This window comes from Bacteroidales bacterium (genome assembly GCA_017521245.1).
Classification (GTDB): Bacteria; Bacteroidota; Bacteroidia; order Bacteroidales; family G3-4614; genus Caccoplasma_A.
This window is the reverse complement of the sequence record JAFXDI010000048.1, coordinates 1-57,671: the sequence shown is the minus strand read 5'-3', so window position 1 is coordinate 57,671 and position 57,671 is coordinate 1. Positions and strand designations below refer to the sequence as shown.

The following is a 57,671-nucleotide window of genomic DNA, read 5'->3' as shown; positions in this document are numbered from 1 at the left end:
GGAAAATATAATGGATGCACTCTATCAGGAGTTTATGAAAGCCGCTCACAGAGCAGGAAATGAACACTTAATGTTATGCAGTAGCGGTAATATGTCGTGGCGTATAGGCGACAAAGTTATGATTTCTGGAACAGGTTCATGGTTACCTACAATTCAAAAAGAGAAAATTGCAGTATTGAATCTTGCTGACGGAACATCACTAAACGGAATAAAACCATCAATGGAGAATGGTTTCCATTTAGGAGTATTACGTAATCGCCCTGATGCAAATGTGGTATTGCACTTTCAATCAGAGTATGCAACAACAGTGGCATGTATGAAAAACAAACCAACAAACTTCAATGTAACAGCTGAAGTTCCATGTCATGTAGGAAAAGAGATTCCTGTAATACCTTATTACCGCCCGGGCTCTCCTGAGTTGGCACAAGCAGTAGTGGAGGCATTGAAAGATCATGACTCATGTCTGTTAACAAACCATGGACAAGTAGTATGCGGTAAAGACTTCAATGCAGCATTTGAGAAAGCAATGTTCTTTGAAATGGCTTGTCGTATAATCGTTCAATCAGGAATGAACTATACCGTATTAACAGAGCAAGAGATAAAAGATCTTGATAAATACGTTTTAGGGAAAATTACAGATTAAAAATCAAATAATAGTAGGGGAGAGGGGAAACCTTCTCTCCATCTTGTATAAAACATTATGTATTACGTAGCAGCCGACTTTGGAGCAGGAAGCGGAAGAGTAATAGTAGGGTGTCTCAATAATGGAGAGTTGACACTTGATGAGATACACCGTTTTCCTAACCGACAAATAAACTTAGGCGGAAGGGTATATTGGGATTTTCTTTCGCTTTATGAAGAGATAAAAACAGGTCTGAAAAAAGCATTTGCAAAATATGGCTCTGAGATAAAGAGCATCGGTATAGATACATGGGGTGTCGATTACGGACTTCTTTATAAGAACGGGCGTCTTATATCAAATCCAGTATGTTATCGTGACTCACGTACACAAGGAATACTTGAAAAGGCATTCCAAAAACTACCAAAAGAGAAATTCTTCTCATTGGCAGGAAATCAGTTTATGGAGATAAATACTGTATTCCAGCTGTATAGTGCAGTATTAGAGGGTGATGAAGCACTAAAAAATGCAGATAAGTTACTCTTTATGCCCGACTTGTTTGCCTATTTCCTAACAGGTAAAGCGGTAAATGAATATACTATATCCTCAACCTCACAAATGCTTAACTCTCTTACACGCAAGTGGGATGATACAATCTTTGAAACACTATCATTACCCCAAACATTAATGCAAGAGATTGTATATCCAGGTACACCAATAGGTAGTTTAACACCTGCAATGCAAGAGGAGTTAGGAGGAAATGCAACAGTTGTAGCAGTAGGCTCACATGATACAGCATCGGCACTTGCTGCCATTACTGCCGAAGATGATGAATGGGCATTCATCAGTTCAGGAACATGGTCGCTAATGGGAATGGTGACACCTACACCATTGCAAACTACTGAGGTGTTAGCATCTGACTTTACAAACGAAGGTGCAGTGTCTGGCGATATACGTATACTTAAAAATATTACAGGTTTGTGGTTGTTACAATCACTCGTAAAAGAGTGGACAGCACAAGGTCTTGATTGTGATTATTCTCGTATGGTTGTTGATGGAGAAAACTCTCAATGCACAAGCGTAATACCTGTTACCGATAGTCGCTTTACCGCACCTCGCAGTATGAAAGAGGCGATAGATAACTATTGTAAAGAGACAAATCAAGCAGTACCACAAACACAAGGTGACTATATGCGATTGGTATGTCAATCGTTGGCAACTGAGTACGCAAAGGTAAAAGAGGAGTTAGAACTATCTGTGGGACGCAAAATAAAAACTATATATATTGTTGGAGGTGGCTCTCAAAACGGATTGCTAAATAAACTAACAGCCCAAAAAACAGGGTGCAAGGTAGTAGCAGGACCGGTTGAGGCAACCGCAATTGGTAATATTAAAGTTCAAGCCGAGTCGGCAGGAGAGTTGTCAAAAGATAACCCCCTTATATTAAAAGGCAAAGGTATGGAACTAAAAACCTTTATGCCCTAATTTACAATAAAATAAAATCTAATATAATGACAACAGAAAAAATAAAAGTAGTAGAGAAATCGGTATTAGTACCATTTATTATGTTGGTGTCGTGCTTTGTATTATGGGGATTACTCAATAATATGACCGACAACCTTGTACCTGCTTTCGGTAAAATATTTATGATGTCAGCTGTTGATTCATCGTTTGTTCAGATAGCGTTCTATGGAGCATACGCAGTTTTAGCAATACCGGCAGCAATAATTATCAAAAAATTCTCATACCGAGTAGGAGTATTAGTAGGGTTAGGACTCTATATGGTAGGAGCGTTAGGTTATATCCCTTCAGCCATAATACAAAGTTATGATATGTTCCTTGTCTCAATCTTTGTATTGGCTTGTGGACTATCTGTATTAGAGACAACTTGTAATCCTTTCGTAATATCACTTGGAGCAAAAGAGACCTCAATACAACGCTTAAACTTTGCACAAGCATTCAATCCACTTGGTTCATTAACAGGAATATTCTTGGCAAAATATCTTATTCTTGCTAATCTTAATCCTGCAACATACGAAGATAGACTCCAAATGGATTCAACACAATTAGATGCAATACAAAACAATGAGTTATTGTGGGTGTGTGTGCCATACGTAAGTCTTGTAATTATAGCATTGATTATTTGGATATTCTTCTATAATTTCCGCCGTTCAGAGAATAAAGTTGATGAGGGAGATTTGAATATATCTACATCGTTTAAGAAGCTATTAACTAAGCCTCGTTACTATTGGGGAGTTGTAACTCAATTCTTCTATGTAGGACTACAAATAACAGTGTGGACATGGACAGTTAAATATGCAATGACAGTATTCGGTGAGGGTATGAACGAAGCCACAGCAGCACAATACTACCTATACGCAATCATATTGTTTATTGTTTGCCGTTGGGTATGTACAGCTCTAATGCGTAAATTTAACCCTTCTGTAATGTTATCAATATTTGCAGTTGCAGGTATTGTGGCATGTTTAGGAACAATATATCTCCCCGCTAATATCTCAATATGGACATTGATAGCAATATCAGGATGTATGTCATTAATGTTCCCAACTATATACGGAATAGCACTATATGGTATGGGTGATGAGGTAAAACTTGGAGCAGCAGGACTAATTATGGCTATATTAGGTGGTGCAGTAATAACACCCATTATGGGAATGTTTATTGATAACGGATGGCTAAACGGATTGCTCTCTTCAGCATATAGTTTTGAGGAAGCTGCAGTTCGTTCATCATTCTATATCGCAGTAATATGCTTTGCCGTAGTATTAGCATACGGATTGTATATAAGACTATCAAAGAAAGACTAAGGAGTAATATATTAATTACTTAATCGTATATAAGATATAACCCAATTGAGGCATCAATTGGGTTATATCTTTTTGGGAATCTTGATGCCAAATACAGTAGATAGCATATTTAGTAGAGTGGCTTCAAACTCATTTGCGGCCTGAATATCAGGAACCATTACTCTTAAACCTCGTTTATGGCATTTAATCTCAACTCTCTCGGGCATATCAATAGGCTCTCCATCAATATGCATAATACCTGCCTTAGGTCGTGTAATGGTGAGTTCTGGTGTGGAAAATGATTTTACAGCAGGGTTTATATTAAGTGTTTTGGTAAATAGTTGAACAGCGGTAGGGAGTACCTCAAACAAGTTTATATGATTTATGATAGTAACATCTATCAATCCATCTCTTAACGAAGCGTATGGAGCAATAAAAGCATTGTTGCCATATTGCGAAACATTACCACATGCAATAATAAAAGCCTGTTCTTTACCGTATGAGGTTGGCGTTTCAATAATATACTCCTCATTTGTATATTTAAAATACTCCTCCAAACTATTTATGAAATATGTCAATCCACCTCTGGTCTTCGATTTTGAAAACTTATCACTTATTTGAGCATCAAAACCAAAACCGCAAGTAACAAAAAAAGGAATATCGTTTGCTGTGCAAAAATCCGCCTTTACCATGTGTGAGTTTTTTAATGCTCTTAAAGCGGCAGTAATCCCCATAGGAATACCCAAATGTCTAGCCATGCCATTACCAGAACCTGTGGGAATAATTGCTAATGCACTCCTCGAATGTACAAGAGCCTTGGCAATCTCATTACATGTGCCATCGCCACCAACGGCTAAAACAATATTGTACCCTTTATCAACAGCATCTTTTGCTAATAAAGTAGCATGTCCGGCGTATTCAGTATATGCAATATCAATAGTAACCTCATCATCAGATAGTATCTTCATAATCTTTTCACTGAGATTAACTTTTTTTGAAGTACCCGATATAGGGTTTATTATAGCAAATATCTTTTTCGCTGACATAATACAAAATATGGTTAGGCAAAAGTAAGTAAACAAAACCTTTAATACAAACAAATAAAAAATATTTAATGTTTAATAAGAGAAATTTGATATAAACTTATTAAAAATTATTATGTTTGCATTATAAATAAAATAACAAAAAGATGAAACGAATTTATACCCCCACATCAACAATAATACGTTGTATTGTTGCAATTCTAATTGGTGTCATAATGGTAATATGGCCCGATAAAGTAAATTCTCTAATAATAACTGCGATAGGAGTAATTATTATGTTGCCTACAATAATTGCAATATTAGCCTATATATTTGCAAAAACTGAAGAGGCAAAGAAAAAATCAAAAACAACAATTTTTGTAAGTTTAGGCTCGGCAGTGTTGGGATTGATAATGGTTCTCTATCCGGCACGATTTGTATCTTTGTTCACACTGTTTGTAGGAATAGTTCTGTTATTGGCAGGAGTTATACAAATAGTAGGAGTGCTTAAATATAGCATACAAACAAAAAGTTATTGGATGCTAATAACCCCATTAGCAGTTCTTGCAACAGGAGTTATAACAGTAGTATATTTTAATAACATTACAAATATGTTATTGATTTTAATAGGAGTAATATTATTACTATACGGAGTATCTGAGTTATTAAACTATCTAAAACTCAAAAAGAGTATCAAGACTATATAAAAGATATCGATATATAAACAAATAACTGCAAGTTACATATAGCAACTTGCAGTTATTTTTTATGTATGCCACCCTATGTTATTGTAGGGGAGTATGAGTTTGTGTAGTCTGTGGTTGATAGTTAAGTACAAGAGGGTGATTAACTTTCTTCTCTGTAAGAGCAATATCTAACACTTCCGATATGTTGTTTACATAGTGGAATGTCAAACCTTTAAGATATTCAGGTTGAATTTCGTTAATATCTTTTCTGTTTTGCTCACAAAGAATAATCTCTTTAATACCTGCACGTTTGGCAGCAAGTATCTTTTCCTTGATACCACCCACAGGTAATACTCTTCCGCGAAGAGTAATCTCGCCTGTCATTGCAAGGTTTGCTTTTACTTTGCGTTGTGTAAACGATGAAGCAATAGAGGTTATCATTGTAATACCTGCCGATGGTCCATCTTTTGGTATTGCACCTTCGGGAACGTGAATATGTAAGTTCCACTTCTCAAAAACATCCTCATCAATACCCAACTCTTCGGCATGAGATCTAACATATTGTAGGGCAATAACAGCAGACTCTTTCATTACGTCACCAAGATTTCCTGTAAGAGTAAGTTTTTCGCCTTTACCTTTGCATAGGCTCGATTCGATAAATAGAATCTCTCCACCAACAGCAGTCCATGCCAAACCAGTTACAACACCAGCATACTCGTTGCCTTCGTATATCTCTTTTGAGTACTCTTTCTCTCCAAGTAAATCTTTAAGATCAGCAACAGATATGTTTTTGTTATACTCCTCCTCAGCACCTTTCTTGCGAGCAATGCGACGCATAATTTTTGCAATCTTCTTATCTAACTCTCTAACTCCCGACTCGCGAGTATATCCCTCTATGATAGCCTCCATTGTCTTTTTGGGAATAGACACATCGCCTCTTTTAAGTCCATGCTCTGTCAATTGTTTTGGAACAAGATGACGGCGACCAATCTCAACCTTCTCTTCCATAATGTAGCCCGATACGTCAATCAACTCCATACGGTCGAGTAGTGGACGGTCAATAGTTCCAAGATTATTAGCAGTTGCGATAAACAATACTTTTGAAAGGTCATAATCTACATCAAGGTAGTTGTCGTGGAAAGCATTGTTTTGTTCTGGATCTAATGCCTCTAAAAGTGCAGCTGCCGGATCTCCTTTGTAGTCATTACCAATCTTATCTATCTCATCCAACACAAATACGGGGTTTGAACTCTTAGCCTTTTGCAGACCTTGAATAATTCTACCGGGCATAGCACCGATATATGTACGGCGGTGTCCTCTAATCTCGGCCTCATCGTGCAAACCACCAAACGATACTCTAACATATTTGCGATTAAGAGCGGCAGCAATAGATTTACCCAACGAAGTCTTACCAACTCCGGGAGGACCATATAGACAGATAATAGGCGATTTCATATCTCCACGCAATTTAAGCACTGCAAGATGCTCAATAATACGGTCTTTAACCTTCTCTAAACCAAAGTGGTCTTTATCCAATTGTTTCTTTGCATTTTCAAGGTTAAAGTTGTCGTTGGTATATTCACCCCAAGGTAAATCAAGGAAGTTCTCAATATAATTGTATTGCACAGAGTAGTCGGGTGATTGAGGATGAAAGCGTTGAAGTTTTTTCAACTCTTTATCAAAAACCTGACGCACCTCTTTACTCCATTTTTTATTGTCTGCTCTTTCCAATAACTCATCTATATCGTTATCCGAAGTATCTCCCAACTCCTCTTGAATAGTCTTTATCTGTTGTTGCAGGAAGTGTTCGCGTTGTTGTTGCGAAATGTATTGATGAGTTTTATTGTGAATATCCTTCTTAATCTCCATCAACTGAAGCTCTTTGCCGAGTTCAGAGTATAGAAGTAAACCTCTCTCTTTGATTGAACTCTCTGCTAATAATGACTCTTTACGCGCAGCACTAAATGGAATATTAGTACACAAGAAGTTAATAAGTAAGCCATTGCTTCCGTCAATATTACGTAATGAACTCAAAAGTTCACGAGAAGGTTCTCCTAAATATTTTAAATACTCGCCTGTAGTATCTTTTATAGCATCAACAAGCACTTTAAACTCTTTGTCGCGTTTGCTTACCGATATATCGTCCAAAAGGGCAATTTCTCCTTTTAGATATGGTTTGGTATGAGTTAGATTTAATAGAGAGAATCTTTGCTTACCTTGTAAAATAACAGAGGTATTTCCGTCAGGAAGTTGAAAAACCTTAATAATCTCCGCTATAACACCAATAGTGTATATGTCATTAATTCCGGGTTCTTCAATATTAGGATTCTTTTGACAAGTTACACCTATGTATCTTTTGTTTTTAAAAGCCTCATCAATAAGTGTAAGAGATGATTTTCTGCCAACAAGTATAGGCATTGTTACACCAGGGAATAAAACCATATCTCTTAAAGGAAGAATAGGTAAGTCCTCGGTTGGAACGTTAGAACAATTTATATCAGGGTTGCCATCAACGTCCACTACAATTGGAACAAACGACATTTCATCGTTATTATTTGAAAAATTACTCATAATCTACTGTTTCTAATAGTGTCAAATTGTCATATTTGTCATTTTAATCTCTAAAAAAATAGAGAGTCAGCGACTTTATTATATAATGCAATAGTTGTGCCAAAGTTTTTTTCTGTCACTCTTTTTTAGTTAATAGTTTATTTTAATCTCGCTTCTATCATCAAAAATAAAAAATAGATTACATTTGTATAAATATTGTCAAATCTATGTTTAAGTTTAAATATTTTACAATACACGATCAAAATTCTGCCATGAAAGTGGGTACCGATGGGGTATTACTTGGTGCATGGTTAACCTTGCCACCTAAAGAGTCTGCCATATTAGACATTGGTTGCGGATCGGGAATATTGTCTTTAATAATGGCTCAACGTAGCGGAGGAGGTTTGTATATTGATGCAATTGACATAGATGAAGGAGCAATAAAAGATTCAAAAAAAAATTTTGAATTATCCGGGTGGAATAGTACTCTCAATCCTATATTAGGAAATTTTGTCAGTTATTCAGGTAATTGTGGCAGAATATATGACACAATAGTTTCAAATCCCCCATTTTTTACTGAAGATACCCTCTCTCCTGATTTTAAACGAGCATCGGCACGAAATACATCATCATTAAATTTTGAAACACTATTTCAAGGAGTAGCAAAAATAAGTAACCCAAATACAATATTTGCAATGATATCCCCTGCTGATAATTATTCATTTGTTGCGCAAACAGCACTCCTAAACGGATTTTATCTTCGCCGATTAACATGGGTGGTAACTATCGAAGGAACAGAACCAAAGCGAGTATTAACGGAGTGGGAGCGAGTACAAACACAGTTTTCAATAGATACGCTGATTATATCAAATAGAGATGGTTCTTATTCTGCTGACTATAAAGAACTAACAAAAGATTTTTATCTATAAAAGTAAAGGGATGCATTAATGCACCCCTTTACTATAATTATCTCTTATCAAAACCTATTTTTGGTGAAGTTTTTCTTCAACAATTGCATCAATAACTGCAACGGTTGTAAGGTTTACTATATCGCGAGGAGAACTCTCTATATCAGTAAAGTGTATAGGTTTGTTCAATCCCATTTGAATAGGACCAACCGAGTCATTAACACCAAACTCCAATAGAATTTTACATGCTGTGTTAGCAGCACTTAAATTAGGGAATATTAGAGTATTTACATCTTTTCCATTTAATTTGGTGAATGGGAAAGTTTCATCTCTAAGTTTTTTATCCATCGCAAAGTTAAGTTGCATCTCTCCGTCAACAACAAGTTCGGGATATTCGTTGTGCAATCTCTTAACTGCTTTATGTATTTGAGCAGGGCTGCCATCCTTATCTGCACCAAAGTTAGAGTAAGAGATCATTGCCATAACTGGGTCTTTTGCAAAGAAGTTAAGTGTGTGTGCCGAAAGTCTTGCAATATCAACAAGAGCCTCGTCGTCTGGATTTCTATTAACTAATGTGTCTGCAAGGTAGAATGTACCTCTTTTTGTTGAAACAAGATGCATTGCTCCAAAATGTTTGTACTCAGGGCGTATTCCAATAACATCTTTTGCAATGTTTATAGCTTCTGTATAGTTCGTATAAGTACCAGTAATGAACGCGTCTGCATCACCACACTCAACCATCATCATACCAAAGTATGAGCGGTCAAACATTTTCTCGTATGCTTCAGCAAAAGTAACACCCTCTCGTTGACGTTTTTGAGAAAGAATGCCAGCGTACTTGCAACGTCTGTCGGCCTCTCTGTCGTGGCGAAGGTTAACAATCTCAATATCACTAAGATCAAGATTGTTTTGTGCAGCAGTTTTTGCAATCATCTCTTCGTTACCCAATAGAATAGGAGTACATATTCCCTCTTTGTATGCAGTAACAGCAGCAGTAAGCATATTAACGTGGTTAGCTTCTGCAAATACAACGCGTTTAGGATTTGCTTTTGCGGTCTCTGTTAATCGGCGTATAAGTTTATTATCGTATCCCATTCTTGCTCTCAAACTATCTTTGTAAGCCTCCCAATCGGTAATTGGTTTAGCCGCAACACCGCTATCCATGGCAGCTTTCGCAACAGCGGGAGCAACACAAGTAAGAAGACGTGGGTCAAGAGCTTTAGGAATAATATATTCAGGACCAAAACTTATTTTATTAATGTTGTAAGCAGCATTAACTACATCAGGAACTCTTTCTTTAGCAAGAGCTGCAATAGCATAAACTGCAGCAAGTTTCATCTCTTCGTTGATAGCCGAAGCGTGAACATCCAATGCACCTCTGAATATATAAGGGAATCCCAATACGTTATTAATTTGGTTAGGATAGTCCGAGCGTCCTGTTGCAAAAATCAAGTCAGGGCGAGATTCTTTCGCTTTGTCATAAGCAATCTCAGGATTTGGATTTGCCAAAGCAAAAACAATAGGTTTATTGTTCATTGAACGAATCATATCTTGAGTAAGAACATCTGCTCTTGAAAGACCTAAGAATACATCGGCACCAACCATTGCCTCCTCCAAAGTGTTTATGTCGCGAGTTGTCATAAACTCTTGCTTTTGAGGAGTAAGGTTTTGACGCTTATTGTTGATAACACCTTTACTATCAACCATTACAATGTTCTCGCGTCTGATACCCAAACTCATATACAATCTTGTACAAGAGGTTGCCGAAGCACCGGCACCATTTACAACTAAGCGAACATCCTCAATTTTTTTACCTTGAAGTTCCAAAGCATTAATCAAACCGGCACCTGAGATAATTGCAGTACCATGTTGGTCATCGTGCATAACAGGAATGTTTAACTCTGCTTTAAGTCTGTCTTCAATAATAAAACATTCAGGAGCCTTAATATCCTCTAAGTTTATACCTCCAAAAGTTGGGGCAATTGCTTTAACTGCTTGAATGAATTTTTCAGGATCTTTTTCGTCTACCTCAATATCGAACACATCAACATCAGCAAAGATTTTGAATAATAAACCTTTACCCTCCATAACAGGTTTTCCTGCAAGAGCACCTATATCTCCCAATCCTAAAACAGCGGTGCCATTAGAGATTACAGCAACAAGATTTCCTTTAGCGGTATATTCGTATGCGTCTTGTGGATTCTTTTCAATTTCTAAGCAAGGCTCTGCAACGCCCGGAGAGTATGCAAGAGACAAATCGGTTTGAGTACTATAAGGTTTTGTTGGAATAACTTCAATCTTTCCGGGCTTGCCACTGCGGTGATATTCAAGAGCAGCCTCTTTTGTAATTTTTGACATAATCTAATTAATTTTACTTTATTAGTTATATTTTGTTACTTGTAATAATATCGTTACTTATATATATTAATTAAAATAGCGATATTTAAATTTTAAATTTTGAAGTTGCAAAAGTAATAAAATATTTATTTTAAGGATAAATTTTGAAGTTAATTTTAACAAAATAATCAAATTTTGTTCTTTAAAGTATGATATTTAAACAATTACCCCACTAAAATAATAGCGAGGTAATAATTGTATATATAAATAATGTATATAATTTCTTAGAATTAGAATATGTATCTGACGATTTACAATTTGTCACATTCTTCTAACCATATATTAGGAGACATATCGCTTGGCATATTTAATCCTCCACGTGGAGAAAGAGAAATAATACCTACTGCTGGACCATCATTCAAACAAGATCGTTTAAATTGTTGAGTAAAGAATCTTCTGATAAATATCCTTAACCAATGCTTTATATAGTCGCTTTCATATTTACCTTCAAATGCAGTTTTTGCAAGAGAGAATATTTGTTTAACAGAAAACTTATAACGAAGTAAATAATATATAAAGAAATCATGCAGTTCATAAGGTCCAACAATATCTTCCGTTTTCTGTTTAATATTTCCATTTTCATCGGCAGGAGTAAGTTCCGGAGATATAGGAGTATTAACCACATCCATTAAAATATCTCTTATGGCACCCTTGTTATTTTGAGCAACCCAAGCAACCATATATTTAGCAAGAGTTTTAGGAATTGAGCAGTTTACGTTATACATTGATATATGGTCTCCATTATATGTGGCCCATCCTAATGCAAGTTCCGACATATCACCAGTACCCATATGTAAAGCTCCAGTTTTATTGGCATAGTCCATTAAAATTTGAGTACGTTCACGAGCCTGAGAGTTTTCGTAAGTAACATTGTGAATATTAATATCGTGTTCAATATCCTTAAAGTGTTGCAGACAAGCATCCTTAATAGAGATCTCTTTAAATGTTGCCCCCAACTCTTTAATCATATTCACCGCATTATTATATGTTCGGTTTGTCGTACCAAATCCGGGCATTGTTATAGCGGTAATATTTGCTCTGTCAATGCCCATTTTGTCAAAAGCATTAACAACTACAAGGAGAGCAAGGGTAGAATCTAATCCACCAGAAATTCCTATAACGGCTTTATTGCAATAAGTGTGTTCAAATCTTTTAATTAAAGCATGAGTTTGAATGTTGAATATCTCTTCGCACCTTTTTGATAGAGCATCTTTATCATCCGGAATAAAAGGGTTTTGTCTTATTTTACCACCTGATATATTCTTATAATTATCCACGGATGAGAACTCAATATTATTTTTAGTTTCAATATTTGATGATTTAGTAGAATTTTCGTTATTGTTCCTCTCTCGTTTTAATTGATTTAAATCAATATCACAAATAATGAATGAGTTCTTATAACTAAATCTTTCTCCCTCTGCCAATATCTTACCATTTTCAACAATAAGAGTTGCTCCAGCGTATGCATAGTCGGTCGAAGATTCACCCATTCCTGCCGATGCAAATATTATAACATTGTTTTTTTTCTTTGATATTGATTTTAGCGTATTTTGAATACTGTTATAATATCCTATGATCTCAGGAAAAACAAACGTAACAACAACTATCTCATTTGTGTAGTTAGCAGAATATTCAGCTAAATCCTTACCAATAGCAATAGATATATTATTGTTATTGGAATTTGGGATATTTATGTTGCTAAGCTCTCTAAAAATCTCTGTTGGATTATCAGTGTATGAGAACCATCTGCTTTCGTTATGAGATAAGAACTTTTTAGAAGTAACATTGATAATTTGTCCCTTCTTAAAAGCCACTGCACAATTATAAATTTTTCCATTAGCAGCAATAGGCAAGCCAACAATATTAGTTGAGTTTAAATTTTTTGTCTCTTCAATAATTCTTGTGAGGGCATTTTTTGCAGATATAAGTAAAGAAACATTCCAAAACATATCTCCGCAAGAGGCAGATGTTATACAAAGTTCGGGGAAAACAATAATTTCAGCACCCTTTTTTGTAGCATCATTTATAATCTCAATAATTTTTTCAGCATTATAATTTGTGTCTGCAACCTTTAAAAGAGGGGTTGCGGCAGCAACTTTGTTAAATACACACTCCATATAACAATATTAATATATACAACAATAGTGCATAAAAAGGCATAATTGTACAAAAATATATTAATGATGTATAAATATTAATTATGTACACGATAATGCTTTAAATGCTTACACAAAGATATTAATTATACTTATTATATGATAATTGTATCGCAAAAAATTTTTACATTTAATTTTATTAATGTATTTTTGTACCTTAAACATATATGGATTTTATCGTAATTTCCAGAAATTTAAGTATGCTTTTTGTATAAAAAGGAGATGATAAATAGTGGAGTTTGTAATTTAAATTAAAGAAAATGAGAAAGTTATTAGTTTTTGTTGTAATATTTGCTTTTGCATATTTATTCACAAATGAGGCTGCATTTGCCGTAGGAACGGCAAAGAAAATAAACCGCAAAAAAGCAAAAACAGAGGAGGTTGTCAAAGAGTCTGAGTATAAAAAAATGACAGGAAGAGACTCTTTAGATATGTCGGGAGTTGTAAATGTTATTGCAAAAGGCGATACTTTCTATATAGAAATACCAAAAAAACTATTTAGTCGTCAATTCTTGGTGGTTAATAGAATGCAACAAGTACAGCAAGAGTTAAATGTTGCAGGAATAAATAAAGGAATTGTATATCAAAATCAGATAATAAGTTTTGATAGCGAGGATAATCTTAAAAATGTTACAATCCGACAAACTCGAAAATCACCCGAATTTTCAGAAAATGATGCAATCAGTCAATCGGTAAAAGATAACTACATTGATCCTATATTGGCACGAATAAAAGTAGAGACAGTCTCTCCTGATAGTCAATCGGTAGTAATAAAAATAAATGACTTGTTCAACGGAACAGACAACTGCATCAATGACGTTTACGGAAAAATCAATTTAGGAACACCAGTTGCAGCAAAATTATCTCGAATAATAAGTGTAAAATCGTTTGAAAATAGTCTTACAACAACTTCAGAATTAACAACAAAAGTATCTGAAGGGAATACAAAAGTTAATATAACAACAGTAGTAAGTTCAACATTAACCCTATTACCTGAAGTCCCAATGATGGCACGAGAAGAGATAAATAGGGTAGGATATTTCTCAACAGGAGCATTAAAATATAGCGATGAGCAACAATCAGTAGAGCGTAAAAGATATATAACTCGCTGGAGATTAGAGCCATCAGATAAAGAGGCTTATGCAAGAGGTGAGTTGGTAGAGCCTGTTAAACCAATAGTATTCTATATTGACCCATCTATGCCCACAAAACTACAACCTTATATAAAAGAAGGTATATTGGAGTGGAATGAAGCATTTGAGAAAGCAGGATTTAAAAATGCAATAAGAGTAAAAGATTATACTGATAGCATTGCTGCTGAGGGTGATGATATGAAATATTCGGTGTTCACTCATGCTGCATCAACTAAGGCAAATGCAATGGGTCCCTCAACAATCGATCCTCGTTCAGGAGAGATATTGGAGGCAGATATAATATGGTGGCATAATGTACAATCACTATTAAAGGAGTGGATAATGGTTCAAACATCTGCTGTAAATCCTGCTGCACAAGCATTTGTATTACCCGATGAAATTATGGGTGATGCAGCACGTTTTGTAGCATGTCACGAAGTAGGACACTCTTTGGGATTACGCCACAATATGAGAGCATCAGCAGCCTATTCTGTTGATTCGTTACGATCAAGAACTTTCACCGATAGAATAGGAGGAACATCATCATCAATAATGGATTATGCTCGTTTTAACTACATAGCACAACCAGAGGATGACATAAAGATATTATCTCCACATATTGGAGCCTACGATTTAATGGCAATAGAGTGGGGTTATCGTTGGTATCCCACAGAAGAAGAGGCAAAAGTAAAATTAGAAGAGTTTCTTAAAGAACATAATTCTCCATTATATCGTTACAGTGAGGCTCAAGCTGCACGTACAGCAATTGATCCTCGAGCAATGAGCGAAGATTTAGGAGATAATGCCATGGAAGCTGCACGATTAGCAATCAAGAATCTAAAACAGATAATGCCTAATATAGTAGAGTGGACTAAAAACGGATCGTCTGCTCAAACTTACGATGATGCTGCACGATTCTATTCAGGAATAATATTCCAATGGAGTCTGTATCAATACCACGTGTTGGCTAATATTGGAGGAATGTATTTAGAGAATACAATAGTAGGAGACGGGCAACCAACCTATACCTACGTTGAAAAAGAACTTCAAAAAGATGCTTTACAATTCTTAATTGACGAAGTCTTTACATATCCGGCATGGTTATACGATGCCGATGTATTAAACTATACATATATATTACGCGATACCCCATTGGGAACAATGGAACAACACCCACACGTATCATATCGTAATCAATACAATTATATGTTCTGGGATTTGCTAAATAATGAGCGTATATATCGTATGTTGGAGAATGAATACAAAAATGGCAAAAAAGCGTTCTCTGCGTATGAAATGTTTGATATGTTACACAAACACATATTTGCAAAAACAATAAAAGGACAAAATCCTGATATTATGGAGCGTGCAATACAAAAAAGTTTTGTGGATGCACTTATTACTGCGGCGTCAGAAAGTCAAGGAATAAAAATAAATAAATCAAGTAAAGAATTATATTCAAGTCATCCTATAATAGATAATAATTGTCACTCAATGATATGTAGCCAAGCATCAATGGAGGAGATAGGATTATCATCATCACCCCGATTAATACTTACAAGTACAGCACAATTAGATCGCGAAAGTGATGCATTAAGTATCAAGCGAGGAGAATTAATGGATATATTGAAACTAATAAAAAGTAAATCAAATACAGCAGACAAAGCAGTAAAATTGCATTATCAAGATATGATAATGCGTATCCAAGCAGCACTTGGATTAGAAAAATAGCAGATTTATAACTATATATTATATATGAATAGGATTTTATGCACATTAATGTTGTTTATATTATCAACATTAGCGATGGTGGCACAAACAAGAACTATTACAGGACGGGTTCTTGATGGCGATTTTAATAACGAACCTTTAATAGGTGCGGCTATAAGGATGGAGTTTTCTGATAAAAATCATCCAGCGGCAGGAACGGTATCTGATATAGATGGAAACTTCTCAATATCTGTGTCTGATAAAGTAAAAGGATTCTATGTAACTTTTGTTGGTTATGCAACCCAATATGTAAAGGTTGGTGATAAGAGTAACTATAATGTTATTTTAAGAGCCGATTCAAAAGTAATGGATGAGGTTGTAGTAACAGGTTATCAAAATATTGAACGCCGAAAGTTAACTGCATCAGTAACTACAGTAGGAATCTCAGAGGAGAAAGTTGGAACAATAAAAAACATTGACCAAGCACTTGCAGGACAAGTAGCAGGACTTTCAACAATGTCTTCATCAGGAGCACCAGGAGCACCAGTAAAAATTAGAATACGTGGTACTGCGTCAATGAATGGAACACAAGATCCATTGTGGGTGTTAGACGGAATACCATTGGAGGGAACAGATGTGCCAGCAATGGAAGAGTTAAAAGATATTGATAATATCTATCAAACATCAATTGCAGGTATTAACCCCGCAGATATTGAAAATATCACAGTATTGAAAGATGCTGCTGCAACAGCCATATACGGAGCAAGAGCAGCAAATGGAGTAATTGTGATTACTACCAAAAAAGGAAAAGTAGGAAAACCTCAAATTAACCTATCTGCCAAATTAACAGTAAATCCACGATTAAGTCTTGATCGTTTGAATCTTTTAAATTCAGATCAAAAAGTTGGATTAGAGTTAGATTTGTTGAGAACAGACTACTCATATCGAGAAAATAAAGGAGGTGTAGCAGAAATCCTTAATGCCTTAGGAGAAACTGCTGCATATCAACAAGGAGGATGGGATGTATTATCACCTGAGGCTAAAAAACAAATAAATGATTTACGCGGAATTAATACCGATTGGAACGATGCACTTTTCCGTACAGTATTAAACCAAGAGTATTATTTAAGTCTTTCAGGTGGAACAGAAAAAGTAAACTACTACACATCGGTTGGTTGGTACGATGAGCAAGGTAATGTACGAGGAGTTGAAAACAATCGTTTCAATATGACATTGAAAACCGATTATCGAATAAACAAATACTTAAAATTGGGAGCATCAGTATATGCCAACCAACGTAAAACAGACACATATTTAACAGATTACAACAGTTTTACCAATCCTATATACTATTCTCGTATAGCAAATCCATACCAATTAATATACGATAATGATGGAAACTATGTTTACGATAAAAACGTAGAAGGTAGAGCAGAAACAGATTTGGACTTTAATATAATGGAGGAGCGAGCAAATACCTCAAACCAACGTATCGACCGTTCTTTGATGGCTATATTTGACGGACAACTTCGTCTTCATGAATATTTTAAAATATCAACACAATTCGGACTCCAATACGATGGTTACAAACTTGAGCGCTATGCTGCTGAAAATAGTTATGCAATGCGATATGAGAAGTACGACAAACGATACAATGGAGTAACATTCTTACCTGAAGGAGGAATGCACAAAGTAAACCAAGGACACACAACGCAGTGGACATGGAAAACTTTGGCAGAATATAAACAAACATATCGTAAGTATCACGATTTTGAGGTAATGTTAGGAGCAGAGTTGCGTAAAGTAGATGCAGAGACTTTCTATACACTTGCATACGGATACGATCCAAGAACCCTAACAATTCAGCCGGTTATCTTCCCAACACAAGATTTGGCAGAATCAAATCCATTATCATCAGAAACATTTACAGAGAATGCATACGCATCATTCTTTGCAACAACATCATATACATTTAAAGACCGATTTACACTTGGCGGAAGTATCCGTTTTGATGGTTCAGACGTATTTGGAGTAGCAAAAGAGTATCGATTCTTGCCACTATACTCAGTCAGTGGATTGTGGCGTATGAAAGAGGAGTATTGGTTAAAAGGAGTAAAACAGATTAACGACTTAAGTCTCCGATTGTCTTACGGACTACAAGGAAATATTGATAAAAACACATCTCCTTATTTAGTAGGAAAATTTGATAAGATACAAATTTTACCCGACTACATAGAGGATGTTATTGAGAGTGAAACAGCACCTAACCCCGATTTGCGTTGGGAAAAGACACAAAACATTAATGCTGGATTTGATATAGCAGTATTAGACCGAGCAATAGCTCTTACAGTAGATTATTACTACCGTAAAAGTACCGACCTTATCGGCATGAGAATGTTACCATTGGAAACAGGATTCTCTTCAACAACCATTAACTGGGCAAGTATGAAGAATCAAGGATTTGAGGTCGGATTAGCAACACGTAACGTATATACACCAAACTTCAGTTGGACAACCAATATCAACATTGGTTACAACGTAAACACTGTATTACAGGAGACAGTTGCCGAGAACTCAACATATCCATCACGCGAAGGATACCCGGTAGGAGCAATCTTTGCATACGAAACAGCGGGGTTGGATGAACAAGGATATCCACTATACAAAACAAAAGACGGACGCGCAGTATCTGCCCAAGAGTTCTTTAAATTAGATAAAAACGGAGCGAGTCAATTAACTGCAGCAGAGCAAAGAGAACTTTACACATATATGGGATCTGCTGATCCCCTTATCTCAGGAGGATTTATAAACAACTTTGAGTATAAAAACTGGACCTTGAATGTAAACTTTACTTTCAACTTTGGAGGAAAAGTGAGAGTTCAACCATCATATAGCCCACTATATTTTGATAGAGGTTTAAATACAAATGAAGACATATTGAATCGTTGGACACCAACAAATACCGATACATATTTACCAACACTTATGGTTGCCGATGGAGTACATAACTCAGAGATTAACTTCTATGAAAACTACGGTTCATTCTCTATGTTAGACACTTGGGTTAAGAAGTGCAACTATATGCGTTGTCAAAGTATCCGTTTAGGATACAGATTTGAAGGTGACTGGTTAACAAAATTGGGAGTACGTTCAGCATCAGTATCATTAGAGGGACGTAACCTATTTGTAATAGCAGGAGATTACACCAACTATTTAGATCCCGAAACAATGGGTAACCCATACGCAACACCACTACCAAAGAGTGTTATATTCAGTTTAAATGTAAATTTCTAAACCATACGAAAGGGAATAAAATATGAAACTACAATATATAGCAATAGCATTAGTAGCGTTAATTTTAACAAGTTGTAATGATTTCCTTGATATACGTCCAACAGGAAAAGTAATAGCACAAACAGGCGAAGAGTATAGAGCGTTATTGACATACGTCTATGACCATATACCAGAGGACAGAGGATTAACAACTCTTCGTAGTGATGAAATGGCAGCAGATGCTTCTACATTGACAGGATACGATTATGATTCATATTTCGATATATGGAACTGGACCGATTACAATCGTAACCCAACCTCTCTATATTTCGGATGGCGTAGATATTATCACACATGTTACATAGCAAACTATGTGATAGAACACCAATCAGAAATAACAGATGCAACCGATGCAGAGATTAAACAATTGGTAGGAGAGAGTTATATGTTACGAGCATATATGCACTTCCTATTGGTAAACCTATATGCGCCAGCATACACAAATTGTGAACCCGAAACAACACGCGGAATACCCTTACAATTAAAAGCAGATGTAAATGCAATTTTACGTTGTAGCAGTGTTGCCAAAGTTTATAAACAAATTTTGGAAGACATTGAAACTGCCGAAGATTATATGAATGTTGAGAAATGGGAAAAAGGATATAGTTACCGTTTCAGTAAAAATACAGTAAGTGCATTAAGAGCAAGGGTAGCACTCTATATGGGTAACTGGCAATTGGCATTTGATGAAGCAGAAAATGTACTTGATTTATATCCCGATCTTCAAGACTTGTCGTCATCAACAACAGTAAAACCAATAAGTTATGAATCTGTTGAATCAATTATGGCATTGGAGCAAGTAATTACAACAAATATTTCGGCATTAGGATATGTAAACCCCGAATTGTTATCAATGTATCGAACAGGAGACCAACGCAAGAGTACCTATTTCAAAGCAAAAACAATAAAACAATGGGTGTTGCGTAAAGAGAAAGGTAATTACGATAAAGAGCGTTGCACATTCCGTGTAGGAGAGTTCTATTTGATAGCAGCAGAGGCGGCAAATGAGTTAGGTGAAACTGCCGATGCTTTAAAATATATCAAAGCCCTTATGCAAAAACGCTATAAACCAAATAACTATACAACATATTCAGCAGCACTTGACGGATTAGATCAAGACGCTTTAAGAGTTGAGATAGCCGCAGAGCGTCAAAGAGAGATGGCATATCAAGGACATCGTTGGTTTGATTTGCGTAGAACAACTCAACCTGAAATAATAAAGGTATATACACTTGCAGATAAAACACAAGAGACATATACATTAGAACAATCGGATGAGCGTTATACATTACGTTTCCCACAAGAAGCCGTAGAGGCTAATCCTGAGTTGGAAATTTGGAATAATTAAACAATATAATATTAATAATTTTATTAACTTAATTTTTTAAGGCTTATGAAGAAACTATTACTTATTGTTGCTGTTGCACTATTGTCAGTAACAGCAATTAATGCCCAAGTATTGGGTACAAAAGAGTGGAATAAAACACTCACTACAGTTGCTGCAGCCGAAGATGCAACAAACGGTGTAATGGCAATTGATGACAACGGAAACCTATTTGTATCAGGTGCATTAACAACAACTGCGACATTTGGCTCAACATCATTAGAACCAATAGGATTAGCACAATACATTGTTAAATACAATGCAACAGGAGCAGAGCAATGGGCAACTGCAATTCAAGGACCAGCAACAATTACTGCGATGGATACTGATGCTGAAGGAAACTTGTATGTTGCAGGTAAATTTGCTGATGAAATTCTAGTTTGTGATGTAACTGAAAATCAAATATCTTTGGTGTCATCAAACTCAGATTCTCAAACAGCAGCGTTTATTGCAAAATATAGTGCAACAGGAACTTTGATTGCGGCACAAGCATGTGAGGCTACTGTTGATGCAACAGTAAACGATTCATATATGTATTTCGGTTATCCAGCTGAAATATCAATCAATAATATTCAAGTTGAAGGAGATGCTCTTTATGTATCATTTACATACAACGGAGATGTAACTTTGGGAGGTTTTTCTCTTGATGCAAAATATCTATTTAATAGTATGGGATTTGGTGACTACTTAGATACAACAAGTGGAGCAGTCATTGCCTTGAATAATACAACACTTGCACCTTCAGCTTTGATTGTAAATGCATCAGTTAAAGAAGACAATGCATCAGTTTCTAGAGGAATAAATGATATAAACTTTACAGTTGAAGACGGAAATGCTTATGTATCTGTTGTTGGTTTTGGCGATTTAACAATTCAAACAGCAAACTCTTCACAAGATGTAACTTTTGCAATGGATGGAATGGGAACTAATGAATATGGAATGATTATTGCAAAAGTTGGAGCAATAGAGGCTGTTAAGGTTTATAATAATGTATCAACATCATTATCAGTAACTTCATACAACAAAGTTGAAAATATGGAGGTTATAGGAGATAATCTCTATATTACAGGAACATTCCGCGGATATTGTCCATTAGATAATACTTTGTCAACATTAGATGGTGATGCAGAAAAATCTACTTCAGATATTTATGTTGCATCTTTAGCAACGTCAACTTTATCTACTAATTGGGTTGTAACAACACCAGATAAAAATGATGAAGTTAATCAACAATACGAATCAATTGTCGGAGCAATGATATACCCTAACGAAGTTCGTATGGTAACAGCAGTTAAAAAAGTATCAGGTAATGCTGTTGTTTCAACAAGTAATCAATTAGTTTCATTTGCAGGAGAGGTATCATCATTGGATACAGAGCAAGCAACAGCAGTTGCATATAATGGGACCAATGCTGCATATATACTAAATAATTCAACTAGTTCTGCTCTATATTATGGAACAATTCCTGTTCAAGAGTTAGTAAATGAGGAGACTGTTGAGGTAATCAATGGCGAAATCTTAAAAACAAATGTTTGGAATTCATCAATTTCAGCAGTAGGGGCAACAGATGCTAACCCAGCATCTCCTGCAGCAATGGATGCTGATGGTAACTTATATGTATCAGGAACACAAACACAAGATTTTGACTTTGCTGGTACAACAATTGGTTCATTAGGTATTGGAGCATACGTTGCTAAATATGATGTAGCAGGAAATGAAAAATTTGCTTTCGCTCTATATGGCTCAATTGCATTAACTGCTATGACAACTGATGCAGAAGGAAATTTATATGTTGCAGGTTCATTCACAGATGAGGCATATATCACAGATATTGAAGGACAAACAGGAGACTATGAAACAATAACAGGAGCAACTGGAGATTGGTCAATGGAGCGACCATCATCATTCTTGGCAAAATATGATGCTAACGGAAACTTGTTATCTGTAAATACATTCGATGCTGTTGCAGGTTATGATACTTCAGCCGAATATTGGGGTGGTGTGCCATATGTTTCAATAAATAAGATTGTATCAGAGGGAGAAAAAGTATATGTTCAATTTACATATAATGGAGATGTTACTATTGATACTGTTACTTTAGAAGCTAAATATATGTTCTATTTCTGGAGTGCATATATGGATATTCCAAGTAATGCAGTTGTTTCATTTGATACAGATATGATTGCTATTGCAAAAGAGGCAGAGTTATCAATGGCTGTTGATGGTGCGGATTCTGCATCATCAGTAGAGTCATTTAACTTTGCAGTTAAAGATGGTGAAGTTTATGTATCTGCATTCGGATATGGAAATTTGGCATTAACAACACCCGTAGGATCAGAAACATTCTCTTTTGCTATTGATTCAGAAGGAAATACAGAGCATGGAGCAGTAGTTGCAAAAGTTGGAGCAACTCTTGAAACTAAAAAATTCTCAAATATTACAACAGGGACATATAATGTATTTAATGTAATTTCAGGAATGGATGTATATGCAGGAAATATCTATATTGCAGGAACATTCAATGAAACATTTGCTTTTGCTAATACAACTACAGCAGCAGGCGCTTCAGATATCTTTGCAGTATGTCTAAATGCATCTGATTTATCTGCAACTTGGACTGCTACAGATGCAAAAGACGAGGGAGCTACTAATACATATTATGAGGTTGCAACAGGTATGATTCTTTATAAAGGAAACGTTTATGTAACAGGTGCTGTAATTGATATGAATGAAGATGAAGTTACTGAAAATCTTAACTACAATGTTTCATCAGAGGGTAATATGAGTCTTGGTGTTGCACGTCCAGCAATGGCAACAGCATATTGCGATGACTATGCAGCATTAGTAAACTTTACAGAGACAACAAACGTTGCATACTACTCATTTGAGGAGTTAGTAGGTATTGAAGAGTCAGTTGTTGACGGAACTTCAAACATTACATACGCTAACGGAATGTATATCTTTACAGAGGCTGTTGATGCTCAAATCTACGATGTACAAGGACGTTGTGTTAAAGCAGTTAAAGCAGCAACAGAGATTGCAACAGAGGGATTGAACAAAGGTGTATATATTCTAAAAGCAGGAAGCGAAGTTGTTAAGTTTGTAAAATAATCTAACATCTTTAAATATTAAACGAAATTGAGGTTGCTCTCGAGCAACCTCAATTTTTTTATTACACTATTTAAATATATTTGACTCTTATAATATTAAAGAATGGTGCAATATTCCTAATTTTTATCTACCTTTGTAAAGATATATAAAGAATAAACCTACTATGAAAAAGATATTTATAACACTCTTTGCATTAACTCTAACTCTATTTTCAATTTCGGCAATAACATTAGAGGAGGTAGCATCAAATAAATATAAGGCAACCACAATGCCCAATGTTGTATCATCTGCAGATGGTAAATATTATGCTATTGCAAATCCTGAAAAATCAATGATATTCAAGTGTGAGTATAGTACAGGAAAGGTAGTTGATACTCTTTTTAATACATCAACTGCCAGAGATTGTAAATTCCGCACCTTTGAAGGGTTTGATATGAGTCAAGATTTCAGATATATTCTACTTCATACCGAAAAAGAGAAGATATATCGTATATCGTATAAGGCTAAATATTATACAGTTGAAGTTAAACGTAATTTAGTAAAACCTTTAACAAAAGATAGTCGTAAACAACAAATAGCAACATTCTCTCCAAACGGACGTATGGTAGCGTTTGTAATGGATGGCAACGTATATCTTAAAAAATTAGATTACGACTCTCAATCAGAGGTAACACGCGGAGCAAAACAAGATACTCTTATGTATGGAGTTACATCGTGGGCATACGAAGAGGAGTTCCGTTTTGTAAACTCTTTATCGTGGTCATCAGACAGCGAAACATTAGCCTTCTTAAGAACAAACGAGGGTAATGTAAATCGTACATCAATGCAAATATATCAACCTCAAGATAACGCTTATCCTCAAGAGTATTCATATAAATATCCAGTATCAGGAGCAGATTGCTCTCTAACCGAAGTATATACATATACAGTAGAGTCAAGAGTGGTTAAGAAAATGGATGTTCCAGTAGAAGAGGGAGGATATATTCCACGCATACTATTTACACGTGATTCAACATCACTTGCTGTAATGACTTTAAATCGTGAGCAGAATCTGTTAAATATATATAGCGTTAATCCTAAATCAGGAGTTTCAAAACTGTTAGTAAAAGAGAGTAGTAAAACATGGGTAGATGAGAAGAGTTACAATAATATAATGTTCTTTGACTCATACTTTGTAATGCCCTCAATGAGGGACGGAAACCGTCATCTATATCAATACTCAACAAACGGAAAACTTATACGTCAATTAACAAAAGGGAAATGGGATGTTATCTCATTTTTGGGCTCAGACGGCAAAAAGAACTTCTACTATACAGGAAATCCCGAAGGAGCAATATATAGTGCCCTATACAAAGTTGATACAAGCGGTAAAACAACAATGTTGAGTAAAGGAGGTGGCTATGTAACTGCTCAGTTGAATCCAACAGCAACACATTATATAGTGTCGTATTCAAACATCTCAACCCCATATCAAATAACATTAAAAGCAACAACTGGCAAAACAATAAAAACTATTGCTGATAACAAAGAGTTGCAAGGTGTTAAATTTACTGATAAAGAGTTTTTTACTTTTACAACACCTGAGGGAGTAGAACTAAACGGATATATGCTGAAACCTCTTGATTTCTCTGCTGATAAAAAATACCCAGTTATTATGATGCAATATAGCGGACCCGGGTCACAGCGAGTTCTTAATCGTTGGGAGGCATTTGATTGGCTTCATCATATAGTAGGAGAGGGATATTTAGTAGTATGTGTTGATCCTCGAGGAACAGGAGGAAGAGGAGAACAATTCTCTCATTGTATATACCGACAAATGGGTCTATATGAGAGTCAAGACCAAATATCTGCTGCAAAATATCTATCAACCCTACCATACGTTGATAAAAACAATATTTCAATATATGGTTGGAGTTTTGGCGGATATACATCACTTATGTCAGCATCAACAAGTAAAGGTGTTTTTGCTAATGCAGTGGCAGTAGCACCGGTAACAGATTGGCACTTGTACGATGCAATATATACAGAGCGTTATATGAATACTCCCCAAGCAAATAAGAGTGGATATGAGATAACCTCTCCCCTAAAAAAGGCTTCAGATATGAACTCAAATCTATTGTTAATATCTGGAACAGCCGATGACAATGTTCGTTTGATTAATACAATGCAATATACAACTGCACTTATAAACGCCGGAAAACAGTTTGATATGCAACTCTATCCCGATTGTAATCACTCTATCTTGGGATATGAAAACAGATTACATCTATACACAAGAATATGTGACTTTATAAAGAGAAATACTAAATAGAATATATATACTCTTTAAGTTTATTCTTATATTGGTAAATTAATGGCAGAAACTATAACTATAATAGGAGTAACAGCATCAGGAAAAACATCGTTGGCTGTAAAATTAGCGTACGAAACAGGAGGAGAGATAATCTCTGCCGATTCACGTCAGATTTACCGCCGTATGGATTTGGGTACAGGAAAAGATATAAATGAATATACCTGTAACGGAAAGCAGATACCCTATCACCTTATTGATATTTGTGAGCCCGGATATAAATATAATCTATACCAATATAAGCGAGATTTTACAAATGCTCTAAAAGATATTCAGTCAAGAGGCAAACTCCCAATAATATGTGGAGGAACAGGTTTGTATGTCGAAACTGTACTAAAAGGGTATGCAATGCCTGAGGTGCCTGAAAATAAAGAACTTCGGGACTCACTCGCTGATAAAACTTTAGAGGAACTTACTTCAATATTATCGCAATACAAAACACTGCACAACACAACAGATGTTGATAGTTGCAAACGTGCAATAAGAGCAATAGAGATAGCCGAATATTATAAAACATTACCTCAGCCTGAGTTAGAAGATACACCCCTTGATACATTACTGGTTGCTATTGATATTGATAGAGAAACACGCAGAGCAAATATATCTAAACGCTTGCATCAACGTTTAGAGGATGGAATGGTTGCAGAGGTGGAGTCTTTGCTTAACGAAGGAATAGCCCCAGAGGATTTAATCTATTATGGTTTAGAGTATAAATATCTAACCGAATACGTTATAGGTAAAACAACATACGAGCAGATGGTATCGGGGTTGGAAATAGCCATTCACCAATTTGCAAAACGTCAAATGACATGGTTTAGAGGAATGGAACGCAGAGGTTTTAAAATTAACTGGATAGATTATAATCTGCCTCTTGATGAAAAAGTTGCCCGAATATTAGACCTGACAAAACTGTGAATAAACGAATACAATGATAAACTTGTTTAATCATTGTTGAGTGTGAACATATTCAATGACGAGTACTTGTTAACGAATAACTATCCGTAGTTCGTCATAGTCGACAACTAATATCTACTTTCTCTTTTTGTTGCCAAGAAGTTTATTTGCTAAATCCTCTCTTCCAATACGTTTAAGAGTATTTCTTATATTATTCCTGTTCTCAGGTTTATACCAAAAGAAAAATTCACGTTGAGCCAGTTTATCCTCTTTGCGTTTAGCAGTATATACCTCCTCTCCAGTATATGGATTTATTCCAGTATAAAATATTTCTGTTGATAGTGTCATAGGAGTAGGAGTGAAGTCTTGTACCTGCTCAAGTTTAAAATCCAATCCTTTTGTAATAACGGCAAGTTCAGCCATATCAACGAGAGAACAACCCGGATGGCTTGATATAAAGTAGGGTATAATTTGTTGGTTTAGACCATATTTAATATTGGTTTTGTCAAATATCTTTCTAAACTCACCAAACAGAGCAAATGAAGGCTTTCTCATTATATTAAGAACACTATCAGATGTATGCTCAGGAGCAACCTTTAAACGACCTGAAACGTGTTTGCTGATAACCTCTTCGGTATATTGTTTGGCAGCAATATTCATATTCTCATCATCATATCGGTGCATAAGCATATCATACCTTATACCGCTACCAATAAAACTCTTTTTTATACCTTTTATAGCATCAACCTTCTTATATAAGTTAATAAGATGAGAGTGATCGCACTTTAAGTTTTTACACATCTTGGGGTGTAAGCATGATGGACGTTTACATCTTTTGCACATCTCTTTATTTTTGCCACCCATTTTATACATATTGGCAGAAGGTCCGCCTAAATCCGATAAATAACCCTTAAAGTCGGGCATTAATGTAAGTTGTTTAACCTCTTCTAAAACTGAACGTTCCGAACGCGAAGTAATATGTTTTCCTTGATGAGCCGCAATGGCACAAAATGCACAACCGCCAAAACAACCTCTGTGCAGATTAACAGAGAATTTTATCATTTCGTATGCAGATAAACTCTTTCCTGAGTATTTGGGGTGTGGTAATCTTGTGTATGGTAAATCAAATGAAGCATCAATCTCCTCTTCTGTCATAGGTTCAAAAGGAGGATTAACCTTTACTGCACAATTATTATATGTTTGCCAAAGAGTAATATCTGTTACACGATTACTCTCTTCATCAATTATTTTAAAATTCTCAGCATCCTTACGCTTATCTTTTAAACAAACCTCATACGAATGTAGTGTAATATTCTTATCATCGTTTTTAGCCGAATCAACATTCGCTAATACTGCGGTTTGAGGAATATCTTTAAGTTCATATATATTTTTACCATCAGCCAACTCCTTTGCAATTGCTTTAATAGGTTTTTCGCCCATACCGTAAACAAGAATATCGGCCTTGCTATCAATCAAAATACTCTTTCTAAATGAGTCTTGCCAGTAGTCGTAATGAGCCAATCTTCTCATAGAAGCTTCAATGCCACCAATAACTATTGGAGTATCGGGATATAACTCTTTTAAAATATTACTATAAACAATAGTAGGGTAGTCGGGTCGCATACCAGCCTTGCCATCAGGAGTGTAGGCGTCATCGCTTCTAAGTCTTTTGTTTGCAGTGTAGTGATTGACCATTGAGTCCATTGCACCAGCCGAAACGCCAAAGAATAAACGTGGTTTTCCTAACTTCTTAAAATCACGTAAATCATCACGCCAGTTAGGTTGAGGAACAATGGCAACACGTAAACCTTCTGCTTCGAGAGTTCTACCTATAACAGCGGCACCAAACGAAGGGTGATCAACGTATGCATCACCACTAAAAATAATAACATCAACATAGTCCCAGCCACGAATATCCATCTCTTTTTTTGTGGTTGGTAACCATAATTTTAAATCCGGTTTATTATTGTGTGCCATCTTAACTCTCTCCAAATTTCTCTTTATATAACTCCTCCAATTTTAACAACTCATCTCTCAAACGAGCAGCCTCAATAAAATCCAATTCTTTTGCTGCTTTTCCCATAGATTCTCTACATTTCTCAATAGATGCCTTCAATGACTCTTTATCCATATATGCAACAATTGGATCTGCTGCAATATTTATTTCGTTATCAAACTCTTTATTATATATTGCAATATTATCTTTGATTTTAGAAGAACTGCTACCCGCTAATACAGATGTTTGAGATTTCTTTATTGCTTGAGGCGTGATACCATGCTCTTTATTGTATTTCATCTGTTTCTCCCGTCTTCGATTAGTCTCATCTATGGTTTTTTTCATGCTTTTGGTAATCTTGTCAGCATACATAATAACCATACCGTTAATGTTACGAGCAACCCTTCCCGCAGTTTGAGTTAATGCTCTTTCGTTTCTTAGGAAACCATCTTTATCAGCATCTAAAATAATCATAAGAGAGACTTCTGGTAAATCTAAACCTTCTCTTAAGAGATTTACGCCAATCAAAACATCGTATGCACCATTTCTTAGACCTGCTAAAATTTCAACGCGGTCAAAAGTCTCAACATCAGAGTGAATGTAGTTACTTCTAATGCCTGAGCGTAGGAGATAAGAGTTTAGTTCTTCTGCCATTCTCTTTGTCAGAGTTGTAACCATAACCCTCTCGTTGCGTTCAATGCGGAGTTGAATCTCCTCTAACATATCATCAATCTGATTAAGGCTTGGTCTTACTTCAATAATAGGGTCTAACAATCCTGTTGGTCTGATAATCTGTTCAACAACAACACCCTCTGATTTCTCCAATTCATAATCAGCAGGAGTTGCACTAACATAAATAGTCTGAGGAGTAAGAGCCTCAAACTCTTCAAACTTGAGAGGTCTGTTGTCTATTGCGGCAGGAAGCCTAAATCCGTATTCAACCAAATTTAGTTTGCGAGAGTGATCGCCACCATACATACCTCTTATTTGAGGAACTGTAACATGGCTTTCGTCTATAATAAGCAAAAAATCTTTAGGAAAATAGTCAAGCAGACAGAATGGTCGAGAACCTTCCTCCCTGCCGTCAAAATATCGTGAATAGTTTTCAATACCAGAGCAATATCCAATCTCCTTAATCATCTCCATATCGTACGATACGCGCTCATATATTCTCTTAGCCTCTACCTCTTTGGCAACACTATTAAAGAATACAACTTGCCTGCTCAAATCTATATCAATCTGAGCAAGAGCCTTGTTAATACGCTCCTTTGATGTAATGAACAGATTTGCAGGGTATATGTTAAACGATGAAAAGTTTCCTGTTACTCTTCCGTTTGAAGGGTCAATTGTTTCAATTGAATCAATCTCCTCGCCCCAGAACATAACACGTAAAATAATATTGTCGTAGGCAAGATAAATATCAACAGTGTCGCCTTTAACTCTGAAAGTACCTCTGACAACCTCTGTCTCATTTCTTGAATATAGAGCATCAACCAGCAAACGTAAAAAGTTGTTACGCTCCATTTTGTCACCACAACTAATGTGAATAAGATTACTGTTAAAATCCTGTGGATTTCCAATGCCATAAAGACACGATACAGATGAGACCACAACAACATCCCTTCTTCCAGATAAGAGAGCAGAAGTAGTTGATAATCTTAACCTGTCAATCTCTTCGTTTATAGCAAGGTCTTTCTCAATATATAAATCAGAACTTGGGATATAGGCCTCAGGTTGGTAGTAGTCGTAATACGAAACAAAATACTCAACTGCATTCTCAGGAAAGAAACCTTTAAACTCGTTATAAAGTTGAGCGGCAAGAGTTTTATTATGGCTTAAAATAAGAGTCGGTTTCTTTACCTCTTTGATAACGTTGGCCATAGTAAAAGTTTTACCCGATCCTGTAACTCCAAGCAGAGTTTGGGCAGGTAATCCTTGTTCTATACCCTCAACAAGAGTCTTAATTGCTTCAGGCTGATCTCCCGTAGGTTTAAAATCCGATTTTAGAATAAAGTCCATATAAAAATAATCAATTTACAAAGATAGCAAAACCTAACTAAAATAACGTTGTTTATAGGTAATAAGTTAATTAGAATATAAAAATGCACAAAAACACATTTCTCATTTGTAATTAGGTTATTTTTTTGTAAATTTGCACCGAATTATGTCTAAGATAGCAAAAATATTATCACTATTAGCAATTTGTATAGTTGTAACGTCGTGTAACGAGTATAATAAATTATTAAAAAGTACCGATTACGAGTTGCGATATGAGTATGCTAAAACCTATTTTGAACAGGGTAAATATGCAAGAACATATAATTTGCTAAAAGATGTGATAACTCTTTATAAAGGTACTGATAAGGCAGAAGAGTCTTTGTATTTACTTGCGCAAAGTGCCTATATGCAAAAAGATTATCAATCATCTGGAGCATACTTTGAGGCATATTATAGAAACTATCCGCGTGGAGAGTATGCTGAGTTGGCAAGATATTACACAGGAATAGGATATTCTAAAGCATCTCCCGAGCCAAAGTTGGATCAAACCGACACTTATAAAGCAATAGATGAATTAAAGAACTTCTTAGATTATTATCCTCAAAGTGATAAGGCTGAGGAGATTCAAAATCTGATATTTGAACTTCAAGAGAAGTTAGCAGAAAAAGAGTTATTGACAGTAAAACTCTATTATAACTTAGGAGATTATCGAGGCAATAATTATCAAGCAGCAATAATAACTGCAAATAATGCCATAATGGATTATCCCTATACAAAGTACAAAGAGGATTTTGAGATGATGATATTACGCTCAAGATATCAAGAAGCAGTTAAGAGTGTGATAGAGAAAAAGAAAGATCGTTTCAGAGGTGTAATAGATGAATATTATAACTATGTAAACGAGTTTCCTGAAGGGAAATATAAAAAAGAGGCAGATAAAATTTTAAAAGTAGCACAAAAATACGTAAACGATTAACATAAATTAGATATGGATTTCAAGAAAGTAAATGCTCCATCAACAACAGTAACACGCGACACAATGGAGTTGTGTAAAGACACAGAAAACATTTATGAGACAGTAGCAATTATCTCAAAAAGAGCAAATCAAATTGCAGCAGAGATAAAAACAGATTTAGAGAAAAAACTACAAGATTACGCATCTTCAACAGATAACTCACTTGAAGAGGTATTTGAAAATCGTGAGCAAATTGAGATATCAAAATACTATGAGCGTATGCCAAAACCAACTCTAATAGCAATAGAGGAGTATAAAAAGGGTGAGGTATATTTCCGTAATGCAGATGAGGAGATATCTCTAAAAAAAGATTAATACAGAGTATAACGTAAAATATTAAATATTGGAGTTGAATAAAATTTTTTACTCAACTCCTTATTGCATTTATATAAGACAAATGGAAATAGCATCAAAATACGATCCCTCAGAGGTTGAGAAGAAGTGGTATGAGTATTGGTTAAACAATAATTTGTTCAAATCAACACCCGATGGTAGAGAACCATACACAGTAGTAATACCCCCACCAAACGTAACAGGAGTATTACACATGGGACACATGCTAAACAATACAATTCAAGACATATTGGTCCGTCGTGCGAGAATGGAGGGAAAGAACGCATGTTGGGTTCCTGGTACCGACCACGCATCAATAGCAACTGAGGCTAAAGTTGTAAAGAAATTAGCAGAGCAAGGAATTAAGAAGAGTGATCTAACTCGTGAAGAATTTCTAAAACACGCATGGGAATGGACCGAAGAACATGGAGGTATAATTCTTAAACAATTGCGTAAACTTGGAGCAAGTTGCGATTGGGATAGAACAGCCTTTACTATGGATGAAAAGCGTAGTGAAAGTGTAATAAAGGTTTTTGTTGATTTGTACAACAAAGGTCTTATCTATCGCGGATTGAGAATGGTAAACTGGGATCCTAAGGCTCAAACAGCACTCAGCAACGAGGAGGTAATCTATAAGGATGAAAAGAGTAAGCTCTACTATCTTCGTTACTATGTTGATGAACCGGCAGGGGCAACAGATGGAGAGGAGAATGGTGCAGTAACCTTAAAACCATCGGATGCTTTTGATGCAACAGTAAAATATCAAATCTTGCATCGCGATGAGCAGGGTCGCCGTTATGCAGTTGTTGCTACAACACGTCCCGAAACCATTATGGGAGATACAGCAATGTGTATTAACCCAAAAGATCCAAAAAACTCTTGGCTAAAAGGCAAAAAAGTAATAGTACCATTGGTGAACAGAGTAATACCTGTTATAGAAGACCGCTATGTAGAGATTGAGTTTGGAACAGGATGCTTGAAAGTAACACCTGCCCACGATACAAATGACTACATGTTGGGTAAAACTCACAATCTTGAAACTATTGATATATTCAATGCTGATGCAACAATAAGTGAAGAGGCAGGAATGTATGTAGGAATGGATCGTATGGAGGTTCGTAAACTAATAGCAAAAGATTTAGAGAGTGCAGGGCTTCTTGAAAAGGTTGAGGATTACGATAACAAAGTAGGATACTCTGAGCGTAATGCCGATACAGCAGTAGAGCCACGCCTATGTATGCAATGGTTCTTGAGGATGAAACACTTTGCCGACATTGCATTACCGCCAGTAATGAATGATGAACTAAAATTCTACCCTGCAAAATATAAAACAACATATCAAAATTGGTTAGAGAATATCCAAGATTGGTGTATTAGTCGCCAATTATGGTGGGGACATCGCATACCGGCATACTTCTTGCCAACAGCAGAGGGAGAAGAAGAGAGATATGTAGTTGCTGAAAATATTGATAAAGCATTAGAGTTGGCAAAAGCAATTGAGGGATATGAGAGTATAACTAAAGAGCAATTACGTCACGATGATGATGCTCTTGATACATGGTTCTCATCATGGCTATGGCCAATATCTCTATTTGATGGAATTAACAATCCAAACAACGAGGAGATAAACTACTACTATCCCACAAGTGATCTTGTGACCGGTCCAGACATTATATTCTTCTGGGTAGCCCGTATGATTATGGCAGGATATGAGTATAAAGGAGATATGCCATTTAAGAATGTATATTTCACTGGAATTGTTCGTGATAAGATTGGACGTAAAATGTCAAAATCACTTGGCAATTCTCCAGATCCACTTGATTTGATTGAAAAGTACGGAGCAGATGGTGTTCGTATGGGAATGATGTTATCTGCACCAGCAGGAAACGATATCCTCTTTGATGATGCTTTGTGTGAGCAAGGACGTAACTTCAATAATAAAATCTGGAATGCGTTCCGTCTTGTAAATGGATGGCAAGTAGATACAACAATAGAACAACCTGAGAGTGCAAAAATAGCAGTAGAGTGGTTCGACTCAGAGTTGAAAAAAGTAAATGCTGAGGTAGCAGACCTATTTACAAAATACCGTTTATCGGAGGCTTTGATGGCAGTATATAAACTCTTCTGGGACGAATTCTCGGCATGGTATCTAGAGATGATAAAACCGACATACGGAATGCCAATAGACGGAGTAACATATTCAAAAACATTGGAGTTCTTTGATATGCTATTGCGTTTGTTGCATCCATTTATGCCATTTATCACAGAGGAGTTGTGGCAACATATTTCAGAAAGAAAAGATGGAGAATCAATAATGGTTGCTCAATTACCCAAAGTTGATGAATACAACAAAGAAGTTGTTACTAATATCGAAGTTGCCAAGAATATAATAGCAGGAGTAAGAACAATAAGATTACAAAAAAATATACCTAACAAGAATCAACTATCATTGCAGATATTAGGAGAGCATAAAAATTATGCTGATGCAATAATAGTTAAATTAGCAAACCTTTCTTCAATTGAAGTTGTTCAAGAGAAGTCAGCAACATCAATAACCTTCATGGTTGGAACAACAGAGTATGCTGTGCCAATGGAAGGTAATATAGATGTTGAGGTAGAGTTAAAGAAGCTTGAGGAAGATTTAAAATACCAACAAGGATTCTTGAAAACCGTTATGGGTAAACTCTCAAACGAAAGATTTGTAGCAAATGCACCTCAAAAAGTAGTTGAGTTAGAGCGAAAGAAACAGAGCGATGCAGAGAGTAAAATCAAATCTATTGAGGAACGAATAAAAGCACTAAAAGGATAAAACCTTATGGATCTATTTTTAACGATAGTAGATTTTTTGTGGAATAATATAATGGTAGAGGTTATGGTGGTAATTGCTTTATGGTTTACCATCAAAACCAAAGCCGTACAGATAACAATGTTCCCAGAAATGATTCGTACATTAAAGGGATCAACTCAAAAGCAATCAAAAGATGGACGATCAATCTCTTCGGTTGAAGCATTTCTAATATCGTTAGCAAGTAGAGTAGGAGTAGGAAATCTTGCAGGAGTTGCTTTAGCAATTACTATTGGAGGACCTGGTGCTATATTTTGGATGTGGGTAATGGCAATCCTAAATTCAGCAACATCATTTGTTGAATCAACCCTTGCCCAACTCTATAAATCACGCAACGGAAACTTCTTTATAGGAGGTCCAGCATATTACATATACAAAGGATTGAAAAGTAAAACTTGGGCTGTTATAGTAGCAATACTATCAGTCCTTACATTTAGTTTTATTATTTGTTCGGTTCAATCAAATACTATAGCAATATCGGCAGGTCAGGCATTCGGAATCACTCCAATATGGAGTGCGATAATAATAGGACTCTTAATGTCTTTAACCATATTTGGAGGAGTAGGAAGAGTTGCAAAAGTAACTTCAACCTTAGTGCCACTAATGGCATTCGCATACATATTAGTAGTTGTATCAATAGTATTAGCAAATATAGAACAAATACCCGCAATCTTTAAACTAATAATAGATAGCGCCTTTGGAGTAGACCAAGTAGTTGGTGGCGGTGTTGGTATGGCAATTATGATGGGTGTAAAACGAGGATTGTTTAGTAACGAAGCAGGAATGGGATCTGCTCCAAATGCTGCTGCAACAGCCGATGTAAAGCATCCGGTAAATCAAGGATTTGTTCAAGCAATGGGAGTCTTTGTTGACACCCTTATTATATGTAGTTGTACTGCATTCTTAATATTCATAGGAGGAGCAGATGCACCTGACAACTTAGAGGGTATAGCACTTACTCAGTATGCATTAAGTGCAAAAACCGGAGGTTGGGCATATCACTTTATTGCAATAATAATATTCTTCTTTGGCTTCAGTACATGTATTAGTAACTCATATTATGGAGAAGCAAATATTCGCTTTATAAAGGATAGTAATCTTTTGGTAAACATTTTCAGAGTATTAATGATACTCATTGTCATGGCAGGAGCAATAATACCATTAGATGTAGTATGGGCAATGGCAGATTTGTTTATGATATTTATAGTTTTGATAAATCTAATATCAATAACAAAATTAGGAAAATATACCTATCTGTTATTAGATGATTATAAATCGCAGAAGAAAAAGGGAATACAAACACCTATCTTTAAAAAGAGTCAGATAAAAGAACTCAACACGCCCGACATTGATTGTTGGTAAAAAAAATAAAATCAAAAATATGATAAAGAAAAAAATAGGATTACTGTACATAATATTTTTGTTATGTGCAGTCAATTTTGTATGTCAAGCAGAAATAGTTCCCCCATTAAAACGAAGTTTACAACTTACAGGAAACTTTGGAGAGTTACGTACAAATCACTTCCATACAGGGCTCGATTTTAGAGCATCAATAGGAACTCCTGTATATGCAGTAGATTCAGGATATGTATCTCGAATAACAGTGAGTGCGGGAGGTTACGGAAATGCCCTCTACATAACACACCCATCAGGTATAACATCGGTGTATGCTCACCTAAATACATTCATACCTAAAATTGAAGAGATATTATACCAGAAACAAATGCAGTTAAAGTATTATGCCGTAGATTTATCTTTCTCTCCCACAGAAATACAAGTAGAAAAAGGAGAGATAGTAGCGTATACAGGGAACAGGGGAAGTAGTGGAGGACCACATCTACATTTTGAGATACGTGATACGCAAACACAAAATCCATTAGAACCATTAAACTATCTGAAAGATAAAATAAAAGATACGCGTTCTCCAAAAATTAAAGCAATATCTATAATGCCGTATAGAGGTATTGTTAATAATACCAACATACAAATTATTAAAGTAGGAGAAAATAGTGTTGTGTCACAAATAAAAGCGTGGGGAGATTTGATATTAGCGGTAGAAGCATACGACTATATGGATGGAATGAGAAACATTTATGGCGTACACTATGTAAACCTTTATAAAGATGAAGAACTAATATACTCTTCGCATATAGATACACTTTCATTTGATAAAGGGCGACAAATAAACACCTATATTAATAGAGAGGAGTTTTTAAAGAATCGTTCCCTCTATATGCAAAGTTTTCTTGCACCAGGAAATACCCTTCCCTTTTATGAAAAGAATAAAATATCAAATAACGGAGTGGTCACAATAGATGAAGAGAGAGTATATAAATTTAGATATGAGGTCTTTGACTATTATGGTAACAAAGATGAATATGCTTTTGAAATAGTTGGAGAAAAGACAGAATGTGAACCTATAAAACAAAAATCGGTTAAATATAATGAAGAATATATTATAGAAGAAGAAAATTTCAGAATGACAATACCAGCGTATGCTCTATATGACAATTATATTCCTCAATATTCAAAATCAGATACCATAAAATCGGGAAATTATTCGGCAATACATACAATAGAACCATACTATGCAGGAGTAGATAAAAATTGTAAACTCTCAATAAAGATAGATGCTGATACCATTCAAGATAAAAGTAAATACTACATAGTATCTGTAAATAGTGAAGGAAAGAACAAGGGGAAAGTCTCACAAGAATATATATCGGAGTATAATAATGGTTGGTTAACCGCACAAGTTAAAACATTTGGACAGTTTGTCGTAAAAGCCGACCAAACAAAACCATATATAAAATATCATGGAGTAGTTGATGGGGAAATACGATTTACAGTGAAAGAAGACGAGAGTGGTTTGAAATATTTCAGAGGAGAGGTTGATGGCGAATTTGTAGTGTTTACATACGATATGAAAGATAAGATAGCACGTTATAAAATTGATACAACAAAAATAAAATCAGGAGTACCTCATATAATAAAATTTAAAGCAATAGATAATTGTGGGAATGAGAAATTATATAGTGGAAATTTAAGATTTTAGTATGTAAATAAAAAAAATATCTCAAAATAGAACAATATATAAATTAATTGTTTAAATTTGTGAATTAGACAACTTTTAAAACAAAAATATATGCAAAACGACGAATTATTACAACAAGTAACCGAAAGAGCCCAAGTATGGTTAGGTGAAGGCTATGATGCTGAAACTAAAGCCGAAGTAAAAAGACTATTGGAGCAAGAAGACAAAACAGAGTTGATAGATGCATTCTATCGCGATTTAGAGTTTGGAACAGGAGGTTTGCGTGGAATAATGGGAGTGGGAACCAACCGTATGAATATCTATACAGTAGGAGCCGCAACTCAAGGACTTTCTAACTATCTTAAAAAAGAGTTTGCAGATCTACCACAAATTAAAGTTGTAATCGGACACGATAGCCGTAACAACAGTCGTAAATTTGCAGAAATATCAGCAGATATATTCTCAGCAAACGGAATAAAAGTATATTTGTTTGAGTCGTTGCGCCCAACACCAGAGATGTCATTTGCAATACGTCATTTAGGATGTCAAAGCGGAATTATTCTTACAGCATCACACAACCCAAAAGAGTATAACGGATACAAAGCATATTGGAACGATGGAGCACAAATGATATCTCCACACGATAAAAATACAATTGCAGAGGTAAACAAAGTTGCTGGAATAGAAGATATCAAATTCCAAGGCAATCCTGACCTAATAGAAGTAATAGGTCAAGAGATTGACGATATATATGTAAGCAAAATAAAAGAACTATCACTATCTCCCGATTTGGTAGCGCGCAACAGTGATATGAAGATTGTTTACACTCCAATACATGGAACAGGAGTAAAATTAGTACCCGCAGCACTACGTGCATTCGGATTTACTAATATCATAAATGTACCCGAGCAAGATATTCCTGACGGAAACTTCCCAACAGTAGCATCTCCCAATCCAGAAGAACCTGCTGCCTTAAATATGGCAATAGAGAAAGGAAAAGAGGTAGATGCTGATATCATTATGGCATCAGACCCGGATGCTGACCGTCTTGGTGTAGCCGTTAAAAATGATAAAGGAGAGTTCGTTTTGATTAACGGAAACCAAATAGCAATTCTATTATTGAACTATATAATGACTCGTTCACGTGAAATGGGAACATTAAAAGGAAACGAGTTTATTGTAAAAACAATTGTAACAAGTGAGTTGATTAAAACAATAGCAGATAAAAACTCAATCAAATGTTACGACTGCTACACAGGATTTAAATGGATTGCATCAGTAATTCGTGAGTTAGAAGGAAAAGAGAGATACATTGGAGGAGGAGAAGAGAGTTACGGATTCTTGGTAGAAGACTTTGTCCGAGATAAAGATGCTGTGTCAGCAATACCAATGATGGCAGAGGCAGCAGCATGGGCAAAAGAGAATGGTAAGAGCGTATATGAAATGTTGCAAGACATTTATGTAAAATACGGATTCTCAAAAGAGAAAGGAATCTCAGTAGTACGTAAAGGAAAGAGTGGAGCAGAGGAGATAGAGGCAATGATGAAAAACTTCCGTGCAAACCCAATAACTGAGATAGCAGGTTCAAAAGTAATCTTGATAAAAGATTATGCAACACTAAAAGGAACAGATGTATTGGCAGGAGAGACATATACATTAGATATGCCAACAACAGCAAATGTGATCCAATACTTCACCGAAGACGGAACAAAAGTTTCGATACGTCCTTCAGGAACAGAGCCAAAAATCAAGTTCTATGTCGAGGTACGTGGAACATTATCTTCACCTGCAGAGTACGAGGCAGTAAATGCACAAGCAGAAGAGAAGATAAAAGCAGTTGCAGCATCACTTGGTGTTTAATAAATAATTTACTAATTAAAAATAAGAGAAGATGATAAGTTTTATTATTTGGTTATTAGGATTAATCTTATGTGTAAAAGCCGTACTTGATATTTGGAAAATGCCAATGTCTGGTTTAGCAAAAGTATTAGCAATAGTGATATTACTAATCACAAGCTGGTTAGGTTTAGCAATTTACTATTTCTTTGCAAAAGACAAACTACCAGAGTGGTTTAAAAATATTAAGTAAATAAACCATATGTTTGAATGAATAAGAGTTGCACGTATAGTGTAACTCTTATTTTTTGTGATATAATAATAAATTCAGAAATTATTATTATTTTTGTAAAAATACTTTTGTTATTGTTCATTTGTAACCTAAAACGACCAATTTAAGAAAATGCTAATGAACAAGTGTTATAAGTATGCTCCTATATGGGGTGTATTTCTGTTGCTTGTTTTAATGCATTTGGGTGCTTGGTCGTACCTCGGTTACATAGGATGAGCGTAGGAATGCACCTTTTTTATTTGTAATTATTAAAAAATATAATATTAACAAACTGATTAATAAAAACGAATAGATAATAAATATAAAAGCAATTAAATAGAAAATAAGTTTGAATTTACATATTAGGCATCGCTGATTTCTCGTAATCGAAAACGACCAAATTTCAGAATAAATGTAGAGAGAAGCAAAAGTTGATGCACCCCATCTCGGAGGTGTATTTCTGTTGCTCTATCTATAAGGTAGAAATTCAGGAATGCACCTTTTGGTATGTAATAAGAGAATACTGATAATAAAAGTAGGGGAATATAAAAATTTAAAACTATGAGAAATGTATTGTTTTTTGCTGTAATGATTTCAACCATTATTATGTTTAGTGCTCAGGCAAAGAGAAACAGAAAAGAGAATATCTTTGATTCTAACCAAACAGGAAGTTATATAGAGCAAGTTTCAGGCTTAGGAATGAAGATGATTTACGTAAAAGGAGGTTCATTTATTTTAGGAACAGTAAAAAAAGAGGAGGGGTATAGCGATGAATATCCGGCAATAGAGTCTTTCTTAGATTCATATTATATAGGTGCATTTGAAGTTACCCAAAAACAATGGCAAATAATTATGAATGACAATACGGGTGTAGAAGAAAACTTGCCTATAAATGGAATAAGTTGGAATGATGCGCTTCTCTTTTGCGAAAAATTAAGTGAATTGACAGGAAAGAATTACCGGTTGCCATCTGAAGAACAATGGGAATATGCAGCACGAGGGGGAATAAAAAATAGTAATCTAAAATATAGTGGAAGTGATGAAATTGATAAAGTTTCATGGTATTCTACAAATAGTAATAAAGAGATTCACCCAGTGGGATTAAAACGTCCAAATGAGTTAGGCATATATGATATGAGTGGAAATGTATATGAATGGTGCTTAGATACATATATGTCATATACCTATAAGAATGATTCAGTAAAACATCACAGTGTAGGAAATAACAAAGTATTAAGAGGAGGATGTTGGAGCGATTATGCTTCAAGTTGTAGAGTTACACATCGCTTTTATGATGTATCATCATCAAAAAGTTCTAAAATTGGATTTAGAGTTGTGTGTGTACCTTGAAAATCTTAAATCTACAATTAATAAATAACATAGATAAAATATAGGAAATGCTATAAAAGTACAGAATTGTTAATATTATTATTTATCTAAAAAAAAGAGGTCGGATTTTCAACCGACCTCTTAACATTTATCGTTGTTTAAGTTGTTACTTATTCAACAGCAGCCTGAGCAGCAGCAACACGTGCGATAGGCACGCGGAATGGGCTACAACTTACGTAGTTCATACCAAGTGAAGCACAGAATTTAACTGATGAAGGCTCACCTCCGTGCTCTCCACAGATACCAACTTTTAAGTGGCTCTTAGTTGAACGACCTTTTTCAGTACCCATCTTAACAAGTTGTCCAACACCTTCTTGATCTAAGATTTGGAATGGATCGTTTTTCAAGATACCTTTCTCTTGGTAAACTTTCAAGAATTTTCCAGCGTCATCGCGAGAGAATCCGAATGTCATTTGAGTAAGGTCGTTAGTACCGAATGAGAAGAAGTCAGCAACCTCAGCAATCTTATCAGCAGTAAGAGCAGCACGAGGAACCTCAATCATTGTACCAATCTTATAGTCAACTTTTGCACCACGCTCTGCAAATACTTTCTCTGCAGTTGCTGTGATAACTTCTGCTTGCATTTTTAACTCGTTCAAAGAACCTACAAGAGGAACCATAATCTCAGGAGTTACTTTTACGCCCTCTGCTTGAGCATCCATTGCAGCCTCAATGATAGCACGTGCTTGCATCTCTGTAATCTCAGGATAAGTACATCCAAGACGACAACCACGGTGTCCTAACATTGGGTTAAACTCTGCAAGTGAATCAACAGCGTTCTTAACCTCTTCAATTGTTAATCCCATCTCTTCAGCAAGTTCTTTTTGAGTTGCTAATTGATGAGGTACGAATTCGTGTAGAGGAGGATCAAGAAGACGGATAGTAACACCAAATCCATCCATTGCTTTGAAGATTCCGTAGAAGTCTTGACGTTGCATTGGAAGAAGTTTCTTAAGTGCCTCACGACGTCCCTCTTCATCTTTTGAAAGAATCATCTCACGCATTGCTTTGATACGGTCGCCCTCAAAGAACATGTGCTCTGTACGGCAAAGACCAATACCTTTTGCTCCAAAACGGCGAGCTGTCTCAGCATCGCGAGGAGTATCAGCATTTGTGCGAACATCCATTTGAGTGAATTTCTCAGCGATATCCATGATAGCACCAAAGTCTCCGCTTAAGTCAGCCTCAACTGTTCTAACTTGACCATCATAAACTTCACCTGTTGATCCGTTCAATGAAATCCAATCACCCTCTTTATATACTTTACCACTCATCTCAATTGTACGAGCCTTGTAGTCAACGATGATTTCTCCTGCACCTGATACACAACATTTACCCATACCACGAGCAACAACGGCAGCGTGTGAAGTCATACCTCCACGTGCAGTAAGGATACCTTGTGCAACGTTCATACCGCGAAGGTCTTCTGGAGAAGTCTCAATACGAACAAGGATAACTTTTTTACGTTTCTCAGCCCATGCTTCAGCGTCATCAGCAAAGAATACGATTTGACCTGATGCAGCACCGGGAGAAGCGGGAAGACCTTTTGCCATAACACGTGCCTCTTTAAGAGCTACTTTGTCAAAGATTGGGTGTAGTAACTCATCAAGTTTTTGAGGCTCCATACGTTTCAATACAGTCTTTTCATCGATTTGTCCGTCGCGAAGCATATCCATAGCAATTTTTACCATGGCAGCACCTGTGCGTTTTCCGTTACGGGTTTGCAATAACCACAATTTACCATCTTGGATAGTAAACTCAAGGTCTTGCATATCTGTAAAGTAGTCTTCCAATTTTTGTTGAGTCTCGATAAGGTCTTTTGCACACTCAGGCATAGCCTCTTCAAGAGAAGGATATTTTGAAGCACGTTCCTCTTCGCTAATTCCTTGAAGTTTTGCCCAACGGCGTGAACCTTCGATTGTGATTTGTTGAGGAGTACGGATACCAGCAACAACGTCCTCTCCTTGAGCGTTGATAAGATACTCACCGTTGAAAATATCCTCACCAGTTGCAGCGTCACGAGTAAAAGCAACACCAGTTGCAGAAGTGTTACCCATGTTACCGAATACCATAGCTTGTACGTTTACAGCAGTACCCCATTCCTCTGGGATTTGGTTCATTCGGCGGTAGTAGATAGCACGCTCGTTCATCCAACTGTCAAATACAGCACAGATAGCACCCCAAAGTTGCTCCCAAGGATTGTCGGGGAAATCTTTGCCGGTTCTCTCTTTAACTGCGCTCTTGAAAAGTTTTACCAACTCTTTAAGATCTTCAACATCAAGTTCAGTATCTAATTTTACACCTTTAGCCTCTTTTACTTTGTCCATAACCTCCTCGAATGGATCGATGTCAGTTTTGCTTTTTGGTTTCATACCAAGAACAACGTCTCCGTACATTTGTACGAAACGGCGGTAAGAGTCCCAAGCAAAACGAGGATTGCCTGATTTCTCAGCAATACCCTCTGCTACCTCTTCAGTGATACCAAGGTTAAGAACTGTATCCATCATACCGGGCATTGAAACGCGAGCTCCTGAACGTACAGATACTAATAGGGGATTTTTAGCATCACCAAATTTTGTACCCATTAAATTCTCAACGTGAGCAATTGCTTTCTCAACGTCCTCTTTAATCATTGCAACTACTGCATCTTTACCCTCTTTTGTGTAAGTTGTACAAACTTCTGTTGTGATGGTAAAGCCCGGAGGAACTGGAACTCCAATTAAGTTCATCTCAGCAAGGTTCGCACCTTTACCTCCGAGAAGATTTTTCATATCGGCACGACCTTCTGCTTGTCCGTTACCGAAAGTATAAACTCTCTTCATTCTTTAAGATGTGTTTAGTTAATATATAGTAATTAAAAATTTGTTTTTCGTATTTTACGAACTAACTACAAAAGTAATAATATATGTCTGATTTTGCAAGTGCAATAACGGGTAAATGATAAAAAAAATAAAAAAAATATTTTATAGCGGTAATTCGGCTAATTATGTGTAACTTTGAAAGGTTTTTTTTAATATAAAATAGAGTGTAATCCCATATTAAAATTATAAAAATTGGCACGTAAGAAACGAGAATTACCCTTGATTGAGGGTGTCGAAATAAAAGGAGTTGCGGCAGAAGGTAAAGCTGTAACAAGAGTAAATGATTTAGTGGTGTTTATCCCTTATGCTGCACCAGGTGATATTGCGGATATTCAACTTACTCGCAAAAAGAATAGTTATGCCGAGGGTAAGGTTGTTGCTATAAAAGAGTACTCACCATTTAGGGTTACTCCTAAATGTAAACATTTTGGAGTTTGTGGAGGATGTAAGTGGCAACACCTTGATTATTCAAAACAGATTGAGTACAAACAACAACAAGTAATTGATAATTTAACACGAATAGGGAAGGTTCAACTACCTGATATTTCTCCTATATTGGGCTCTGAAAAACAATATTATTATCGTAATAAGTTAGAGTTTACATTCTCAAATCGTTCGTGGTTAACAAAAGAGGAGTTGGATTCTCAAATTGAGTTCTCTTCGCGTGATGCCTTAGGATTTCATATTCCGGGAATGTTTGATAAGGTCCTTGATGTAAAGGAGTGTCATCTTCAAGATGATATTTCTAATAAGATACGATTGTCAATAAGGGAATTTGCTATACAAAACGGATATTCATTTTTTGATTTGAGAGCGCAAGAAGGAGATATGCGAGGTCTTATCATTCGTACATCTTCAACAGGAGAGATAATGCTTATTGTTATCTTTGCTACCAACGATAATGATAAAATTTCAGCAATGATGAATCATATATCATCTTCGTTTCCTGAAATTACTTCGTTAATGTATGTAGTAAATCAAAAATGTAACGATATAATTAGTGATTTGCCTATCGAAGTATGGAGTGGTAAAGATCATATAATAGAACAGATGGAGGATTTGAAATTTAAGGTGGGTCCAAAATCGTTCTATCAAACAAATTCAGAGCAGGCATATCGTTTATATAGTGTAGTTCGCGATTTTGCATCATTAAATGGAGATGAATTTGTTTATGACCTTTATACCGGAACAGGAACAATAGCAAATTTTGTTGCCAAGAAAGCAAAAAGAGTTATTGGTATAGAGTATGTACCTGATGCAATTGAAGATGCAAAAGTAAATTCTCAACTAAACAATATTGATAACACATATTTCATAGCAGGAGATATGAAAGATATTCTTACAAATGAATTTGTTGAGAAGAACGGACGTCCTGATGTGATTATTACAGATCCTCCACGTGCTGGTATGCACGAAGATGTTATAAATGTTATACTTGCCGCAGCTCCTGATAAGATTGTTTATGTAAGTTGTAATCCGGCAACTCAGGCTCGTGATGCAGCAATGTTAGAGAGTGCATATAAAATTACAAAAGTTCAACCCGTTGATATGTTCCCTCATACCCACCATGTTGAAAATGTAATGTTATTTGAAAAAAGATAATTAAGTAATATAAAGAATATATAATATGCAAAAATTAAGTGATAAATCATCTGTAAGATGGGGTGTAATGTTGATAGTTTCGTTTACAATGATGTGCGGTTATGTTTTAACCGATATAATGGCTCCATTAAAAGATGTGTTAGAGAATGAACTGAACTGGAGTAGTACCGATTATGGAATATTTTCAGGAGCATACGGATACTTGAATGTATTCTTATTGATGATAATTTTCGGAGGTTTAATTCTTGATAAATTAGGCATCCGTTTTACAGGGTTAACATCAGCTTTGTTGATGATAATTGGAGCAACAATTAAATATTTTGCAATTGACGCATTACCTTCAGATAATGAAATCTTAGGTATAAATAGTCAAGTACTTATGGCCTCGTTAGGTTTTGCAATATTTGGTGTTGGTTGTGAAATAATGAATATTACAGTTACAAAAATAATTGTAAAGTGGTTTAAAGGAAAAGAGATAGCCCTTGCCTTAGGATTGCAAGTAGCAATAGCCAGAATAGGAACAATTGTGGCACTAATGTTTGCAATGCCAATAGCAGAGTATTTTGGTGTAATGCAAGAAGGTAAGTTGGTCGATTACAATCAAGCAATGCCAATCCTTATGTGTTTGTTGTTCTTATGTATTGGTTTCGTAGGATTTATAGGATACACATTCTTTGATAAGCAACTTGATAAACAAACAAATGGAGAATTAAATGATGATACAGATGAGGAGAAATTTAAACTCTCAGATGTTAAGAATGTAATCACAAATAAAGGTTTTTGGTTGATAGCGATAATATGTGTATTCTTCTATTCTGCTGTATTCCCATTCTTAAAATATGCCTCTGATTTGATGGTGCATAAATATAATGTAGAGCCATCATTGGCAGGAATTATACCATCTGTATTACCTTTCGGAACAATGGTTCTTACACCTCTATTTGGAATGATGTACGACCGTAAAGGATATGGTGCCACTATAATGATTTTTGGATCGTTGCTTCTTGTTGCGGTACATTTACTATTTGCTATGCCAATATTTAATAATTGGGTATTTGCTTTAATCTTAATGTTTATATTGGGTGCGGCATTCTCACTTGTTCCATCTGCAATGTGGCCATCAGTTCCAAAAATAATTAATGAGAAAGAGTTGGGAACAGCTTACTCACTAATATTCTGGGTTCAAAACTGGGGACTTATGGGATTTCCTTTATTGATTGGATGGATTCTTGAAAAGTATTGCATTGTATCATCTGTTACTGATGATAAAATCAAATACGATTATACACTACCTATGATAATATTTGCCTCTCTTGGTGTTGTAGCAATGCTATTTGCAATATGGTTAAAGAGAGAAGATAAATCTAAATCGTACGGATTAGAAGAGCCCAATATAAAAGGGTAAAAAATTATAATTTGTGGAATTATATATCGAAATATTAGGTACTATTATTGGTCTTATATATCTATGGCTTGAATATAAGGCAAATATATATTTGTGGGTAGTAAGCATTATAATGCCTGCCATATATACATATATATTCTATAACGCAGGGCTCTATGCCGATTTTGCAATTAATATCTACTATCTGCTTATAGCAATTTATGGATGGTTTGCATGGAAGTATAACATTAAACTATTTAAAACCTCTTCAAGAAAGGAGAGAGTAGAGGAGTTGAAGATTTCATCACTTCCTAAGAAGTTATGGTTTAAATTAATTGCAGTATATCTTATACTTCAATTTTTAATAACTTGGGTGCTTATAACATATACAAATAGTAATGTACCATGGCTTGATTCATTTACAACATCAGTTAGTATTATAGCAATGTGGATGTTGGCTCGTAAATATGTTGAGCAATGGTTGGTGTGGATAGTAGTTGATGTTGTAAGTGTAGGTTTGTATATATATAAAGATTTATATTATACTTCTGCTTTATATGCTCTGTATGCAGTTATTGCAATATTTGGATATATAAAATGGAAGAAAATGATGCTTTTAAATGAGTGATTTTATAGATAATATAGATGCGGTAATTTTAGCAAACGGAGAATTTCCTTCTCATGAAATACCATTGCAGATATTGCATAATGCCAAGTATGTGGTGTGTTGTGATGGTGGAGCAGATACTTATATAGCAAAAGGTTATACTCCTAACATTATAATAGGGGATGGAGATTCATTGAGTGCTGAGAATAGAGAGCTTTATTCTGATATTATCCATTATGTCCCAGATCAAGATACGAATGACCAGACTAAAGCAGTCAATTTCTTAATCTCAAAAGGGTGTAATACTATTGCTATTGTAGGAGCAACAGGAAAACGAGAAGATCACACAATAGGAAATATTTCGTTACTATCTGAATATAAGCGAAAAGGTTTGAATATTAGATGCTATACTGATTACGGAGTCTTTATCCCTTGTAATGGTAATATCGAGATGTCATCAAGAGAAGGAATTCAAGTTTCTATATTTAATGTAAATGCATCTGCTTTCTCATCAGTAGGGTTAAAATATCCTATTTACGACTTTACTTCACTTTGGCAAGGAACATTAAATTGTTGCCAAACGGATATATTTTCAATAAATGCAAAAGGGGAGTATCTTGTTTTTATGACCTATTAAATAGGTTAAGTCTATTTTTTTCTACCTTTTATATTATATATGTAAGATAAAGATGCAAGTATAGATTGGTTTGAAGAGACTGAAAAATAATCAGCACTTTTATTGTTGAATATATCAGCAAGACCAAAGTAATACCTGCCTTCTAATATAATTGCGTGATTATTTTTGATTCTTACCTCACAACCTAAACCTCCTGTTAATCCATAATCAAAAGGCTTGTCAACAGCCATATTGTAGTGGGTAGTCTCTCTGTTGATAGCAAATTTAGGCATTGAGTTTAGATCAAAGTTTGATTTTGTTTTTTCTCCAACACAGATACCTATTTGAGGTCCTATATTAACAAAAAATCTAAAACTTTTTTTACCAAAATATATATGTGCTAAAAAAGGAAGTTCAATATAATTTAAAGTCCTACTATATTTATAATGAGAGTCACTATCCTTAAATTTCTCTTTCCATCCTTTTTCAGCGTAGTTCAGTTCCAAAACAATACCAAAGAAACGCTCCTCAATATATCTCATTGAAACACCACCTAAAGCTCCCATCTCCATAGACTGTTTAATACTTGGACTGATTGAGAGTTGAGAGAATGTTACACCCCCTTTTGCTCCAAACCATAACTCCTTATCAATTTTTTTCTGGGCAAATGAGTTGGCTATCGAAAATAAAATAACAATTAGGACAATTAACGTGTGTTTCATTATTTAACTCTCTCTTTTACTATTTTGAAATCAGGAGTAAATGTAATAAAGTATAGGTTGGTATTTACCAATCCACTCTCGTTTGATAATCTTGAGAACGAGAAGTCTGTTTGAATGCTTTGAGATTCTATTGTCTCCAAGTATTGTTCAAAATTATTATTGTGTCTAAGCAATCCATTTATTAAATAGATACCTGCGTCAAATCCCAATAAATTTGGAGAGGGAAACATTAGACTCTTCTCTGGACCAAACCAATATCTGAAATTTTTATTAAACTCTTTCCAATTATTTTTGGTTGGTTCACTGTAAAAACGTGAGAAGATAGTTGTATTTAAGGCATGGAATGTCTCTAAATAATCTTTTGTGTATGTTTGCCATTCAGGGTATCCAAAGATAGATACAGATATTGTTGGATTGCCCTCTTTTAAACGTGTAGCAATAGCACAAGTTTTTGCCACTCCGCTTTTGCTTGAAGATGAAGCAACAAGTACAATATTACTATTGTCATTAATAGAACTTAGAAGAACTTCATAATCAGTAACTTCGTTGAATGAGAATTTCTTAAACTCTTTTCCGTTTAATCGTAAATCATTACAAATAATATCAACAAAGTCTGCTTTGTCATTTTGTTCTTGATTATCTATTAAAAAGATAATCTCTTTATCAGTCGTAGTTTCAATTAAATGCTTACTTGCTGTTGCGAAGAATATATTGCTTGGAATATGTCCTTGTATTATATAAGGATTATTTTCATACTCTTTGTTTTTAACAGAGAAAGAATTCACAAGATAAATTTTATTCTCTTTAGCAAAGGTACTCAATAGAGCAATCTCCTCATTCTTATCAGAGCCAAAGATAATGTTGACATCTTTCATCTCTGGTTTGTTAAGAAGCTCTTTTAGAGTGTTAATATCACCATTGGTGTCGTATGTATAAACATTTGATTTTAATCCATTATTTTTTAAACTATCCAATGCTAATAGTAATCCTTTATAGTAGTCTGAATATGGCGATTGAGCACCTGAAATTGATAATTTAAATGGAAATATAACAGCAATATTTATTTCGTTAGATTTCTCATCATTATTATCGTAGTTTAGTATAATGTGTTTATTTTCTGCCTCATATTCACTTACAACCTTTTTAACCTCTTGTGTTAAAGGAATATATAAAATATCATCTTTCTTTATGATTCCGCCTAAATTAGGATTGCACGCAATTATTGCATCAACAGTTGTGTTGAATTTTTGAGATATGCTATATAGCGTTTCTCTTCTTTTCACAACATATTTTTCAGTGTTGTATGTTACGCCATTTATTACAACTTTATTATCAATAACTTCGTTTTTTTGAAGAGTATCAGTTTTTAATTCTATAGTTTCATTAACTTCTTCTTTATCTTTAATTATCAATTGTTGTTGCTCTTCCTGTTTTTGAGGTTTACTGTTACTTACAATTAATACCTGCCCAACCTTAATTGAGTTTGAATTTAAGTTGTTTAGAGTTTTTACCTCATTAATTGAAATATTGTATTTCTTTGAAATAGCATATAGACTTTCTCCTGCTTTTACAATGTGTGTTGTAGGTAATACATTACTTTGAGTACTATTGCTATTTGCTTGTGCTATTGTAGGAATGTATAGTTTAGCACCTTTATTTAATCCATTTTTTGTAGTTGGGTTAAATTTAACCACCTCATCGCGAGTTACGCCAAATTTTCTGCCAATACTATAAAATCCCTCACCGGGTTGAACATAATATATATAGCATTCGGTTCCGTTTATTATAGTTTTTTTGTATCCATCTGTGGCCTCTACATTTAAACCTATGGATAGTATAAATATGACTATTGTTAATATTTTGCCAAAATGTTTCATAAAGCAGATAATATAATTATAAATATATCATTACAAAGTGCGAAGTTATGAAAAAAACCTTATTATTGCAACTTGTAATATTTTAATATTGTTTCCGTTTAATATAAAGATGCTCTTAAATAACTATCTGAAAATTAAAATAGTCAAATTTATATACTGAATTTAATAGAATCAGATAGAAATTAAATAATTTATAAAAAGTATAAAAACATATTTTGTGTTTAGATTTTTAGATAGTTTACAATAAAAATATTATTTTAAATTGTATCTTCGCAATAAAAATTATATAGTCAATTCTATGAAAAGAATTTTATTAATAATTACTTGTTTATTATTTACTATTGCCACATTTTCGCAGTCTATTTTGGTTGTGAATAATGGTAATTCTTATAAATATGACACCAAATCTTCAACAGGTTTAAATATGGGATGCTATGTATTACCCGAAAATTCGCCTCTGAGTTTTGTATTTACATCAGAAAAGGATGAACCTATGAAGTTGTATTCGTTTGGAACTTTGGGAGATACATATAAAAATCAGATAACAACTGCGGTACAACAGGGTAAATCTCTAACTTTTACTGGAGGAGATAAAGATTGTGGATATATAATAGAACAAGGAGTTGATGTTTATCGTTTTTGGGTATCTGCATACAAATCAGTATCTTCTCTTGAATGTGATTATTCATATTCTAATATTTGTGATAATGCAAGGTTGGTAGGAGAAGGTTTAACAATCTTGTATTATACAAAAGATGGTGTTCCAAGAACAATCCCTCGAAAAGTAAAATATAATACTTGGCTATGGAATGAAGAGGAGGAGAGTCTTGAAACATCGGTAGAGGTGGAAGTGATAGGAGAACCATCGTTGGATGATAAATTAGTTATAGAGTCGCCATACGAAACAACATTTATTACCTTGGTTGATGATATGCCAAATGCCTGGGGAGATCCTATAAAGGAGACTCCTACCGATGAAGAATATGCACCAAAAGCAATATTTATGGAGGCTGTTGTTACGCAAATTGAAAGAGAAGCAACAAATGAGATTTATGAAGATGTTGAGGGAGAAGCCTACGGCGGTTCTGCTCCTGTCGAAATGGAGTTTGAAGCATTTGTAAACGAGGAAAACTATTTTTGCTGGCAATTCTTTAAGAGTGCTATTGGTCCAGAAGATGAATCGCCTGTAATATATGCAACCTATCTTGATCAAACACTTAACTACACCTTTAAAGATGCAGGAACTACATACGTCAGACTTCATGCTGAGAATGGAGTGTGTAGTAAAGATATGACATATACAATAGTTGTTAACGATTCTTTCATAGATGCCCCCAATGCATTCTCTCCGGGTGTTTCTCCGGGTGTAAATGATGAGTGGAAAGTTGCATATAAATCTATTGTGGAATTTAAATGTGCAATATTTGATAGATGGGGAGTCAAGATGTTTGATTTCAACGATCCCTCAATAGGGTGGGACGGAAAGTATAAAGGTAAATATGTACCATCTGGAGTATATTACTATGTAATTCAGGCAAAAGGATCTGATAATAAAGACTATAAATTAAAAGGTCACATAAATATATTGAGAGGTAAAGATACGTACGAAGAGTAAGGTTAATTTGTATATAGTTAAATTGATAAATATCTATGTCAAAAGGCAGTGTTGAGGTAATAGGTGCAAGAGTAAATAATCTAAAAAATATAGATGTGACAATTCCGCGAAACAGTTTAACGGTTATAACTGGTTTGAGTGGAAGTGGTAAGTCTTCATTGGCTTTTGATACTATATATGCCGAAGGACAAAGAAGATATATAGAAACATTTTCATCGTATGCTCGAAACTTCTTAGGAGCTTTAGAACGTCCAGATGTAGATAAAATTACAGGCTTATCTCCAGTAATAGCAATAGAGCAAAAAACAACAAATAAGAATCCTCGTTCAACAGTTGGTACTACAACCGAAGTATATGACTTTATGCGACTACTCTTTGCAAGAGCAGGGGAGGCATATTCATATTTATCAGGAGAGAAAATGGTTAAATATGGCGAGGAACAAATAATCTCCTTGGTGCTTGATAAGTATGCAAATAAAAAGATAATGATATTGGCACCTTTGGTGCGTAATAGAAAAGGACACTATAAAGAACTTTTTGAACAAGTAAGAAAAAAGGGATATTTAAATGTTAGAATTGACGGAGAAATACGTGAAATATTACCGGGGTTAAAACTTGATAGATATAAGAATCATAGCATAGAACTTGTTGTAGATAGGCTGAGAGTTGCAGCAACCGATGAGCGAAGATTGAGGGAGAGTTTGCGAAATGCAATGAAACGAGGTGAAGGTCTGATTATGATATTAGATATTGATACTGATGAGGTATGTCATTATAGTAGAATGTTGATGGATCCAAAAACAGGATTGTCTTATTCTGAACCAGCCCCTCACAATTTCTCGTTTAACTCTCCTAATGGAGCCTGCCCCTGTTGTAAAGGCTTAGGATATGTTAACATTATTGACAGAGAAAAGATTATTCCCGATACAAATCTCTCAATACATCAAGGAGGAATAGAGGCTCTTGGAAAGTATAAAAACAGTTTGGTTTTTTGGCAAATTGAGGCTATATGTGAAAAGTATGGTGTTACATTAAAGACACCAATAAAAGATATTCCTGATGAAGCAATGGATGAGATTCTGAATGGCACAACCGAACGTTTGGTAATAAAAGACCATGTATTGGGAGCATCATCTAGTTTCTTTACCCCTTACGAGGGAATAGTAAAATATATTGAAATACAAAACTCATCAGAGGCTTCATCTCAAGCCCAAAAATGGGCAGGACAATATGTTTCAGTTGTTCAATGTGAAGAGTGCAAGGGAATGAGACTAAACAAAGAGGCATTACATTATAGATTTGCAGGAAAAAACATTGCAGAACTGGCAAATATGGATATAAACTCTTTGTATGAATGGTTTGATGAAATAGAACCTCAACTTACTGAAAAACAAAAATCAATATCTAACGAGATTATCAAAGAGATAAAAAACCGTTTGAAGTTTTTGATTGATGTAGGATTGTCGTATCTAAGTTTAAATAGAACCTCTGTCTCACTTTCAGGAGGAGAGAGTCAGCGTATAAGATTGGCAACACAAATAGGAACACGTCTTGTTAATGTTCTCTATATTTTAGATGAACCTAGTATAGGACTTCATCAAAGAGATAATATAAAACTTATTGAATCTCTAAAAAAACTGAGAGATATAGGAAATACTATAATTGTAGTAGAGCATGATAAAGATATGATGCTTGCTGCGGATTATATAATAGATTTAGGACCAGGAGCTGGACGCAAAGGAGGAGAAGTAGTATTTGCAGGAACACCAGAGGAGATGTTGAAATCAAATACCATAACAGCGGGATATTTAAATGGAACACGCAAAATTTCTCCTCAAAAAAAATATAGAGAGGGAAATGGAAAGTATATAAAACTCATAGGAGCAAATGGTAATAATCTAAAAAATGTAGATTTAGAATTGCCGTTAGGAAAGTTTGTATGTATAACAGGAGTATCGGGTAGCGGAAAATCTTCGTTAATAAATTCAACACTCCAGCCAATTATAAGTTCTCAAATGTATCGTTCCTTAAAGAAACCCTTGCCATATACAAAGATTGAAGGAATTGAGTATATTGATAAACTTGTTACAATTGATCAATCTCCTTTAGGACGTACACCACGATCAACTCCAGCTACCTATACAAATGTATTTTCAGATATAAGAAATTTATTTGCTGAACTTCCCGAATCAAAAATTAGGGGATATAAATCAGGTCGTTTTTCATTTAATATATCTGGCGGAAGATGTGAAGCGTGTGGAGGTAATGGGTATAAAAGTATTGAGATGAATTTTCTGCCTGATGTTATGGTATTGTGTGATGTATGTCATGGAAAACGCTATAACAATGAAACCTTAGAGGTTAGATATAAAGGAAAAACCATTGCCGATATATTAGATATGACAATAAATAGAGCGGTAGAGTTTTTTGAGAATGTACCAACTATTTTAAATAAAATAAAAGTTCTTCAAGATGTTGGCTTAGGATATATCAAGTTAGGACAACCTTCAACTACACTATCGGGAGGAGAGAGCCAAAGAGTTAAATTAGCATTTGAATTATCAAAGAAAGACACTGGTAATACCTTGTATCTATTAGATGAACCAACAACAGGCCTTCATTTTGAAGATATAAGAGTTCTTTTGAATGTATTAAATAAACTTGCCGATAAGGGAAATACGATTTTGGTGATTGAACACAATCTTGATATAATAAAATCGGCCGATTATATTATAGATATGGGTCCTGAAGGAGGAGTAGGAGGAGGAGAAATATTGTGTGCAGGAACACCTAAAGATATTTGTGAAACTTACTCAACTTATACTACCAAGTATTTAAAAGAGGAGATTTAACAGACTCTAATATTAAATACTTGGCAAATATCATTACTCTAAAAAGTATTTACTCTTTGTTGGTAAAGTCAATGGCTTCATTTAGAGCATCTTTGAATTTTTCAAAGTCTTCTTTATATAAAAATAGTTTGTGTTTTTCGTATCTTGGAACAACTTCATCCTTTGAAGAAACTCTTTTACTCTCAGTAATTGTGATGTAGTAATCTTCTTTTTTACTCCTTTTTACATCAATGTAGTAAACACGACTTCCAGCTTTAATAATTTTAGAAAACAACATCTCTTTTTCAAAAACTTGCTCATTGACTGTCTTGCTATCCATATTTTTCTGCTTAAAAAATGTTACAATGCAAATATAATATTTAAAATATTTAAAAATCCTACCTTTTTTATCTTTTATTTTATAATTTAACAAAAATTAAGATTTGAAATCTTATAATGTTCAAAATATCTTATGTTTGATTTCTTCATATAAGAAGAGTGCAAACAATAATTCTATATTTCGTAAAAAATTAGTATCTTTGCGAGAAATCGCGAAGATACACTTCATTCGCTGTGAAAAATATTGAAGTAAACTTCATATTTCTCGCTCGTTTGTTAGTATCTTTGCACAACCTTTAGAGAAAGGCTAATTATAATTAATAAGAGTAAGAGATGACAAATCGTGTATTAATACGCAATAAAATACTTCAAATAGTATTTTCGGCATTTATTGATAGAGATAAAACAATTGCTCAGTCAGAGATGGAGTATGTTCAAAGTATCAAAAAAACATACGACTTGTATATTCTTTTGTTACAGTTAATTGTGAAATTAACAGATGAACAAAATGAGAGGATTGAAAGATTAAGAGGAAGATATATAAATCCTATTGCCGATAAAGATATAGATTGGAGATTATCAAAAAACAGATTGGCAAAGCAATTATCAGAAAATATTCAGATGAATGAATATTTGGAGAAGAATCCTGAGGTAAATGCTGTCCTTAATCCTCGTTTGGTGAAATCATTGCTTGATTCAATATTGTCAAGTGATATTTATGCTGATTATTTAGAGCAAGAAGATTCATACGAAGCAGACAAAAATTTTTGGAAGAAAATTCTTAAAGGTTGGGCAGACGAACCAGAAATTGATGAAGTATTAGAAGGCGAATCTCTCTACTGGAATAATGATATAGATATAATTGTTACATTTGTTTTAAAGACAATTAAATCATTTAAAGAAGATTCAACTGAAGATGCAAAAATTATTGATTCTTTCGATGCCGAAGCAGATTCTGATTTTCCCGGAAAGTTGTTAAGTCATACAATTCTTGATTTTGATGCTAATATAAAGCATATTTCAGGTGCTGCAAAAAACTGGGAAGCAGATAGAATAGCAAATATGGATTTTGTTATAATGTGTATGGCATTAACAGAGGCAAGAATGTTTCCATCAATTCCAGTAAATGTGACATTAAGCGAATATATTGAATTAGCAAAATCGTATAGTTCTGATAAAAGTGCTACATTTATAAATGGAGTCTTAGATGCAATTATAAAAAAACTAAAAAAAGAAGGTAAGATAAATAAAGATTGAAAAACTTTTATTAATTTAGAACATTATAAAATAAGAACATATTAAAATTATAGATTATGAGTACAATTTTGTCAATTTTATTACAAGAGCAAGCACAAGGTGCAGGTTGGGGAAATATTATATTTATTGTAGCATTGGTTGCAATATTCTATTTCTTTATGATACGTCCTCAATCAAAACGTC

General features: G+C 34.9%; 36 protein-coding genes. 26 read left to right on the top strand and 10 right to left on the bottom strand.

The genetic code is table 11. The annotated features are described in order from the left end of the window. Positions 1-10 precede the first annotated feature (10 nt). From IKK64_07070 to fucP, 3 genes are read left to right on the top strand one after another with little or no spacing between them, the layout of a single operon-like run. Positions 11-643 carry a class II aldolase/adducin family protein gene (locus IKK64_07070; GenBank protein MBR4119820.1) on the top strand — a complete coding sequence of 211 codons (633 nt, stop codon included), beginning with the start codon at positions 11-13 and terminating at the stop codon, positions 641-643. Positions 644-697: 54 nt separating this feature from the next. Beyond that, positions 698-2,104 (top strand): rhamnulokinase, encoded by a 1,407-nt coding sequence (locus IKK64_07065; GenBank protein ID MBR4119819.1) that lies wholly within the window; start codon positions 698-700, stop codon positions 2,102-2,104. A 26-nt stretch (positions 2,105-2,130) separates the two neighbouring features. Then, positions 2,131-3,447 carry an L-fucose:H+ symporter permease gene (gene fucP, locus IKK64_07060; GenBank protein ID MBR4119818.1) on the top strand — a complete coding sequence of 439 codons (1,317 nt, stop codon included), beginning with the start codon at positions 2,131-2,133 and terminating at the stop codon, positions 3,445-3,447. 62 nt (positions 3,448-3,509) lie between these two features. Here fucP and IKK64_07055 read toward each other — a convergent pair whose 3' ends face one another. Continuing rightward, on the bottom strand, positions 3,510-4,472 hold the full coding sequence (locus tag IKK64_07055) for a diacylglycerol kinase family lipid kinase (protein ID MBR4119817.1): 963 nt from the start codon (positions 4,470-4,472) through the stop codon (positions 3,510-3,512). Between the two features lie 143 nt (positions 4,473-4,615). Here IKK64_07055 and IKK64_07050 point away from each other — a divergent pair, with 143 nt between their 5' ends. After that, on the top strand, positions 4,616-5,155 hold the full coding sequence (locus IKK64_07050; GenBank protein ID MBR4119816.1) for a DUF308 domain-containing protein: 540 nt from the start codon (positions 4,616-4,618) through the stop codon (positions 5,153-5,155). Positions 5,156-5,233: 78 nt separating this feature from the next. On the opposite strand, the gene lon is transcribed toward IKK64_07050, so the two are convergent. Then, complete coding sequence (lon, locus tag IKK64_07045) at positions 5,234-7,705, bottom strand: endopeptidase La (protein ID MBR4119815.1); 2,472 nt, start codon at positions 7,703-7,705, stop codon at positions 5,234-5,236. A 206-nt stretch (positions 7,706-7,911) separates the two neighbouring features. Here lon and IKK64_07040 point away from each other — a divergent pair, with 206 nt between their 5' ends. Next, positions 7,912-8,613 carry a methyltransferase gene (locus tag IKK64_07040; GenBank protein MBR4119814.1) on the top strand — a complete coding sequence of 234 codons (702 nt, stop codon included), beginning with the start codon at positions 7,912-7,914 and terminating at the stop codon, positions 8,611-8,613. A gap of 54 nt (positions 8,614-8,667) precedes the next feature. Here IKK64_07040 and IKK64_07035 read toward each other — a convergent pair whose 3' ends face one another. Together IKK64_07035 and IKK64_07030 are read right to left on the bottom strand one after the other, a co-directional pair. After that, positions 8,668-10,950, bottom strand: coding sequence for an NADP-dependent malic enzyme (locus IKK64_07035; GenBank protein ID MBR4119813.1), 2,283 nt, complete (start codon positions 10,948-10,950; stop codon positions 8,668-8,670). Positions 10,951-11,240: 290 nt separating this feature from the next. Next, the gene (locus tag IKK64_07030) at positions 11,241-13,106 is read right to left on the bottom strand and encodes an NAD(+) synthase (GenBank protein MBR4119812.1); all 1,866 of its coding nucleotides are present in this window, start codon (positions 13,104-13,106) and stop codon (positions 11,241-11,243) included. Positions 13,107-13,405: 299 nt separating this feature from the next. Here IKK64_07030 and IKK64_07025 point away from each other — a divergent pair, with 299 nt between their 5' ends. From IKK64_07025 to miaA, 6 genes are all read left to right on the top strand, one after another. Continuing rightward, positions 13,406-16,009 carry a zinc-dependent metalloprotease gene (locus tag IKK64_07025; protein ID MBR4119811.1) on the top strand — a complete coding sequence of 868 codons (2,604 nt, stop codon included), beginning with the start codon at positions 13,406-13,408 and terminating at the stop codon, positions 16,007-16,009. Between the two features lie 24 nt (positions 16,010-16,033). Next, complete coding sequence (locus IKK64_07020) at positions 16,034-19,282, top strand: SusC/RagA family TonB-linked outer membrane protein (GenBank protein MBR4119810.1); 3,249 nt, start codon at positions 16,034-16,036, stop codon at positions 19,280-19,282. A 22-nt stretch (positions 19,283-19,304) separates the two neighbouring features. Then, complete coding sequence (locus IKK64_07015; GenBank protein ID MBR4119809.1) at positions 19,305-20,669, top strand: RagB/SusD family nutrient uptake outer membrane protein; 1,365 nt, start codon at positions 19,305-19,307, stop codon at positions 20,667-20,669. A gap of 45 nt (positions 20,670-20,714) precedes the next feature. Then, complete coding sequence (locus IKK64_07010) at positions 20,715-23,816, top strand: T9SS type A sorting domain-containing protein (GenBank protein ID MBR4119808.1); 3,102 nt, start codon at positions 20,715-20,717, stop codon at positions 23,814-23,816. Between the two features lie 163 nt (positions 23,817-23,979). Continuing rightward, positions 23,980-26,127: a DPP IV N-terminal domain-containing protein gene (locus IKK64_07005; GenBank protein ID MBR4119807.1), complete on the top strand. Its 2,148-nt coding sequence runs from the start codon at positions 23,980-23,982 to the stop codon at positions 26,125-26,127. A gap of 42 nt (positions 26,128-26,169) precedes the next feature. Next, positions 26,170-27,081 carry a tRNA (adenosine(37)-N6)-dimethylallyltransferase MiaA gene (gene miaA, locus IKK64_07000; GenBank protein ID MBR4119806.1) on the top strand — a complete coding sequence of 304 codons (912 nt, stop codon included), beginning with the start codon at positions 26,170-26,172 and terminating at the stop codon, positions 27,079-27,081. A gap of 114 nt (positions 27,082-27,195) precedes the next feature. On the opposite strand, the gene IKK64_06995 is transcribed toward miaA, so the two are convergent. Then, complete coding sequence (locus IKK64_06995) at positions 27,196-29,037, bottom strand: YgiQ family radical SAM protein (GenBank protein MBR4119805.1); 1,842 nt, start codon at positions 29,035-29,037, stop codon at positions 27,196-27,198. 1 nt (position 29,038) lies between these two features. Then, complete coding sequence (gene uvrB / locus IKK64_06990; GenBank protein ID MBR4119804.1) at positions 29,039-31,075, bottom strand: excinuclease ABC subunit UvrB; 2,037 nt, start codon at positions 31,073-31,075, stop codon at positions 29,039-29,041. A gap of 145 nt (positions 31,076-31,220) precedes the next feature. Between uvrB and bamD the strand changes: the two genes are divergently transcribed. From bamD to IKK64_06950, 8 genes are all read left to right on the top strand, one after another. Then, positions 31,221-32,030 (top strand): outer membrane protein assembly factor BamD, encoded by an 810-nt coding sequence (gene bamD / locus IKK64_06985; GenBank protein ID MBR4119803.1) that lies wholly within the window; start codon positions 31,221-31,223, stop codon positions 32,028-32,030. A gap of 12 nt (positions 32,031-32,042) precedes the next feature. Next, positions 32,043-32,384 (top strand): DNA-directed RNA polymerase subunit omega, encoded by a 342-nt coding sequence (locus IKK64_06980; protein ID MBR4119802.1) that lies wholly within the window; start codon positions 32,043-32,045, stop codon positions 32,382-32,384. 82 nt (positions 32,385-32,466) lie between these two features. Beyond that, on the top strand, positions 32,467-35,211 hold the full coding sequence (locus tag IKK64_06975) for a valine--tRNA ligase (GenBank protein ID MBR4119801.1): 2,745 nt from the start codon (positions 32,467-32,469) through the stop codon (positions 35,209-35,211). A 6-nt stretch (positions 35,212-35,217) separates the two neighbouring features. Beyond that, a complete protein-coding gene (locus IKK64_06970) occupies positions 35,218-36,609 on the top strand; it encodes an alanine:cation symporter family protein (protein ID MBR4119800.1) in 1,392 nt (463 codons plus the stop codon). Positions 36,610-36,628: 19 nt separating this feature from the next. Further along, complete coding sequence (locus IKK64_06965; protein ID MBR4119799.1) at positions 36,629-38,302, top strand: M23 family metallopeptidase; 1,674 nt, start codon at positions 36,629-36,631, stop codon at positions 38,300-38,302. Between the two features lie 90 nt (positions 38,303-38,392). Continuing rightward, positions 38,393-40,141: a phospho-sugar mutase gene (locus IKK64_06960; GenBank protein MBR4119798.1), complete on the top strand. Its 1,749-nt coding sequence runs from the start codon at positions 38,393-38,395 to the stop codon at positions 40,139-40,141. 31 nt (positions 40,142-40,172) lie between these two features. After that, complete coding sequence (locus IKK64_06955) at positions 40,173-40,370, top strand: hypothetical protein (protein ID MBR4119797.1); 198 nt, start codon at positions 40,173-40,175, stop codon at positions 40,368-40,370. Positions 40,371-40,949: 579 nt separating this feature from the next. Next, positions 40,950-41,738 (top strand): formylglycine-generating enzyme family protein, encoded by a 789-nt coding sequence (locus tag IKK64_06950; GenBank protein MBR4119796.1) that lies wholly within the window; start codon positions 40,950-40,952, stop codon positions 41,736-41,738. A 149-nt stretch (positions 41,739-41,887) separates the two neighbouring features. On the opposite strand, the gene IKK64_06945 is transcribed toward IKK64_06950, so the two are convergent. Then, complete coding sequence (locus IKK64_06945) at positions 41,888-44,599, bottom strand: pyruvate, phosphate dikinase (protein ID MBR4119795.1); 2,712 nt, start codon at positions 44,597-44,599, stop codon at positions 41,888-41,890. 231 nt (positions 44,600-44,830) lie between these two features. Between IKK64_06945 and rlmD the strand changes: the two genes are divergently transcribed. The 4 genes from rlmD to IKK64_06925 are packed head-to-tail and all read left to right on the top strand — an operon-like array spanning position 44,831 to position 48,868. Beyond that, on the top strand, positions 44,831-46,240 hold the full coding sequence (gene rlmD, locus IKK64_06940) for a 23S rRNA (uracil(1939)-C(5))-methyltransferase RlmD (protein MBR4119794.1): 1,410 nt from the start codon (positions 44,831-44,833) through the stop codon (positions 46,238-46,240). A 25-nt stretch (positions 46,241-46,265) separates the two neighbouring features. After that, positions 46,266-47,645, top strand: coding sequence for an MFS transporter (locus IKK64_06935; GenBank protein ID MBR4119793.1), 1,380 nt, complete (start codon positions 46,266-46,268; stop codon positions 47,643-47,645). A 13-nt stretch (positions 47,646-47,658) separates the two neighbouring features. Next, on the top strand, positions 47,659-48,252 hold the full coding sequence (locus IKK64_06930) for a nicotinamide mononucleotide transporter (protein ID MBR4119792.1): 594 nt from the start codon (positions 47,659-47,661) through the stop codon (positions 48,250-48,252). Beyond that, the gene (locus IKK64_06925; protein MBR4119791.1) at positions 48,245-48,868 is read left to right on the top strand and encodes a thiamine diphosphokinase; all 624 of its coding nucleotides are present in this window, start codon (positions 48,245-48,247) and stop codon (positions 48,866-48,868) included. Before IKK64_06930 ends, IKK64_06925 begins: the two co-directional genes overlap by 8 nt. 11 nt (positions 48,869-48,879) lie before the next feature. Here IKK64_06925 and IKK64_06920 read toward each other — a convergent pair whose 3' ends face one another. Next, on the bottom strand, positions 48,880-49,569 hold the full coding sequence (locus tag IKK64_06920; GenBank protein ID MBR4119790.1) for a PorT family protein: 690 nt from the start codon (positions 49,567-49,569) through the stop codon (positions 48,880-48,882). After that, positions 49,569-51,446 (bottom strand): LysM peptidoglycan-binding domain-containing protein, encoded by a 1,878-nt coding sequence (locus tag IKK64_06915; protein MBR4119789.1) that lies wholly within the window; start codon positions 51,444-51,446, stop codon positions 49,569-49,571. The genes IKK64_06920 and IKK64_06915 overlap by 1 nt, the downstream gene beginning before the upstream one ends. 298 nt (positions 51,447-51,744) lie before the next feature. Here IKK64_06915 and IKK64_06910 point away from each other — a divergent pair, with 298 nt between their 5' ends. Together IKK64_06910 and uvrA are read left to right on the top strand one after the other, a co-directional pair. Further along, positions 51,745-53,061 carry a gliding motility-associated C-terminal domain-containing protein gene (locus IKK64_06910; protein ID MBR4119788.1) on the top strand — a complete coding sequence of 439 codons (1,317 nt, stop codon included), beginning with the start codon at positions 51,745-51,747 and terminating at the stop codon, positions 53,059-53,061. 35 nt (positions 53,062-53,096) lie between these two features. Beyond that, entirely contained in the window at positions 53,097-55,913 is a 2,817-nt protein-coding gene (gene uvrA / locus IKK64_06905) for an excinuclease ABC subunit UvrA (GenBank protein MBR4119787.1), read from the top strand. Positions 55,914-55,962: 49 nt separating this feature from the next. Here uvrA and IKK64_06900 read toward each other — a convergent pair whose 3' ends face one another. Further along, positions 55,963-56,232: a DUF3276 family protein gene (locus tag IKK64_06900; protein ID MBR4119786.1), complete on the bottom strand. Its 270-nt coding sequence runs from the start codon at positions 56,230-56,232 to the stop codon at positions 55,963-55,965. A gap of 332 nt (positions 56,233-56,564) precedes the next feature. Here IKK64_06900 and IKK64_06895 point away from each other — a divergent pair, with 332 nt between their 5' ends. After that, positions 56,565-57,488 (top strand): transcription antitermination protein NusB, encoded by a 924-nt coding sequence (locus IKK64_06895; GenBank protein MBR4119785.1) that lies wholly within the window; start codon positions 56,565-56,567, stop codon positions 57,486-57,488. Positions 57,489-57,671: the final 183 nt, after the last annotated feature.

Excerpts from the sequence above, each read along its gene's own strand:
- IKK64_07070 (MBR4119820.1), top strand. The coding sequence starts at position 11 with ATGGATGCACTCTATCAGGAGTTTATGAAAGCCGCTCACAGAGCAGGA.
- fucP (MBR4119818.1), top strand. The coding sequence starts at position 2,131 with ATGACAACAGAAAAAATAAAAGTAGTAGAGAAATCGGTATTAGTACCA.
- IKK64_07055 (MBR4119817.1), bottom strand. The coding sequence starts at position 4,472 with ATGTCAGCGAAAAAGATATTTGCTATAATAAACCCTATATCGGGTACT.
- IKK64_07050 (MBR4119816.1), top strand. The coding sequence starts at position 4,616 with ATGAAACGAATTTATACCCCCACATCAACAATAATACGTTGTATTGTT.
- lon (MBR4119815.1), bottom strand. The coding sequence starts at position 7,705 with ATGAGTAATTTTTCAAATAATAACGATGAAATGTCGTTTGTTCCAATT.
- IKK64_07040 (MBR4119814.1), top strand. The coding sequence starts at position 7,912 with ATGTTTAAGTTTAAATATTTTACAATACACGATCAAAATTCTGCCATG.
- IKK64_07035 (MBR4119813.1), bottom strand. The coding sequence starts at position 10,950 with ATGTCAAAAATTACAAAAGAGGCTGCTCTTGAATATCACCGCAGTGGC.
- IKK64_07030 (MBR4119812.1), bottom strand. The coding sequence starts at position 13,106 with ATGGAGTGTGTATTTAACAAAGTTGCTGCCGCAACCCCTCTTTTAAAG.
- IKK64_07025 (MBR4119811.1), top strand. The coding sequence starts at position 13,406 with ATGAGAAAGTTATTAGTTTTTGTTGTAATATTTGCTTTTGCATATTTA.
- IKK64_07020 (MBR4119810.1), top strand. The coding sequence starts at position 16,034 with ATGAATAGGATTTTATGCACATTAATGTTGTTTATATTATCAACATTA.
- IKK64_07015 (MBR4119809.1), top strand. The coding sequence starts at position 19,305 with ATGAAACTACAATATATAGCAATAGCATTAGTAGCGTTAATTTTAACA.
- IKK64_07010 (MBR4119808.1), top strand. The coding sequence starts at position 20,715 with ATGAAGAAACTATTACTTATTGTTGCTGTTGCACTATTGTCAGTAACA.
- IKK64_07005 (MBR4119807.1), top strand. The coding sequence starts at position 23,980 with ATGAAAAAGATATTTATAACACTCTTTGCATTAACTCTAACTCTATTT.
- miaA (MBR4119806.1), top strand. The coding sequence starts at position 26,170 with ATGGCAGAAACTATAACTATAATAGGAGTAACAGCATCAGGAAAAACA.
- IKK64_06995 (MBR4119805.1), bottom strand. The coding sequence starts at position 29,037 with ATGGCACACAATAATAAACCGGATTTAAAATTATGGTTACCAACCACA.
- uvrB (MBR4119804.1), bottom strand. The coding sequence starts at position 31,075 with ATGGACTTTATTCTAAAATCGGATTTTAAACCTACGGGAGATCAGCCT.
- bamD (MBR4119803.1), top strand. The coding sequence starts at position 31,221 with ATGTCTAAGATAGCAAAAATATTATCACTATTAGCAATTTGTATAGTT.
- IKK64_06980 (MBR4119802.1), top strand. The coding sequence starts at position 32,043 with ATGGATTTCAAGAAAGTAAATGCTCCATCAACAACAGTAACACGCGAC.
- IKK64_06975 (MBR4119801.1), top strand. The coding sequence starts at position 32,467 with ATGGAAATAGCATCAAAATACGATCCCTCAGAGGTTGAGAAGAAGTGG.
- IKK64_06970 (MBR4119800.1), top strand. The coding sequence starts at position 35,218 with ATGGATCTATTTTTAACGATAGTAGATTTTTTGTGGAATAATATAATG.
- IKK64_06965 (MBR4119799.1), top strand. The coding sequence starts at position 36,629 with ATGATAAAGAAAAAAATAGGATTACTGTACATAATATTTTTGTTATGT.
- IKK64_06960 (MBR4119798.1), top strand. The coding sequence starts at position 38,393 with ATGCAAAACGACGAATTATTACAACAAGTAACCGAAAGAGCCCAAGTA.
- IKK64_06955 (MBR4119797.1), top strand. The coding sequence starts at position 40,173 with ATGATAAGTTTTATTATTTGGTTATTAGGATTAATCTTATGTGTAAAA.
- IKK64_06950 (MBR4119796.1), top strand. The coding sequence starts at position 40,950 with ATGAGAAATGTATTGTTTTTTGCTGTAATGATTTCAACCATTATTATG.
- IKK64_06945 (MBR4119795.1), bottom strand. The coding sequence starts at position 44,599 with ATGAAGAGAGTTTATACTTTCGGTAACGGACAAGCAGAAGGTCGTGCC.
- IKK64_06935 (MBR4119793.1), top strand. The coding sequence starts at position 46,266 with ATGCAAAAATTAAGTGATAAATCATCTGTAAGATGGGGTGTAATGTTG.
- IKK64_06925 (MBR4119791.1), top strand. The coding sequence starts at position 48,245 with ATGAGTGATTTTATAGATAATATAGATGCGGTAATTTTAGCAAACGGA.
- IKK64_06920 (MBR4119790.1), bottom strand. The coding sequence starts at position 49,569 with ATGAAACACACGTTAATTGTCCTAATTGTTATTTTATTTTCGATAGCC.
- IKK64_06915 (MBR4119789.1), bottom strand. The coding sequence starts at position 51,446 with ATGAAACATTTTGGCAAAATATTAACAATAGTCATATTTATACTATCC.
- IKK64_06910 (MBR4119788.1), top strand. The coding sequence starts at position 51,745 with ATGAAAAGAATTTTATTAATAATTACTTGTTTATTATTTACTATTGCC.
- uvrA (MBR4119787.1), top strand. The coding sequence starts at position 53,097 with ATGTCAAAAGGCAGTGTTGAGGTAATAGGTGCAAGAGTAAATAATCTA.
- IKK64_06900 (MBR4119786.1), bottom strand. The coding sequence starts at position 56,232 with ATGGATAGCAAGACAGTCAATGAGCAAGTTTTTGAAAAAGAGATGTTG.
- IKK64_06895 (MBR4119785.1), top strand. The coding sequence starts at position 56,565 with ATGACAAATCGTGTATTAATACGCAATAAAATACTTCAAATAGTATTT.